A 57,671-nucleotide genomic window follows, 5' to 3' on the forward strand; every position below is an offset into this window, starting at 1 on the left:
GGGCTGGGAAGACGCTTCTGGCAGCAACAGCAGGTTGGCATGCCATACGGCATCAAGGTAAGAAAGTGCGCTTCTATACTGTAGCCCAGCTAGTGAATGCTTTATTAGATGCCAATGAAAAAGGCACCTTAGGAAAAATATATAAGCAAATTGAAGACTTGGACCTTTTGATTTTGGATGAGCTTGGCTATGTGCCACTACACAAACAGGGAGCAGAACTCCTCTTCCAAGTTCTGAACCTGTGTTATGAGAGACGCAGTGTCATTGTCACGACAAATCTTCAGTTTGGGCAGTGGAATCACATTTTTGGTGATCCGATCCTGACAGAAGCGTTTGTCGACCGGCTGATTCACCACTCTCATCTAGTTGTATTCAACCGTGATAGTTTTCGTCACAAAGACTCATTGATGATGAATGAATCAAAATGAGCATCCATTGGCAAGCGCAGCATTTTTAATTTCCGAATATCGCATTTTTTAGTTGCCAAATACAGAATGAGTTGAGAAGAGGTAGCTCGCACAGTAAATCAGGCATGACACTTCAATGGGATGCAGAACAAATAATTTCAGGCATCAAAATCTCTGTGGAATTGATTTTCGACGATGTTGTATAATTTTTCTCTTAAATCGAATTCTGGAGAATCTTCTATATCAAATTCATAATTTAGGTAATCAATCGCACCAATGATGAGTTCTATCTCTTCCTTACTTAACAAAACATTGACTTTTTCATTCAAAACTCTCACCCCAATTTATTGTTATTTATTAATATAGCCGTTAAGGCTATTCTTTTCAACAACAAACAGAACATACATTCTTATAAGGAGAGAAGCAAGATGGGATACATCGAAAAACGCGGTAAAGGTAAGTTTCGTTTGAATGTCGTCACTGGTTACACAGCCGAAGGAGCACCTATCCGAGAAAGAAAAACAGTCGAGGCAAAAAATAAGACCGAGGCTAAGCCGCTGCTAGCTGAATTTGAGCTTGAAGTTCTCGGTGGTGATTACATTAAACCGAACAATAAAACGCTTGATCAGCATTTTGAAGATTGGCTTGACCTCATGGAATCAAGGATGCAACCGCGAACGTTCGGCGAATATACTAATATTTACCTTAAGCGCATAAAACCCATGTATGGCCATTTTAAAGTTGTTGACATAAGGCCTATGCACATTGAAAAGTACCTTAAATACTTACAACAGGACGATAACGTTAGACTTGACGGCAAAACGGGTTCGCTGTCATCATCCACGATCAGCAACAGTTATAAAGCATTTGCTAATATACTGGAAAGAGCCGTGGAGTGGAAGTTGATTAAAAGCAACCCTTCTGAGAACATAAAACCTCCGAGAGTTGAACATAAAAAAAGTGATGTATATACACCTGACGAGATGGCTCAAATCTTCGAGTTGCTTGAATCAGAGTCTTTTAGTTGGAGGGTGATGGTTTATCTAGCATTCACTTCAGGAGCGAGAGAAGGCGAAATTGCAGGTCTAGAAGCTAAACATCTAAATGAAGAAAAGAACACGATATACATCGAACAAGCTATTACAAATAAAAAAGGCGTTGGCGCTGTCCTCAAAGGCGTTAAGAACGATCAAGTCAGACATGTCTCTATCCCGAAAGAAGTTATGAAGATGCTGTTAAAATTGTCTCATATAAGGAAGCAAGAGAAATTCGGCGCCGGCTCCCGATGGGAATACCCGGATAACCTTTTTCTGTGGGGCGATCCAGAAACTGGACGACCAATACGAACAGATTCCATTAGCCAATGGTGGAGAAGGTTCACCAATCGGCATAATTTTAAACACATTCGTTTTCATTCGCTCAGACATGCGTCAGCAACTCATCTTATCAATCAAGGTGAACACGCAAAGGTTATCCAAGAAAGGCTTGGTCACACACGCATGGATACAACAATGAGAATCTATAGTCATCTATTGGCAGAAGCTGACGAAAGAGCTTCTTCTCACTTTGACTCTTTTGTACAAAAAAAGAAATCTAAATGAGGGGTTTTTAAAATCCTGCCCCAATCCTGCCCCAAGATCAAAAAGATCAACTGATTTCAAGCTCGATAATCAAAGTAAGAAATGAAATAAAAAAAGCGCTAATCCCTTGGTGCTCTAAGGTTTAGCGCTTAGTAACTTTTAATTTATAGTGACGTCCCAGGCAGGATTCGAACCTGCGACCCACAGCTTAGAAGGCTGTTGCTCTATCCAGCTGAGCTACTGGGACATAAAATATAAGCGGGTGATGGGAATCGAACCCACGACATCAGCTTGGAAGGCTGAGGTTTTACCACTAAACTACACCCGCGTGTCACGCGCTTATGAATAACGCGACAAGAATTATTTTACCTTCATACGGTTGTTTTGTCAATGCTTTTTTAACGGACAGATGACCATTTTTCTTTAAAAATGGTACGACCGGAAGTAAATTCCTTACAATGAATGATGATATCGTTTCCTTCTGCGTGAAGTTCAGCATAGGTTTTCTCTTTACGCATTCTTGGGAGCCGAACAGAGCCAGGATTGACGACGAGAATGCCTTGGTAATCAAACGCTTCTGCGATATGAGAATGCCCGTGTAAAACGACGTGTGCTTCGTTTTGTTTAGCGCTTTGGACAATCGCTTCTGGAGACTGCTTCACGCCATGTCGGTGTCCGTGCGCGACAAACAAGCGATAGCCACCCCACTCAATGAGCTTCACTTCTGGAAACGCCCCCGCATCGCAATTGCCTTTGACAATCGTCATGTTTTTTACATAAGGGTTTTTTGGATCAAGTTCGGAATCGCCGCAGTGGATGATCGTTACGTCTGGCTCATAACGATCATGGATTACTGCTAATTCTTTCTCATAACCATGGCTGTCACTTAAAACGATGAGTGGCTTCGTCATTCTTCTGCCTCCTCACTGATGGACGTCCAATCGCTCATTAACGACTGGAGCGCAATGCTCCGATGGCTGATTTCATTTTTTTCAGCTGGTGAAAGCTCGGCCATTGTTTTATGGCGATCTGGGAGGATAAACAAAGGATCATACCCAAAGCCGTGATTGCCCATCTCCTTCATGCCGATAATCCCACGGCACTCTCCTCGATAGAAACGTGTCGATTTTCCTGGGATGCTAAGCGCAAGTACGCAAACAAATGCCGCTCCTCGCTGTTCTTCTCCTTCTAATTCCTTTAAAAGCTTAGCATTATTATCGTCATCGCTTTTATGCTCACCGGCGTAACGAGCAGAATACACACCAGGTGCGCCATTTAATGCGTCTACGGCCAAACCAGAGTCATCGGCAACGACAGGTAGGCCAACTGCCCTAGCAACGGTTTCTGCTTTGATTTGCGCATTTTCTTCGAAGGTTTCTCCCGTTTCTTCAATATCGTCATGAAAATGCACATCTTGTAAGGATAATATGTCGACGCCTTGATTTGCAAAAAGCGCGTTGAATTCTTTAATTTTCCCTTGATTGTGTGTTGCAACAACTAATTTCACTGATGGCACCCTTTCATACAATAAGTTCAGCAGCTTCGCCAATCACTGCTTTTTGAATTTGAATGAGCTCATGAATACCTTTATCTGCATAATGCAGCATTGCGTTGAGCTCTTGCATCGAATAAGTTGCTTCTTCACCGGAGCCTTGTAACTCAACAAATTCTGTGCTCCCGGTCATGACGACGTTCATGTCAACGTTTGCACTCGAATCTTCTACATATTCCAGATCGAGAATGACATCATTTTCAGGGGTCAGCCCGACGGATACAGCTGCCAGCCAATCTTTGACAGGAAAGGTTGACATCCCTTTTTCTACGTACAAGCGATGAATGGCCTGTGTCATTGCGACAAAAGCGCCTGTAATGGCTGCTGTTCTTGTCCCACCATCTGCTTGAATAACGTCACAATCAATCCACACCGTCCGTTCTCCGAGCAATTCTAAGTCGACGACGGCACGCAATGCACGACCGATTAACCGTTGAATTTCCATCGTCCGTCCACTGACCTTCCCTTTGGAAGATTCTCTAATGTTTCTACGTTCTGTCGCTCTTGGCAGCATTGAATATTCCGCTGTTACCCAACCTTTTCCTTCGCCGCGCATAAATGGGGGTACTTTTTCTTCGATCGATGCGGTACAAATAACTTTCGTCCCTCCAACTGAAATGAGCACCGATCCCTCTGGATGCATTAAGTAGTTCGTTTCTATATTTACCGGCCGAAGTTCATCAGCCTGACGCTCGTGATTTCTTTGCATACAATTCAATCCTCCATCATTTTTTCATATTCACAGTATACGCTATTTTTCCTTCGCATCCAAAATGTACTTGTGTTTTTTTAAAATCAATAAAAAACTCCTGCATAACTTACTGCAAGAGCTTAGAGTGTAGCCAAAGTCTTCTGCTTGTTTTTACTACACTCTTTGTTTTGTATCCATAGTCACTCTTTCATTTTTCTCATCATGGCTTGTTGTCATTTGTCAGCATAGGCGTGAAGACGGAAGACGGGATAGAACTGATGAGCGAGCCTTTATTCATTAGGCTGCCGCCCGCATGACTAGGTGTCTCAGCTTAAAATTTCCCTTGATTTGTGACGCTTGGTCGTGCCATCACTTCTTTAACGGTTTCACCGTTTTGATTAACGAGCACGTCTTCGTTTTCGACAGTCACACTGACTTGATCCACACCTTCAAGCTCTGTCAAGGAAAGGACGAGTGGCTGAAGGATATTTTCAGAGAGTGTTGGTTGCTCATCCCCGTTCAACACTGACGGTGAAAATGATATGCGCGCGGTGTTTTCTAAAATCTCAGGACGCTCTAACAATTCGGTGTTGACATTGAAAGCGGATAGTAGAGACGAGTCAAAGCTTGCCCCCTTTACGAGCTCCTCAACGACGGCTTCAGCAGCTTCGGCAGACGACCCAAGACGGTCTTGGCTAATTCTTTTCGTGACAGGGACATAATATGCATCCTTGTCATGTTGTGCAATGTAATATAATGTAACTGGTTCCGTCGTCCGAATATCGACGACATCTGTGCTTTGTTGATTAATACCTGCTTTACGTGTGAGTCCTTCCATAATGGGTGTCTGATTAACGGGCATAACGTCTTGATCGTAACCGTTAATCCAAATTTTCACTTTGTCAATTCCGTCAAATTGCGTTAAGGTCCAAGTAATCGCTTCGACAATTTTCTTTTCATCCTCAGGTTGATAATTGGCAAACTCATTTGAAAAGTCGGCGATCGCAACTCCGTCTTTTATATCAACACCGAGAACTTCTGTGCCCTCTGGAAGAACCGCCTGAAACCCGTTAGGAAGTAGCTGGGTCACCGGACCGCCTTTAACAAGATAGTTTAACGACTGTGAGGCAACTTCATTTGTTTGCGGCAATCCGAGTGTTTGTGGTACGACATAGCCATTTGAATCGAGCAAATAGAGTTCCTGTGCGCTCGTCTGATCGGACTGTTCTTGACTGACTTGATCTGATTCCTCTGTTTCTGATTGTTCCTCATGAACGGTCATTTCTGGTGGCGGATCAATTTTCTTCGCACTTTCGTCTTCCCCTTGGAACATGCATCCAGCCAAGATGACAATAAACATGATGAGCAGAAGGGGCAATAAGCCTCGTCTATGATGCGCTCGCATACGTTCCCTCCTCGAAATGGTTTGTACTAAGATGTATACGAGCCTTTTGAATGAATAGACCAATTTTTAAATAGCGAAAGGCAAATTTTATAAGCTCATAAAAAAGCAACCAAGCACGGATTGGCCGGTCGCTGTTGTTGCTAAGTTACAAAAGCCCTGTTTGCTCCTTAACATAGTGTTGCAGTGATACTTGAGCGACTGAGATAGGTGCCCCCATCCAACGCTCTGCTAATTGTTGAAAGGCTGTGGCTGATCCAGTCGTATAATAAAAATGATGAGGCTGTTGCCGAGAATTTCGTTCTAATTGATGGTAATGCAATAGCGTGCTCACTTCCCTAGCCGTTTCTTCTCCGGATGAAATCAAATGAACGTGTTCACCGACCGCGTGTTGAATCATTGGCGCCAGCAATGGATAGTGAGTGCAACCTAAGATGAGTGTATCTACACCTGCATCTTGAAAAGTCGTTCCCAGCACATTCGAAACAATTTCCTGTCCGTCTTCTCCTGAAAAACAGCCTTTTTCTGCAAGTACAACAAACTCTGGGCAAGCTAAGCTTTTAATAAGAACAGTATGATCAATCCCATGCAATGCTTTTTCATATGCTTGGCTAGCAATCGTACCTGATGTGCCTATGACGCCGATTTGTTTTGTCGTTGTTTTTTTGATTGCTGCGCGTGCACCCGGATGGATGACCCCGAGGACAGGAATCGGCAGGATTTTTCGCAAGTCTTCAAGCATGAAAGCGGTCGCTGTATTACAGGCAATGACAAGCATTTTAATGTCGTGTTCGATCCATAAAAAGTCCACCATTTCCTGTGTGAACTTTCGTACTTCTTCTGCATCTCGAGGGCCATATGGGCACCGCTCACTGTCTCCTAGATAGATCATCTGTTCATTCGGCAGCTGCCTGATCATTTCCATTACAACGCTAAGCCCACCTAAACCTGAGTCAATGACGCCAATCGGCCTGTTATTTTCCAAATCAGTTCCCCATCTTTTCTTGTTGTATGTTGTTATTATGAATGTTCGTTCGTTGCTTTAGCTTTTGTACGTTCTTTAACCATCGATAATTCAAGTTTTTCAAGTACAGTAGCTAAATAGTCAATATCCTTTTCGTCAAACTCACGCAATATGTGTTCGAGGTGCTGCTGACGCTTTTCGATCACTTCACGTATAATACGAATAGCTTCGTCTTGAACGTGAATGCGCACAACCCGACGATCATTCGCATCACGCACTCTGCGCACAAGGTGATTTTTTTCTAGACGATCGACTAAATCGGTCGTTGTGCTACAGGCTAAATACAATTTGTGTGAAAGCTCCCCTATTGTCAAATCCCCTTTTTCATAAAGCCATTGCAAGGCTACAAATTGAGGGGGCGTAATTGGATAATGCGTAAGGATTTCTCTACCATTTGTTTAAGAATACCGGAAATAGAACGCAAGGATTTTTCGATTCCTTGCACATGATCATCTTTATTCAATGACTGACCTCCTTAAACTTCTTTTACTTATTCTGTACGGTTTTTCGGCAAATTTCAAGTTTTAAAGTATATCTACTCATTTTGTCAAGTTTTAGCTGGTCGTTCACTATATGTAAACCGGCCATAAAGGCCGGTCAATCCTAAAGTGTCAACTCGCCCATACGTAATAACTCCACCACAGCCTGAGAACGCCCCTTGACCCCAAGTTTCTGCATCGTATTAGAAATATGGTTTCGAACAGTTTTTTCACTGATAAATAGCTCTTCAGCGATTTCCCTCGTGGTCTTATCTTGAACTAACAGCTCAAAGACTTCTCGTTCTCTTTTTGTTAACAATGGCTTTGGCTGATACTCTTTATCTCTCAATCATATGATACCTCCTTGCCGGAAATTCAACGGTGACGATACAAGGGAAAACATTACATCACCATAAAGTATGTTACCTCTAGGAGACCTGTGACTTTTTGAACAGTCCATTTCCGCAAAGTTGATATCAAATTGACGATCAAAAAAGCCTCCCTGATGATTTCAGGAAGGCAATACGTTGTGTTCGTTGATCATTAGTTGTCACTGCCAAAGAAGCTTTTAAACGACTGAATTGTCGTCTGACGGTTCATTGCTGCGATGGAGGTTGTCAAAGGAATCCCTTTCGGACAAGCTTGAACACAGTTTTGCGAGTTACCGCAATTGCTCAAACCACCTTCATCCATCAATTCTTCCAGTCGTTCTTCTTTATTCATTTCGCCTGTTGGGTGCGCATTGAATAAACGGACTTGGGAAATCGCCGCTGGTCCAATGAAATCAGATTTACTGTTGACGTTTGGACAAGCCTCTAAGCATACACCGCAAGTCATACACTTAGAAAGCTCGTAGGCCCATTGTCTACGGCGTTCTGGCATCCGTGGACCAGGTCCGAGATCATACGTACCATCAATTGGAATCCATGCTTTAACCTTCTTCAAAGCATCAAACATGCGACTGCGATCAATGACGAGATCACGAATGACCGGGAACGTATTCATCGGCTTTAAACGAATCGGCTGTTCAAACTGATCGATCAATGCCGTACACGATTGACGTGGTGTGCCGTTGATGATCATTGAACACGCACCACACACCTCTTCCAAACAGTTCATGTCCCACTGGATAGGTGTCGTTGCTTTTCCTTCTTTATTGACTGGATTTCGGCGGATTTCCATCAACGCCGAAATGATATTCATATTCTCACGATACGGAATGGAAAACTCTTCATCATAAGGCTCAGATTCAGGGCTTGCCTGACGAGTAATGATGAGGTGAATGGTTTTCTCACTCATGAGGATTTCGCTCCTTTCTTCTGCTGAGAGTAGTCTCGTTTACGTGGAGCAATTAAAGAAGTATCCACTTCTTCATACGAGAATTCCGGAGATTGCGTTTCCTGATTGAACATCGCCTTCGTTGTTTTCAGGAACTCTTCATCATTTCTCTCAGGGAAATCTGGCTTGTAATGCGCACCACGGCTTTCATTCCGATTATATGCGCCAATGGTAATCACGCGCGCCAAATGAAGCATATTTTCAAGATGACGAACGAACATTGCTCCAGAGTTGCTCCAACGTGACGTGTCATGAACATTTATGCGTTTAAAACGTTCCTGGAGCTCCTGAATTTTTTCGTCCGTTTTTAACAGCTTATCATTATAACGAACAACAGTCACATTGTCTGTCATCCATTCACCTAGCTCACGATGCAGTGCATAGGCGTTTTCGTCTCCGTCCATGCTCAGAATTTCTTCAAATTTCTCTGTTTCTCGTTTCTGTGCTTCTTCAAAAATAGAAGCTGGCAAATCTTCGGCCACTTTTTCAAGTCCATTCACGTATTCTACGGCATTTGGCCCTGCGACCATTCCACCGTAAATGGAAGAAAGAAGTGAATTCGCACCGAGACGGTTACCCCCGTGCTGACTGTAATCACATTCTCCAGCCGCAAACAGCCCTTGAATATTAGTCATTTGATCAAAATCAACCCACAGCCCACCCATCGAATAGTGAACAGCGGGGAAGATTTTCATCGGCACTTTACGAGGGTCGTCCCCCATGAACTTTTCATAAATCTCTATGATGGCACCAAGCTTAACATCAAGCTCATGCGAGTCTTTATGAGAAAGGTCGAGGTAAACCATGTTTTCACCGTTAATGCCTAGTTTTTGATTGACACACACATCAAAAATCTCACGCGTAGCAATATCACGTGGTACGAGGTTTCCATAAGCCGGATACTTTTCTTCCAGGAAGTACCAAGGCTTACCGTCCTTGTACGTCCATACTCGTCCACCTTCTCCACGAGCAGATTCACTCATCAGCCGTAGCTTATCGTCACCAGGAATTGCTGTTGGATGAATTTGAATAAACTCCCCGTTTGCATACGCTGCGCCCTGCTGGTAAACCGCAGATGCTGCAGATCCTGTGTTGATCATTGAGTTTGTCGATTTTCCGAAGATGATACCAGGTCCACCTGTAGCTAAGATGACCGCATCAGCCCGGAAATCTTTCACTTCCATTGTCGTAATGTTTTGCACGACGAGACCACGGGTCGTTTCATCATCGTCTTTAATGAGGGAGAGGAATTCCCAGCCTTCATATTTATTGACGAGACCAGCAACTTCATAACGACGAACTTGTTCATCTAATGCGTACAGCAGCTGCTGTCCAGTAGATGCCCCCGCATAGGCTGTACGGTGATGTTGCGTACCGCCAAAACGACGAAAGTCTAGTAAGCCTTCAGGCGTACGGTTAAACATAACGCCCATTCGATCCATTAAATGAATGATTCCGGGAGCTGCGTCACACATCGCTTTTACCGGTGGCTGGTTGGCAAGAAAGTCACCACCGTACACTGTATCATCAAAGTGCTCCCATGGGGAATCGCCTTCCCCTTTTGTATTGACCGCTCCGTTTATGCCACCTTGCGCACACACAGAATGTGAACGCTTTACCGGAACGATAGAAAATAAATCGACATTCATGCCGGCTTCAGCAATTTTTATAACGGCCATCAGACCTGCTAATCCACCGCCAACCACAGCGATTTTTCCTTGACTCATGGATGTCCGCTCCTTCCCTAGTTAAGCTGCACTAAACGATAAACGCGAAAATGGCCCGAACTCCGATATAGGAGAGAACCAAAAACACTGCGACAGACGCATATGAAGCCCAACGTTGCGCTTTTGGCGTAACTGTAAAACCCCAAGTAACTGCGAATGACCACAAACCATTGGCGAAGTGAAAAATTGTCGACAAAACACCAACAAGATAGAACACAATCATGAAATTGCTTTCAAAGATCGTTGCCATCATGTCAAAATTGACAGGAACATCAAAGAATTGGTATGCGAGACGGGTTTGCCATACGTGCCAGGCGACAAAGATCAATGTAATAACCCCGGTAATTCTTTGCAAAAAAACATCCAGTTTCTAAAATAACTGAAGTGCCCGAGGTTGTTTTTGCTGTAAAAGCAATGTAAAGACCATAAACCGCATGGAAAAGCAATGGCAAGAAGATCACAAAAATCTCCAATGCATACCGGAATGGTAAGTTTTCCATAAATTTTGCGGCTTGATTAAAGGCATCAGCACCTTTTGTGGCAAAATGGTTAACAATTAGATGCTGAATCAGAAAGATCCCTATTGGAATCACGCCCAGCAACGAATGCAATCTCCGAACAAAAAACTCTGATTTTGCACTCATCGACTCCCTAACCCCCTTGTACATCTGTAATTTTTCCTGTTGAAATTTTCACACGTGGTTTTAATGATGCCTAGACACCAGATTAAAACCATTTTCAATATGTAAAAAACTTCGCTATAATGTGGTGCATGTTCATTTTACTCCCATGCGTTCCCAAGGTCAAGGAAGCGAAGCTCCTTTTCAGAAAAGAAACGCTAACCGCCATCACGATTAGAACGGAGGAATCTTGTAATGGATGAACAAAGTAAGAGTAAGCACGATGCTGCGGAGCAACCCGACACAAACGAAACGGTTGCCTCCCCATTCTCGATTCGTTTATTGCGACATACGTTACTTCCGGACATTTTAGGGAAACAACAGAAACCGATCCTTTATTATGCTGGAAAATCATTAGCGCGAAAATTTCCTTTGCAGTCTTTAGACGAATGTCCTGTATTCTTTCATAAAGCTGAGTGGGGAAAACTGCGTCTGATCAGACAGAAGAAAGCCCACCTTGTTTTTGAGCTTACAAATCCGGTGCTCCTTGAAAAAAATGATGCATCTGCGTCTGATTTATTTGCGCTTGAAGCCGGATTTATCGCTGAAACCATTGCCAACATTTTTGAAGCTGAAGCTGAAGGAACGATTAGTGAAGCATCAAAAAAGGGATCGTTACGATTACTGTTGAATGGTATGCATAAGTCAATTTGTGTGGTCTTCTTCCCTCTCTTGATGCAAATGATCATATACATTTTTCGCAACGGCCTGGGGGATGCCAGCTGTAATGAGCTCCTCAACCGTTGCTTCTTTTATTTTTTTGACGCTGCCAAAATGCTTTAACAACGTTTTTCGTCTCTTTTCACCAACGCCTGGGATACCGTCGAGCGTAGAGTGAAAAGAATTTTTTGAACGGAGCTGTCTATGAAATGAAAGAGCAAAACGGTGTACCTCATCTTGAATGCGCTGTAGCAAATAAAAGGACTGAGAGTTTCGTTGCAATGAAACTACAGCAGGTGGATTACCATACAAAAGTTCCGCCGTCTTATGCTTCTCGTCCTTGGCTAAGCCACACACAGGAATCCCAAGATCAAATTCGTCTTCTAACACTTGCTTGACAGAGCTCATATGACCCTTTCCACCATCAACAATAATTAAATCAGGCAACCTTCCGCCTTCACGGAGTACTCTAGCATATCTTCTCCGCACAACCTCCTGCATACTTGCGTAATCATCGGGTCCTTGCACAGTTTTTATTTTGTACTTACGGTATTCTTTTTTATTCGGCTTTCCATCTTCAAATACGATCATGGCTGATACGGCATCCGCGCCTTGAATGTTTGAATTGTCAAAGGCTTCAATCCGCTCAGGATAAGGAATATTTAACGCCTTACCGATTTCTTCTGCAGCAAGAATTGTCCGTTCTTCATCTCTCTCGATCAGTTTAAATTTCTCTTGTAAGGCAAGCTTGGCATTTTTCCTCGCTAAATCAACGAGCTCTTTTTTCTTTCCTCGCTGCGGCTGTTGAACTTTTACATCCAAAAGTTTTTGCACCGTTTCTCCGTCTACATCCTTCGGAAGCCAGACTTCCCTTGGCTTAATATGATGGCTTTGGTTATAAAACTGCCCAATGAAGCTTAAAAAATCTTCATGCGCTTCGCCGTAAAAAGGAAATAAACTAACATCACGCTCGATTAGCTTTCCTTGCCGGATAAAAAAGACTTGGACGCACATCCAGCCTTTATCATATGCAAAATGAAAAATATCTCGATCCGTCATGTCGCTCGACATCATTTTTTGTTTTTCCATTACCGATTGGATATGTTCAATTTGATCTCTATATTCTTTTGCACGCTCAAATTCAAGCTGTTCAGACGCTTGTTCCATTTTTGCTTGCAGTTGGACTTTGATATCATTAAAACCGCCATTTAAAAAATGGGTGATTTCCTGAACGATTTGTTTATTTTTGTCTTCACTAACCGGATAGACACAAGGAGCCATACACTGCCCAATATGATAATATAAACACACTTTATCTGGTAGCCGATCACATTTACGCAGAGGATACAGGCGGTCTAAAAGCTTTTTTGTTTCATTTGCCGCAAATGCATTAGGGTACGGACCAAAGTATTTGCCGCCATCCTTTTTGACCTTCCGGGTAATGAGCAGTCGTGGGTGTTTTTCCTTCGTAATTTTGATAAAAGGGTAGCTTTTATCGTCTTTTAGCATGACGTTGTATTTCGGGTCATGTTTTTTAATCAAATTCATTTCTAAAAGCAAAGCCTCAAATTCAGATGACGTTACAATGTAATCGAAGTCGGTAATGTTTTGGACGAGACGCAGCGTTTTCCCATTATGCGATCCGGTGAAATACGATTTTACACGATTGCGCAAGTTTTTCGCTTTGCCTACATAGATGATCTGACCATGTCTATTTTTCATTAAATAGCAGCCTGGCTGTTCAGGAAGAATGTGCAGTTTATCTTTGAGCATGTCCTTCCTCCTTTCATCTCGTTTTCATTCGCAGGCATGCTCGCATTTGCAAATGATGGTGAGTCATCCTAGATGGAAACTTGCGTATGTCATTCATAACGCTAAAAACCGGCCTTTTGGCCGGTTTTCGTCAATCGTTTACACTTACTGATGCTTTTTAAGCAACTCTGCAAGCGCTTCTTTAGGCTGAAAGCCAACCGCTTGGTCAACAACCTCTCCGTCTTTCATAACGAGGAGTGTTGGAATGCTCATGACGCCGTACTTTCCGGCAGTTTCTTGGTTCTCATCTACATCAAGCTTTACAATTTTTACTTGGTCGCCCATATCAGAATCGAGTTCCTCAAGCACTGGTGCAATCATTTTACATGGTCCACACCAAGTTGCCCAAAAGTCCGCTAAGACTAAACCTTTGCTCGTTTCGTCAGTAAATGTTGCGTCTGTTACATTTGTAATTGCCATACAAATGTTCCTCCTTCCAATCATTCAAGTAATCATCATCCAATTTGGATGGGGTAGATCACAATGAGTATACAACAATCTAACACACTTCTGCGAATAATTTGTTTCAGGTTATTTTACCCGCTACGCTACATTCATACACTTATTTTAAGAAATCCATAAAAAAACAATTCCAAGAATGGCAAAGACCGCGCAACAGAGAATCAACACTTTTGCTAATCGCTCCATACAAGCGCTCCTTTCTCTAATGGATGCCTGCACCGATCACGTAGGACAAGCCTACGGAAATAATCATAGATAAAAGTCCTACTGCCCGGTTATCCTTCTCAATTTCTTTATCGACATTAAATGTTGGGGTCAGGAATTCAAACATAATGTACCCTAACATTAATAGAAAGAAGCCGAAGCAACCCCAAGCAAACATCATGAGCACAGATTCATTTTGCAGGATGGAATGGCGAAAAATGTTGGCAATCCCAAAGATCTTCCCGCCCGTCGCCATTGCCACTGATATATTTCCTTGGCGAATTTCTTTCCAATTGCTGTACTTCGTCACTAACTCAAAGATGGCGAGGAAGACGATGATGCTCAAGACGACGACACTATAATTCCCTGCGGTTGTTATAAAATCATTTTCCCAGAATGAGCTCATAGTCTGACCTCCACCTCTATTTTAACTCTATGACAGTGACGCCACTGCCTCCTTCTCCCGATTCACCCATCCGTGAACTTTTAATGGAGCGGTGCTGTTTGACAAATTGCTGTACGCCTTTACGAAGTGCGCCCGTTCCTTTTCCATGAATGATCGACACCCGGGGATAACCGGACAAGAGAGCCTCATCGACGTACTTTTCTAATCGATGCAAAGCATCCTCATAGCGTTCCCCACGTAAATCAATCTCCGTCTTGACAGGTTGCCCGCGCCCTTTCACTACAGATAGGGGTCGCGTCTCAACTGGCTCAGGCCGTGAAACATATTGCAAATCGTCTAATGAAGCTTTGACTTTTAAGACACCAAGCTGTACTTCAAATTCATTTTCGCCTCGTTTAGCAACAATGTGTCCGTGTTGACCAAATGGGATATGCTTCACTTCATCTCCAGGTTGCAAGTTTTGATGTCGCGGTTTTTTCGGTATAGCAGGTTTCTTTTTCTTTCCTGTCAATTTCGGACTTGCTTCCTCAAGTCGTTTTTTCGCTTCAATCAATTCGTGGTCTTTAATGTCTTGCTGGGACTGTTTCTGGAGCGTACGTAATTGTTGAATGATTTCTTCAGCTTCTGCTCGTGACGCTGCCAGCGTTTTTTCAGCACGCTCTTCCGCTTTTTGATACAGCCGTTCCTTTTCTTCTTGAAATTGTGCCAATTCCTCCTCAAGCGAACGGTGCAAAGCTTCAGCTTCTGCTAAATGCGCTTCGGCAGCCTCTTTGTCCTCTTCCGCACGTTTACGCGAGCGTTCCAATGACAGAATCATATTGTTGACCTTATGACTCTCTACACCGACTTGGTCGGCGGCTTTTGCAACGATATCTTCTTCCAGACCGAGCCGACGTGATATATCAAACGCATTACTCCGTCCCGGTACGCCGATCAGCAAGCGGTAAGTCGGCTGTAACGTCTCTGTATTAAACTCTACGGAAGCATTAATGACGCCTTCACGGTTGTACCCATATGCTTTCAATTCTGGGTAGTGCGTCGTCGCAATCGTGCTCGCCCCTTTTTTATGCACCTCATCAAGAATCGCCATTGCTAAAGCCGCACCTTCCTGTGGATCGGTGCCGGCACCAAGCTCATCAAACAAGACGAGAGAATTTGAATTCACTTCTTTTAAGATATCAACAATTTGCGTCATATGCGAAGAAAATGTACTAAGGCTTTGCTCAATGGACTGTTCGTCGCCAATATCGGCAAACACATTTTCAAAAATGCCGATTTTAGACCCGTCCCGCGCAGGGATTTGCAAACCAGCTTGCCCCATAAATGTGATGAGGCCAAACGTTTTCAATGTGACCGTTTTTCCGCCTGTATTCGGACCGGTAATAACCATTGTATGAAAATCGCCACCGAGCTCAATATCGCTTGGCACTGCTTCACTACTATCAAGCAGCGGGTGTCGAGCTTGAAACAGCTTCGTATGCCCTGTTTCGTCCAATGCTGGTCGACTCGCTTTAATGGCTGCGCCATAAAACGCTTTGGCAAACCAAAAATCCACTTCAGCTAGCGTGGAAACATTGGTCATGAGTGCCTCTGTTTCTTCGGCAACTTCGCCAGACAACATGCGTAAAATGCGCTCAACCTCTTCTTTTTCCTTAACCCGAAGTTGGCGCAGCTCATTATTCATCGTAACGACAGCTTGCGGCTCAATGAAAAGTGTTTGTCCAGATGCCGACTGATCATGAACGATACCGCCGATTGCTTGTCGATATTCCTGTTTCACAGGGACGACGAAACGATCATTCCGGATTGTAATAATTGAATCGGACAACATCTTTTGTGTTGAACTTGATTTTGTCATCTGGTTAAGCTTGTCACGTACCCGTGACTCTGTTGTCCGGCGCTGGCGCCGAATGACACCAAGGGTATGGCTCGCAGAATCTGATACGGCTCCATGCTCGTCAATACATTGCTCAATGTGCCTGCGCAATTCAGCTAAGCCGTGTATATGGTCTATCGTTTCGTATAAATGAGGGAGATCTTCTCCCTCTTCTCTTAAGTCATCAGTAAAGCGCTGCATTTGCTGACCTGCATAAATCGTTAATGCAACAGCACTGAGCTCTTCAGGGTTTAAAGCACCACCAATCTCGGCGCGTTTAATATGCGGACGAATGTCAGACATTCCCCCAAGAGGAACGTGACCTTTTTTACGCACAATCGTCGCTGCTTCGTCAGTTTGTTCATGCCATATTTGCACTTTCTCAAATGAAGGAGAAGGCATTAACGTATTCGCTTTTTCTTTTCCTAGCGATGACGAGGCATGCTGGGCTAGCGCTTGACGAACCTTTTGAAACTCTAGCACATGAATCGCACGTTCGTTCATAGTATCCCTCTTTTCTACTTCAAATTCGGTCGATTGATCCACTGTTTAAAAGCGTTCTTCGACTTTGTATTTAAAACTTGCTCGGGCTTCGCAAACGCTTTGCGAGCGATGCGAACACCTTCTTCCATATCGGAAAGCATTTCAATGCTATGGGCGTCGGTTGAAATAGAAATTGGCACACCGGCTGCGATAACTTTTTCAAGCCAGCTGTGATGCAAATCGAATCGATTTGGATTGGCGTTCAGCTCTAAAGCTGTATTCGTTTCGCTTGCGAGGTGGATTAAAGCGTCAACATCAACTTTATAGCCATCACGCCTTCCAATCAAGCGTCCCGTTGGATGAGCAATTAAATCAACATGAGCATTTTTCAAAGCATTCTCAAGACGCTGCATGATTTTGTCACTCGACTGCTGAAATGATGAATGAATCGAGGCAATGACAAAGTCCATTTCCTGTAGCAAGTCATCTTCATAATCCAATGACCCATCTGGAAGAATGTCCATTTCAGTCCCTTTAAATATATGAATGCCTCCAATTTGTTCATTCACTCGATCGATTTCTTCGCTTTGTCGCCGCAGGCGGTCAGAGGTTAACCCATTTGCTACTCGGAGTGATACTGAATGGTCTGTGATTACAATATACTCATAGCCCCTCGCTTTAGCTGCAAGTGCCATTTCCTCAACCGAATGCGCACCATCGCTCCATGTCGTATGCATATGGAGGTCACCACGAACATGAGAAAGCTTGAGGAGTTCCGGAATACGTTCTACGAGGTCAAATTCTTTATGGCCTTGACGTATTTCTGGAGGCATCCACGGCAGGTTATATCGTGCATAAAGAGCTTCCTCACTCTCTGGAACGACTAGTCCATGCTCTGTTTCAATGCCATATTCAGAGATTTTTTCTGCCCGTTCCTTGGCGATCTGCCTCATCCGAACGTTATGCTCTTTAGAACCTGTGAAATGATGAAGCGTCGCCGCAAATTCATCAGGAGAAACGAGGCGAAAATCGACTTGAATCGACGGATGATCCGCGCGAATCGTCACTTTTTTTTCACCGCCAGCGATCACTTCTTCAACACTGTCCATCGTCTTTAACCGTTCACTGACGCCTGCAGCATGTTTAGTGGCAACAATCATATCAAGATCTTTCACCGTTTCTTCAGTCCGCCGGAAACTTCCTCCAAGCTCAGCCTTTTCAACGCCTTCAAGTTGGCATACTTCATGCAGCAACCGCTGCGCAAATGTGCGAACAGAAGCATAGGACAGCCTTTGATTCGTATCCTCATTCTTTTCTAGCGCTTCTAGTATTTTCAGCTCTGATTTTTCACCAAACCCCGGAAGCTGGCGAACCTTTTGCTGTTCACACGCTGCTTTTAACGTTGCAGCATCACGAATGCCAAGTTCCTGTGAGAGCTTGGCAATCTTTTTGCCGCCTAGTCCTGGAAGGCTTAACAAAGGTGGCAACCCTGGCGGAATCGTCGCCTCCAATTCTTCGAGCAAAGGTGAATGGCCGTTCGTAACACAGTCTGAGATGACTTGTGCTGTTCCTTTCCCGATTCCTTTTAAGGCAGATGGATCCTCGATCTCATCCATACTTTTCTCGATCTGCTCTAAGGCAGCCGCTGCTCTACGGTATGCAGCCGTTTTAAACGTATTTTCTCCTTTGATTTCTAACAAAACAGCGATGGTTTCTAACACACGAATAATCTCTTTTTTATTCATGTCTACACTCCTTCATTAACGAAAGATAGATCACAGCCCTAAATCACCCGATAAAAAAGCGCTAAAAGCTCCTCCTAACAGGAACTAGGAGAAGCTTTTATGTCACTGGTTCGTTTGAACAAACCAGCGCTCTTTTATTTCCTGGGAAAGTATAGGCGTTTTTTCAACGATGACTTTAGCTATACTCGAATCATCAATACTTCGCTGTACCTGTTCGACAGGCGTTAATGCTGCGACATATAATAGGACAAAAATGATAAGATAGACTTCTATTAACCCAAATGCCCCACCTAGCGCGCGATTTACCGTACTTAACAGCGGCAAGTCCGCTAAAAAATCAAGCATGGCACCGATCATTTGCAGGATAATTTTCGTGCCAAAAAAAAGAACAGCAAAAGCGACCCCTTGATAGAACGTTTGTTCCAAAAAGATACCATCCGCAAACAACGCGAAAGTACCGTCTTCACCTCCAGAATAAGGGATCCAAAATTTTATCATTTGACTAAACTCTTTATAATATAAAAAAGCAACAATAAATGAAATGACTAGACCTGCCATATGTATCACTTGCAGAATGAGGCCTCTTCGAATACCAATAAAAAAGCCGGCACAAAGAATTACAAATATAATGACGTTAAGCATCCTTTAGTTTTTCCTCTTTCCGAATATAATCCTGCAATAAATCATGCTCTTTTTGCAGTTGATCGTACGATTCCTGTAATTTTAAATGATCGCTCATAATGTTGATCGCTGTCAGCATAGCCACTCGGTTCATCCCTAAGTAAGGGTGCTTTAAATCTATTTCCCTCATAGTTTCGTCCACGGTTTCTGCCACTTCACGAATATGGGAAGTATTTTCTGAACCAACGATCGTAAACGATTGTCCAAGGATTTGGATAGTTGTTTTATTTTTATTCTTACTAGACAACGAAAATACCCCCTAAAAAGTTGACAATCTTCTTAGTATGATAACACGAATCCCTTTTTAAAAGAAAATAAATCAGGGATATTCATGTATTATTTCGTCGAAAAAGGTGATTTTCCTGTCATTTGCAAGGGAATTTTACCATTTTGCCAATTTAATCGGATCACTTTTCACGCGTTAGTAACTTATTTCCTTAAACCGTTGATTAAAATTAAGGACTCAACCTGTTGGATTAACATTTTACATACCGTCGGTCACGCCTCATGAACTGCACGTTCTTTTTGAGTCTTCTCTCCGCCTACGTTCTTCGTCTGCCGAGTTTTTTGATCTGATTTAAGGAATTTTGCACGCATGTTCGACTAAAAAGAAAATGTAGACAAAACCAAAAATGATTTTGTCTACACGCTTAGCCGTTAGCTAATGATTACGACTGTTTATACATTTAGTTATGATGAACGTAGCTCTGCGCCAAACGTACGCTCTAATTTACCTAGAACTGCTTCATACGCTTCAGTCACTTCTTCATCTGTAAGTGTGCGTTCAGCATGACTAAACCGGAGTGAAAATGCGAGTGATTTCTTTCCTTTTTCGAGACGCTCTCCTTCGTACACATCAAACAATGCTACATTTGTCAATAATGAACCGCCCGCTTGTCTCATTTGCATTTCAATCTCACCAGCAGATGCCGTTTGATCAACAACTAAAGCAATATCTCTCGTCACTGCAGGGTATTTAGGTACAGGTACGTATGTGTTTTTCGCTTGACTTTGGAGAATCCATGGTGACGTTTTTAATTCAAAAACGTACGTATCATCAAGATCGAGTTCTTGTGCAACATGTGGATGCAATTGACCGATAAATCCAATCACTTCTCCATCGTAAACGATCGATGCAGTCCTTCCAGGGTGCAATTCTTCGCGCTGATCTGCTCTAAATGACACTTGACCTGTAACACCAAACTCAGTGAAAAGCATTTCGACAACGCCTTTTAATGAAAAAAAGTCAACGTCTTGCTTTTGCGCAAGCCAGCTTTGCGCTTGGACTTCACCTGATATAACGCCTGCAACGTGTCGATGCTCTTCATGATGTTCTGGACCGCTCTCTGATACATAGACAGAACCGACTTCGTAAAGTGCTCTTCTCGCTACTGAACGACGTTGGTTGTGGCCAATTGCATCGAGCAGATGAGGCAACAAACTATGACGCAAGACTTGGCGTTCCTCAGTCATTGGTGACGCGACTGCAAGAGAGCGAAGTTCTGGATACATAGAAAATTGGCTCGCTTTACTTTCATGTGTTAAAGAGTACGTAATTGCTTCGTGCATACCCGCAGCTTCAAGCAATCTCCTCATTTTTCGTACCGACTGCTGTGTTGGTGTTAAACCGATGTCTGCTGGTATGGATGCAGGAATTGTCGCAGGCAGACGATCATATCCGTAAAGACGACCAACCTCTTCAATTAAATCTTCAGCAATGGAAATATCAGGTCGCCTTGTCGGCACGATGACATGAAACACTCCATTCGATACGTCAACGGAAAAATGCAAGGCTGTTAACGTACGTTCTACTTCAGCTTCAGAAAGTGTCGTACCAAGTAATCCATTGATTTCCTCAAGCGATACAGATACCGTTTGAGCTGTTGGTACTGTCGCTTTTGCGGTGACAGAACCTTTTCGCACTGACCCTCCCGCGTATTTTTCCAGCAAATAAGCGGCACGGTTGGCTGCTTTTATTGTTCGCTCAGGATCAACACGTTTTTCAAAGCGTGCACTCGAGTCGCTGCGAAGACCATGAGCTCTTGACGTTTGGCGAACGGCATCCGGAGAGAAGTAAGCCGCTTCCAGCAAGACGGTCGTCGTCTCCGATGTGACCTCTGTATCTTGACCTCCCATGACACCTGCCATCGCAATCGGCTTCATGCCATTCGTAATGACAAGCTGCCCTTCAGCTAATGAACGTGTCTGCCCGTCAAGTGTAATCATACTCTCGTTCGCTTTGGCATGACGTACAACAATTTGCTTTGACCCGAGCCGGTCGTAGTCAAAGGCATGCAACGGCTGTCCGTATTCAAGTAATACGTAGTTTGTAATGTCAACAACGTTATTAATCGGACGGATGCCGGCGCTCATCAGTCGACGCTGCATCCAAAATGGCGCTGGCTTAATGGTAACATTGTCAATCATCTTGGCGATATATAACGGGTTGTCCTCAGGTGCTTCAACAATGACCTCAATCGCATCATGAGCGTCAAGTTCACTTTCCTGAATGTCTTCTTTCGGCCAACTCACATCGCCTTCAAGAATTGCTGCGGTTTCATAAGCGACACCGACCATACTCATACAATCGCCACGATTTGCGGTCAGCTCAAGCTCGATGACTGTATCATCAAGCTGCAATGCATCGCTCACTGGTGTCCCTGCGTCAGCTTCACCATCATAGACAAAAATGCCGTCAGCATATTCTTTCGGAACGAGCGCTTGCGGAATGCCAAGCTCTGACAGAGAACATATCATTCCTTCAGAGGCTGTGCCACGAAGCTTCGCTTTTTTGATTTTAATGCCACCAGGAAGACGAGCGCCTGGGCGTGCTACGATCACCGTTTGACCAGCAGCTACATTCGGCGCACCGCAAACGATTTGCGCGCTCTCTTCATCACCGACACGTACTTGACAGACGCTGAGCTTGTCGGCATTAGGATGAGGCTCACACGATTCAACGTATCCTAGAACGATATGATCGAGTGTAGAATTCCATTGGCTGATTTGTTCTACTTCGATTCCTGTCCGAGTCACTTTTTCGGCAAGATTTGCTGGTGACTCTGTAGAGACATCTACATATTGACTCAACCATTTATAAGAAACAAGCATGCTCTCAACTCTCCCTTACCTGTTAAATTGCTGAATAAAACGAATGTCATTTGTGTAAAAATGGCGAATATCTTCAATGCCATATCTAAGCATCGCTACACGGTCAGGTCCCATCCCAAAAGCAAAGCCGGAATACTCTTCAGGGTCAAAACCTGCCATTTTTAGCACATTCGGATGAACCATTCCTGCGCCTAAAATTTCAATCCAACCCGTTTTCTTACATACCGAGCAGCCTTCTCCTTGACATATACTACAAGAGATATCAACTTCAACGGATGGCTCAGTAAACGGAAAATAACTAGGACGTAAACGGATATCACGTTCTTCACCAAACATTTCTTTGGCAAAGCGCTCAAGAGTGCCTTTGAGATCGCTCATTTGAATGCCCCGATCGATCACCATGCCTTCAATTTGCATAAACTGGTGCGAATGTGTAGCATCGTCGGTATCCCGTCTGTACACTTTCCCTGGACATATGATTTTAAGTGGTCCTTTTCCGTTCTGCTTCTCCATTGAACGCGGTTGAACTGGAGATGTTTGCGTTCTAAGCAGGAACTCTTCAGTAATGTAGAATGAGTCTTGCGTATCGCGAGCCGGGTGATCGGGCGGCATGTTGAGCGCTTCAAAGTTGTAATAATCACTCTCCACCTCAGGCCCTTCAGCAATCGTATAACCCATTGATAGGAAAAAATCCTCAATCTCTTCAATAACGAGCGTCAAAGGATGTGGGTGTCCTACTTGCTGGGGCATCCCCGGAAGCGTGACATCGAGCGTTTCCTGTTCTAGTTTTCGCTGCATTTCCTCAGCTTGGAGACTTTCTTGTTTCTCGTCAATGGCAATCTGAATCGCGCTTCGTACTTCATTCGCCACCTGTCCGATGACCGGTCGTTCTTCCGCAGACAGCTTACCCATGCCACGAAGCACTTCTGTCATCGGCCCTTTTTTACCTAAATATTTGACCTTTGTGTCTTGAAGATCCTTTACACGTGTCGCTTGCTTTATCGCCTGAAGTGCTTCCTCCTGCAATGCAATCAGCTTATCTTTCATTGCTTTTCATCCTCCTCTGGCTCCTTCCCTTAAAAACTGCCGGAGCACAAATTCATATACTAAAGAATGACATATAGAACATAAAAAATCCGCCCCTAAAAAAGGGACGGACTCATTCCGCGTTACCACCCTTGTTGGCACAAACTGCCCAACTTGACTTCAATAACGGTGAAGGTCCGGGCCACCTTTCATCTCTCCGTAGAGACTCCCGGTGCCAGCTCCTGAGTGAATTCAAAACCCAATTCTTTTGTGGGGGCTTTCAGTCCTTGACCACCCATCCCTGTACATAGAATCACTGGATTTCTACTTAGCTCATTCTTAGCTTTTTTTCGCCTTGTTCTATCGCTTAGTATAACGGCGCCTTTTGCAGAAAACAAGTCTTTCTTAGCCATTTTTTTTCGCTTGCAAACCGTACATCACAATGCCAGCAGCAACGGTGACGTTTAATGACTCCGTTTTCCCTGCCATCGGGATCGATATACGCTCGTTTGCAGCCGACAGTAAGTGCTCGTCGATGCCCCGACCTTCATTGCCGAACACGACAGCATATTTTCGCTCGATTTGAACTTTCTCTAGCGGCAAACCGTCCATCGCTGTTGCAAAGATTGGAACGTTCGCTTGCGCTAGCTTGTTCACCAAACCATTTAAATCGTCTCGTATGACGGGGAGATGAAACAGCGCCCCTTGTGTCGCACGGACCGCTTTGCTGTTATACATGTCAGCACAATGCTTCCCTAAAACAACAGCCGTCATTCCAAGGACTTCAGCCGTACGAATTAAGGTGCCGAGATTCCCAGGGTCTTGAATATCATCAAGCAGCGCAAGACTGCAGTTGCTTTGAAGAATATCAGTCATAGGAGGCTTAAGGATGTGACAAACAGCGATGATCCCTTGTGGTGATTCTGTTTGACTGAGCGTCCGAATCACATCTTCACTGCATATGATGACTTCACTATCTTTCGGCGGCTGAAATGTTTGCAGCTTGTCTTCTTCCACAAGCAGATAAGGCATCACCTGACCAGCAGAAAGAGCCTCAGCAAATAAGTGTGGACCCTCAATTAAAAACTGACTCATTTGATCTCGATATTTTTTCTTATGCAATTTCTTTAACTGCTTCACAAATGAATTTTGTGTCGAATGAATTGTTTTCACGATGGCATGGGGCCTCTCTTTTTAAAGGTTGTTGAATAATCAATTTCGCCTTCCCATACACTAAGCACCGTATAACAAAAAGAAGACAGATGCAAATCTGTCGCGTGGAGGCGAAGACAATGGATTTGAATTTAAGAAAAGCCATTACTGCCAATGTGGCGTCGAATTCAAAAGAGGAATTGGAAGGTACCATCCTTGATGCCATCCAAAGCGGTGAAGAAAAAATGCTTCCAGGCTTAGGCGTCCTGTTTGAAATCATCTGGCAACAATCCGACGAACAAGAGCAGGAGCAAATGCTTTCAACGTTATACGATGGGCTTAGATAAAGGAAAGCCTTAAAAAGATTCTCCAGCCATCCTTACCTGGCTGGAGATTTTATTAGTTATGTGAGATTAGTCTCCGTATGTTAGACGATGCACCGTATCTTTATCCAAAGCCTCGATGACTTTAACGATCAGTTCAACAGCATGCTCGTAGTCTTTTCGATGCAAAATTGCAGCGTGTGAATGGATGTATCGTGTCGGCACAGTAATGGATAACGATGGAACACCATTTGCAGTCACATGAATATTTCCTGAGTCTGTACCGCCGCCAGGCATGGATTCATACTGAAATGGGATGTCGTTGTCTTCCGCAGTTTTTACCACTAGGTCACGAAGCCCTTTATGGGAGATCATCGACGCATCATATAATACAATTTGTGGACCTTTTCCTAAGGTGCCATGTCTGTCTTGCTCACTTGTTCCCGGCGTGTCTCCCGCGATCCCAACATCAACACCGAAGCCAATATCCGGCTGGATGTAGTGAGCTGACGTTTTTGCTCCACGCAGACCAACCTCTTCTTGAATCGTTCCGACACCGTATACGACGTTCGGATGATCTTTTCCTTTTAGTTCTCTTAAAACATCAATCGCAATCGCACAACCGATTCGGTTGTCCCATGCCTTTGCAAGCAACATATCCTCGTTATCCATTACAGTAAATTCGAAATAAGGTACTGCTTGATCTCCAGGACGGATACCAAAGGACTCTGCCTCTTCTTTGCTTGTCGCCCCTACGTCAATGAACATATCTTTGATCTCGACTGGTTTTTTACGCGCTTCTGGAGAAAGTACGTGTGGTGGTTTTGATCCGATGACGCCAGTTACATCGCCTTTTGAAGTCACAATGGTCACTCGCTGAGCGAGCATCACCTGACTCCACCAGCCTCCAACTGTTTGAAAACGTAAAAAACCTTTATCGTCAATATGTGTAATCATAAAACCGACTTCATCAAGGTGCCCTGCAACCATAATTTTTGGCCCATTTTCCTTACCGGTTTTTTTTGCAATTAAACTTCCTAGATGATCGGTTGTGACGCCGTCATTATCGGCAAACGGCTTTATGTATTGTTCCATAACCTTGCGAGGCTCTGCTTCATTACCAGGAATTCCTTTAGCGTCAGTTAGTGCTTTAAGCATTTGAAGCTTTTCATCCATTACGTACCTCTCCTTTTTGTTTATGATATCCTTATTATACGTCTTTTGGTAAACGAGAACAAACGTGGAATCTTTTAAATTCAACTTGAAACTTTTTCTTTACGGGAAAAGTATATATAGTATATAGAAGGATTGATAAAGGGAGTGGATGAACCTATGCAGTGGCTTTTTATCCTCGTTCTCATCGTTGCCGTTGCTTTTGTCGCGTACAGTCTTGTCAAATATATGAATCAACCCCAACGAAAGCTCCATAGAGCTAAAGAAACACATGACTTTTATTTGCATGATGAACCTCAGGTGGATACTTTGAAGATTACGTATAAAGGGCTGGCATTTGAAGGAAAAAAGACACTTGGAGCGACTGAGGAAGGATTTGAAGTGATCTCCATAATCCTTCGGCCAGTAAACCCTAAGCGTCTTAGCGGGATGACGAAAGACGATTTTTATTTTATTGAGCGTGAAGTATTCATTTATTACCCTAACGCAGATGTGCTTTGGGATGACCCTGTCAAACAGCTCTTTCAGCCTTCTTCATGATTAGTCCGCACGAGATTTAGAGGGTTCTGCCATCGCAAAAAATTCTTCCCAAGCAAGAGTCGTCAGCTTTTGCCGTGCACTAAGAATGAATCCGCCAAGCACAAGCACACTTCCGAGAACAACAAGCGGAGGGAGTTTCGTGAGCGAACGGCCGAATATTGTGTACAAAAAAGCGGTCGGAACAATGGTTACAAGTGAATAAAAACGGTACGCGCTTCGTGTCTTTGCATAATCCATAACTAATAGAGACACAAAATGAAAATGCATAAATGGCACGAGGCGCAACATTACCAACTGAGAAATCGTCCACTTTCTCTGTCCCCCGTACGACTCCTTCAGATGATTGATTTTCCTGTGTAACCACGGTATTTTTTGTACACCCCAGTAAAACCATTCACATACGGCCCATAACCCTAATATAGACAAAAAACTTCCTAACCAAAACCCGAACAGAACGCCACCTAACAGGCATAAAACCGAGACTGGAATAAACAAGAACGGACGAATGATGTGCAGACCAAGAAAGATTAAAGGCGCAAAGATGCCAGCTGCAGCCACCCAGACGGATGCGATGTCAAGCCATTCCTGCACACATGTTTCGCTCCCTTCTTTTTTCAGTAGAAGACACTGCCATTATATGCTCAAATACCTATCTTCATGTTGTTGTAACCCACCACGATAAACCAAAAACGAAAATCATGATTTGCAAAAAGAGCAACAATGGCATTCCCCATACGAAGGAGCGATGCTTCGTCTTGTGCCGGTAAGCATACATCCCTGCTAAAGCACCAGCTGCACCGAACAACCACGCGGCTTTCCAAAGTGATCGTTCTCGTATCCTTCGTGAGCCAGCCTTTGCCTTTTTCTTATCGAGGGCCATCAACAAAAACGCGTACCCATTGCACATGAAGATGACGAAGAGTACACCATAGATCATATTCCCACCTTAAGCCTTTCAAAAATGTATTTGTTAGAAATTCGTGATTTTGAAGTCGAGCAGCAGGAAAATAATACTTTCCCTCACACAACGATTTTCTAGACGGCGTTTCAATGTAGATTGTGGCTGACGATATTGTAGACTTTCACGACCTAGATCGTCGCCATGCCTGGCGCACAAGAAAAAACCGATCCTCAAGGAAGACCGGTTCGTTTCATACTTATAGTTGTTCCTTCGCTTTTGCAGCAAGATCTGCAAAACCCTTTTCATCGTGAACAGCAAGGTCAGCAAGCATTTTACGGTTCATTGTAATCCCCGCTTGCTTAAGACCGTACATCATACGGCTGTATGAAAGTCCATTCATACGTGCAGCTGCATTAATACGTGCAATCCAAAGCTTACGGAAATCACGCTTACGCTGTCTACGGTCACGGTAGGCATATTGCAATGATTTCATGACCTGCTGGTTAGCGACTTTAAACAAAGAGTGCTTCGCGCCAAAATATCCTTTAGCTAACTTTAACTGCTTTTTACGACGACGGCGTGTAACCGTCCCACCTTTTACTCTAGGCATCGATAATCCCTCCGAATCAAAACCAATCCAACGTATAAAGACACTTAGTCTTTATAAACGGTTGTATTTATGGTTCAAATTATTTTACGTTATCAAGCATTTGACGAATACGCTTCATATCAGAAGCATCTACAAGAGCACCTTTACGCAATTTGCGTTTTTGCTTTTGAGATTTGTGAGCAAACATATGGCTAGTGTATGCGTGGGCACGCTTCAGTTTACCTGAACCTGTCTTTTTAAAACGCTTAGCAGCACCACGGTGCGTTTTCATTTTTGGCATTTCTTATTCCTCCTTCAAAACAAATCAAAGCTCTCTAAACTTTGTTTACTTTTTTTCGTTGACCGGAGCCATTAAAATAAACATGCTTCGTCCTTCCATTTTTGGACGAACCTCCATCGTACCAAGGTCTTTACATTCCTCTGCAAGCCGATCAAGAACCTTCTGACCAAGATCTTTGTGAGTAATGGCACGACCGCGAAAGCGAATGCTAGCTTTCACTTTATCGCCTTTGTCCAAAAATTTGCGGGCATTGCGAAGCTTCGTATTAAAATCATGTTCTTCAATACCAGGACTTAAGCGTACTTCTTTCACCTGAATCGTTTTTTGATTTTTACGAGCTTCTTTATCTTTCTTTTGTTGCTCATAACGATACTTTCCGAAGTCCATAATGCGGACAACCGGCGGTTTAGCCTGTGCAGCGACCAAAACCAGATCAAGATTGGCATTTGCGGCCATTTCTAAAGCTTCCTGCCGCGTTTTCACACCAATTTGCTCACCATTCACGCCAATTACCCTTACTTCACGGGCACGAATGGATTCATTGACAATAAACTCTTTGCTAATCAGAGCCACCTCCATAGGTTTTTTACTCGTTTGTATTACTCTTTTATCCAAACACAAAAAAAGTGTCGGCTTCTGCACCCACACACATACCTCTGCCTCATGCGCACTAAATGATAGGCGACATAAAACATCCAGTCATGAACCTGCCAACAGCTCTATAAAGCGTCGAATCAGGTGAGAAGCGGGTGCTTCTTCTTGTTTTCATAATATATTATACCGTTTGGAAGGTGTGCTGTCAATGATGGCGTCTTCCGTCGGACAACATCATCTATCATACAGGAGCAGTAAAGGGAAAGCAAGTTTTTTAAAAAAGAAACATTCTTCCTCTCCCTTAACAGGCACCTGGATGGTCGCTTCCATTTTAGCTGTTGCTCAATTTATTACGCTTTTTTCTGGTGAATTTCTTCTACAATTGACGAAACGAATTCGTCAAGCGACACTGTTTCTGAATCGTTGGATCCATACTTCCGAACATTGACAGCTTGATCTGCCAGTTCTTGATCGCCCACAACGATCATATACGGGATCTTTTTCGTCTGCGCTTCGCGGATTTTATACCCGAGTTTTTCTTCCCGCTCATCAATCTCTACACGCACTCGCTCATTCTGAAGTACTTCTTTTACCTTTTGGCTATAATCATGATGTGCCTCGAGCGATACCGGGATAACCATCACTTGCACTGGGGCGAGCCAGGTCGGGAAGGCCCCTTTATACTCCTCGATCAAGAAGGCGACAAAGCGCTCCATCGTTGAAACGACACCGCGATGGATAACCACTGGGCGATGTTCTTTACCGTCTTCACCGATATATGTTAGATCGAAGCGTTCAGGTAAATGGAAATCAAGCTGCACGGTTGACAGTGTTTCATCCTTACCTAATGCCGTTTTCACTTGCACGTCAAGCTTCGGTCCATAAAAAGCTGCTTCTCCTTCGGCTTCTACGTAAGGCATGCCCATTTCTTCCATTGTTTCTTTTAAGAGTGCCTGGGCTTTTTCCCACATGTCATCATTATCGATGTATTTCTCTTTATCGTTAGGGTCGCGGTAAGAGAGCCTGAAGTAGTAATCGCCGATTTTAAAGTCTTCGTACACTTTTTGGATCAATTCGACGACCCGAATAAATTCGTCCTTTAACTGGTCCGGGCGAGCAAAAATATGCGCATCATTCAAAGTCATTCCTCGAACCCGCTGAAGGCCAGCTAGTGCACCCGACATCTCATGACGGTGCATCGTTCCTAATTCTGCGATTCGGACGGGGAGATGACGATAGCTATACATTTTATTTTTATATACCATCATATGGTGCGGACAATTCATTGGCCGTAAGACGAGGTCTTCATTATCCATTTCGAGCGTTGGAAACATATCCTCTTGATAATGATCCCAATGTCCTGACGTTTTGTATAGCTCCACACTTCCAAGCACCGGCGTATAGACATGATCATAACCGAGCCGCTCTTCAATATCGACAATATAGCGTTCAATCGTTCGCCGAATCGTTGCGCCTTTTGGAAGCCAAAGCGGAAGACCTTGACCGACTTTTTGGCTTACAGTAAAGATCTCCAGTTCTTTTCCAAGCTTACGGTGATCACGCTCTTTCGCTTCCGCTAAATAAATGAGATGTTGCTTCAGCTCTTCCTTTTTAGCAAAAGCGGTGCCGTAAATTCGCTGCAGCATTCGGTTGTTGCTGTCACCGCGCCAATACGCTCCCGAAATGGACATGAGTTTAAATACTTTCAGCTTGCTCGTCGAAGGAACATGCACCCCACGGCAAAGGTCTAAAAATTCTCCTTGACGATATAACGTAATCGCTTCACCTGCGGGGATGTCTTCGAGAAGCTCCAGCTTTAATTCATCACCCATATCTGCAAAAATACGGCGCGCTTCTTCTAGACTGACTTCTTCCCGCTCCACCAGCAGATTTTCGTCGACAATTTTTTTCATTTCTTTTTCAATCGCAGGCAAATCTTCAGGTGTTAACGTATGGGGCATATCAATATCGTAGTAGAAGCCATTTTCAATGACAGGGCCTACACCAAGCTTCACATCGGAAAACAGACGTTTGACAGCTTGAGCCATTAAATGCGCGCTTGAATGTCGCAAAATTTCTAAACCGGCATCGGTTTCTGGTGTAATAATCTCAATCGACGCACTTTGCTGAATCGGGCGCCGCAAATCGTAGTGTTGGCCATCTAACGCAATCGCTAGCGCTTTTTTCTTTAATCCTGGGGAAATGCTGGCAGCAACTTCTTCCCCCGTCGTTCCATTGGCAAATTCCTTTATATGACCATCTGGAAATGTCAGTTGGATGTTTGACGACATACTTTAACCTCCTATTTTTTGAATATGAAGCGAGATAATGAACCATGCCCCCAATAAAAACACAAAAAAGCCCCTCCCTGAAAAAAGGGACGAGCGATCGTGGTTCCACCCTTGTTTTCTGCCTGCACCTAGACGCTACAAACAGACTCAAGAAGCCATAACGGGGCCTTCCGCCAGCAATTGTTACCTTGCCGGAGCATAAAAGGGGGTCAACTTTGCATGAAACAGAGCATTTTCAGCAGACAGCTCTTCTCTGTATGTCTCACAAACCAAAGCCGGTGGCCTTTATCTTCGCTGCATAACACTATGATGTATGTATTATACCTCCAACCCCTTATGACTTCAAGCGTTCTTTAAATGCCATTGTCTCGTGTCTTCATCAAATTGCCCTTTCGCCCTTAATACAGCACGTTCTTGGAAAACATTTCTAATCGTTTGAATCATTGGTTCTCCAACCTCATCCCCATACACGATGAGCTGCTGAGGGTTTAAGGACAAAAGTGCTGCCATCACAACTGATCGACTATTTCCTGGCTCATAAGCATAAATGGACGACGGCCAGTCCTCAAGCAAAAAATCCGTGCGCTTCAAGCGAAAATCTTCGGAAAACAATTGACAGTGCTCCCCAAAACGAATTCGAGCTGTTACATCACTGTATTGTCTTGATTCAACAAACTGACGTAACGTATCGATAAACGACTGATATTCCTCCTCTAACTTCGCTTCTTCGATCGCTTTTTCAACAATCCGTTCCAGACAATCACGATACCCTTTTAGACGAAACTGAACAAATGACTCAAACGAAAACGATATATGCTCTTCAAGCTGAGACCACCCCTGAACGAGCCAATCTCGCCTTTCTTGAACGAGCTGAACGCTTCCTGGGATGTCCGGCTTTTCTCCTTCAAGTAAAAGATAGACCATATTCATGAGATAATTAATTTCATCATCATTTTCGTAGGCATAGGTATGGCGTAAAATCTGTGTCACCAAAGACGCTTCCTGTGTATCCATCATCCATTGCACGAAGACAGGAACTCCTTTTATATAAAAATCTCTTGAAAATGCAGGGCAATGCATACGTAAGCAGACCTCGTGCAGCGTTGACCACACTTGTACATCATCGTGGTCTAGCTTCAAACGTTGCCGAAGCCCCTCCGCCAAATTGATTACATCATCGTACATCACAGTTGAAAATCGGATGAACACGTCTCGTCCCTCCCTCCTTTCTCGTGTTACATGTATATGGAGAGAGAACAAAAAAATGATACCCGAAAAAAAAAGACCTCCGCCAAATAAGTTAACGGGTTCCTTTTCCGAGCGAAAAATATTTTTGACAGATCAGATCAATTGAAAAGTTAACTGATTAAGCGCATAAGTAAAAGGGCAGGTTAATGGCTGCCCTTTTTGCTTTATTAGGAAAAACCGTTGATCAAATTAGGAATGTCCATTAAATCATTACAAATCGCATCAGGATAACTACCTGTAGTATCGCTACCTTTGTTTTAAGATGGTTCGCATTCCGATTTCCTTCGAATGGATTATACCAGCCTTTATGTTATCACCAACAAAAACGGCTCGTTCAGATGAGGCGATTAAATTCAAGTTAATAACCTCCTATAATTCCTGGCGTTGTCCATTAATCCAAAAATTTAAAAATGCTTTAAGTAAAAGTCCCGTGTTACTAAGCGTTGATCATCATATATATGCATTATCAGTACTCGATTGTCTGTGATAATCCTTCCTTGACTGTTAATTTGCCCATTAATGAATCGAGCATTTGAATTTTTAGTTTAGCCTAACTTAGAATGCAGCGTATAGACAACGCGGACACCCATCCATATTTTATTGTATACATCGTGCGCAAAACGAAGAGATTGCGCACCAAAAAAGTGCAAAACAAGTCGCTGTGAACTTGGTCTGCACTCTAATAAGTCTCGTTCGATACTTATGATTTACGATGTTGTCGTACCACGCCGGTTCTGTCCGTGTAATTCAACTGGAATGGTCAGAGCCTGAATCCGTTCCATCAGACGCATCCCCTTCAATTCTTCATGCTCACCGCGCTGAGTATAAGAAAATGATGCTTCAATTCACTATAGCTAAAATTTGAAGAGATGAAGAGTGGACGTTTATGCATTAAGCGATACTGTAGGATAGGAGCAAGCACATCATCACGAATCCAGCTCGACATCGATTCCGCACCAAGATCATCAAGCATCAATACATCTGCTTCTTGTAAAGCTTTCACCTTTTGATTTAACGAATCATCTCTTAAAGATTGCTTACATTGACGAACAAACTCGGGAACATACACGAGCAAAGAGCCTACTTGATGCCTTCGTTTCATTTCGTTAGCGATTGCTCCCAACAAATAGGTCTTCCCAGTACCGAATGGGCCGTGAATATAAAGACCAGCTGGGGGCGACGTGGGGTTGTATGAATCGACAAAATCAACGGCAAAATGAACAGCCCTGCGTTTTGTCGCTTCATCCAACTCGTTGAGGTCAGCCATACTCGCCTGTAAAATATCATTCGGAATAGAGATCGATTGCACGAGTGACCGCAGCTCTCTCTCCTGTAACTCACGCTTTGCTTGCGGACATTTATCATAGCGTATCTCCACGCGCGGTGGTATAAACGCAAGATGGGGAATGTACCCCTTCACAACGTTTTTACAATGAGCAGCATCACGGCAATGTTCGCAATTTGTCTCCTGTGTTGCATACTCATAAAACGTCATCATATTTCGGTCAATTTGTTTTTGCGTGAGACGATGTTCTTCAATGAATGCACGAACGTCAGGATGAGCGAGTACCTGCTGATGTAATTCATTTGTCCTCTGTTGAAAATCAGCATTTTGCCGCCCGAGTGATCGTAGCGTTTGTTGTATCGGTTTCATTCGACACACCTCCCTCAATCAGTATCTTTTTGGGAAAATGAAGCAAATTGCTTTAGACGCTCTTCAAGCCGTACTTTGTCCAACTCATCTTCCTCGCTCATCGGCTCTGATGGTGAGTCACTACGCGATTCATTCGCCCACGATGGGAGCTTTTCAGCGCGAATGGCCGTTTTTTTAGCGGCAGAGGGCTGACGCTTCTCCTCCTGCCATTGCTTATATTTTGCATGCTCTTCTTTAGCAAGCGTCATCGCTTCGCGCACTGTAGAAATATGTTTACGGGACCAGTGTCCAGCAATTTTTTCTACGTAGCCTCGATTCAGCTTCATATCACTTTTTAGCATGACATAGTAGAGAAGAACATTGACGACGCCTGGGGTGAGCTTCTGCTGAAACATCACTTCCTCCACCATCCGCAAATCTGCCTCGGAGGGCTTTGCTCCGCCAGACCAATCACATAGGAGCTGATAAGGGGAAGATTGCTCCAATGCTTGAATGAGCCGATCTTCTTCGTTTTTGGGTACTTGCTCGACAAATTCCTGCTGCGGGGCAGGCTGGATGCGATGAATAAAGTGTGGAAGCGTCTCGCCTGTTTCAAATTGATACCATTCTCTTGCCTGTTTACGGAGCAGCTCAATATCAATCTCATCGTATTGCGTTAACGCACTCATCACAACTTTTTTCATTTCTGTCGCGTGAATACCGTAAGCTAGAGCTAGCTTATAGACGGCTGCTTTCACATCAGGTGTCACTGCTTCTTTCGGAATCATCAATTCAGATAAACCGGATAAAAACAACTGAAAGTCAAAAACATCGTCACTAATTTCAGGGCCTGTCGAATGATTCGACTGCTCATAGGTTTTACCTTCAGTCAACGGCGGTGTCTCTACAGACTTTAATTCCGAGAATTGAACACTTTTAAACACGTCATTAAACGGACGAGTAACGGTTTCATACGCTTCCAATGACAGATCAGGAATTTCAAACAATTGTTTCACCTGATTGTAAGCCGTTTTTCCAATACGTTGATACAGAAAAATATTAAGAAGCCCGTCCGAAAAAAACTCAGCGGGCATGAGAGGCGCTTGAAGCTGATAGACGAAGTGTTGTTGAGTGGAAGTTTTTTACGCATCGTCTTCAAAAGCCCAATCCCTTCAAGCGATCGTCTAGCTTCAAACAGTTGTGACATATTCACGTGAAGCATATTCATTAGAAAATGATGCGTATGAATCGCTTGCCTCCCTGGGCATCGTAGATACTCCGAGAGAAGCGTCTGATAGAAACTAATTGCCGAAGCGCCAACGAGCGGTTGATAGAGAAGGTGAAGAGCCGCATGCGCCTCTCCTTGCAGAGTGCCATGGGCCATAATCTGATACGAATCGACTGGGAGCACTTCCTTCCAATGCTCGGTCACGGCCATCACCTATCCTTACTTATGTTCTTTCGGATCGTCGACGGTTTGCTCCTGTTTAATTAAATCCTTTAGCTCATCAAGAAATGTATTTACATCTTTAAACTGTCGATACACGGACGCAAAGCGAACGTATGCGACTTCATCAACTTTGGCAAGGTGATCCATAACCAGTTCACCAATCTCCTCGGAAGTGACCTCAGAAACGCCTGGGCTTCGTAGCTCCTTTTCAATTTCACGAGACACGTTCTCAAGCACCTGCATTGAAACAGGTCGTTTTTCAACGGCTTTTACTAAACCCCTAACCATCTTTTCACGGCTAAACTCTTCACGGGTGCCTTCTTTTTTTATGACGAGCAAAGGCATCGCTTCTACCTTTTCAAAGGTCGTGAAGCGATAATTACATTCTTCACATTCTCGCCGACGACGAATCGAATGTCCTTCGTCAGCTTGTCTGGAATCCAGAACTCTAGAACTGTTCTTTCCACAGTTCGGACACTTCATAACACTCCCTCCCAAAAGTGGTCACGTTAGTTTTATGTATCATTACTTTAAAGCAATCTGCCACATTTGAAAAGGGTATGTCGTTACCAAATTAACCGTTACTTAATCCTGTTCCTATGAATGTGAGCGTTTTGTCTAGTTGATCGTATAGGCGAGTGATCTTTTTGTGGGATGAGCCAAAATCAAACGGCAACACTGTTGAAGATGTCACAGAGAAATCGACAGCCGTCTTATATGGACGAACCTCAATGATTGTGACAACAACGAATGCTTTTTTACCTCCCCGAATGGTCGCCCCAATTTCTCCCCGTTCCTTTTGAATAGAAGTAACTTCATACTGCTTCTCTTTTTTAAACATTGCAGCGACAGCATCGACCGTTTGCGATTTATTCGCCTTATAATACCTTGTTTGCAACTTTTCATCCCAGTGCTTCTCTCTAGACTCTGAGTGAGAGTTAAAATATTTATCGAAAAATTGTCTAAAATTCATCTTTACCCCTCCGTCCATTCATTCAATCCTACGATCACTGTTCTGCCCGCTCTCTTTATCAAAGTTTAACATGATATGTTTATTTACAAACAAAAAAAGAGGCGATGATTCACCTCTTCTAGTGTACCTTATTCATATAGTTTATGACAACGCTTTTGCATTGCTTTCCTTCACTTGAATAGGTCCTGTGCCCCTAGGAATTTCAATGGTTTCATTGGTTGATGCTTCCAGTTCTTGAGCAATATAATGAGCAGCTACATTAGGATCAATTTGATCACCGCACGTATATACATCGATGCTCGCATAACCGTGCTCAGGAAAGCTGTGAATGGTTAGGTGTGATTCCGAAATAATAACGACCCCGCTGACACCCTGTGGTGCGAACTTATGAAAGGCAACTTCCCTTACCTCAGCACCAGCTTGCAACGCCGCTTCAACAAAAGTTTCTTCAATGTATTTCATATCATTCAATTTATCTACATGACAACCCCAAAGCTCTGCGATGACGTGACGACCAAATGTTTCCATAGTCACTTCCCCCTTATTCATAAAACTTTCATTGCCCTTGAATGTTCTTTTGCACTACCATGGGGGAAAGTTAGTCCAAAGAGGTCCTAACCCTTTTAGCAGCTTCATCCAATTGCTTTGATGTTTGAGATGATGTAATCCTAAATATTATTTTACTCACTGCTCCGTATTTTACAACAGTTACAGCAATAAAAAACAGCAAGACAAAGCAATTTTTTCATCGCTACCTAAAGCAGCAAGAAACCGAAAAGGCTATACGTTGATACTTCGGCAGTCTATGCTAAACATTTCGAATGGTTTAGCCACATTCTTTCTGTATCACCGTAATTTGTTGTCTATGACTGTGAAGCTTCTTGTCTTCATAAGTGCCAGCCTGTTCTATTTTATGCGCTATAACACGATCTTGGCAAGCTTTTTTTGCTTATATAAAAACCACTTTTTTACATATGACTTATTCATTTAGAAAAACGCTTTTATAGATAACGATTGCTAAAGGATATGCGAAAATCGCTCAATTCACGATGGTTTATGGAGGTGGTGACCTAAGCTTTATTAGATGAGAAAAAAATGAATGAGGAAGGCATTATTGCGCGAGGTATGTAATGAATGATATTTATGAGAAAAACACGTGAAGATGATCTATGAAGGGATTTAAGTATTCGAAGCGTTGTTATATCGATAAAAATGCGTTTAGAATGATTGTTGAAGCAGAGCATAACTGATTCACCTAATAAACCCTCTAAATTCACTATAGTAGTAAAGCGATTATTGTGGAGAGTAGGGCAACTCAAACTGTGCTCTGTTGCCCTTTTACTTATGATGCTTACCTACAGTGTGCCCCTATGTTCACAAAAATGCATTCGTTAATCCTTGTTCGTTGACCCATGCTTGTAGCTGACGATACGTTTCGTCAAGCGAACCAGAATTATCAATACAAGCATCAGCTAATCGTCGTTTTTCACTCAGTGGCATTTGTGCGTTGATTCGTTGCTGCGCCTCTTCTTTTGTTAAATCGTTTCGCTTCATCAGCCGTTGCAACTGAACATCCGCAGAAACGTCAATCAGTAAGGTCGTATCGACTTCTTTTTGGCGTTCATTTTCAAACAATAACGGAATATCTAAAATGATGGCGGGCACATTTTTCGCCAATAGGGCTTCTTTTTGCTCACGCATTCGCTTCCTTACTGTCGGATGAATGATCTCGTTTAAAGTAGAACGCTGCTCCCGATCGGAAAAGACCATCTGTCCGAGCTTCTTACGATTGATATGTCCATCTTCGGTGAGAATACGCTTTCCAAATTGTTGCACAATGGCGTTATACGCCACTTCACCTGGCTGAACGACTTCGCGCGATATGATGTCTGCATCAATAACAGGCCAGCCTTTTTCGATAAACCATTGTGCCACCGTCGTTTTTCCGCTGGCGATACCTCCTGTTAAACCGATCACTATGCTCACCGCTGAACCACCTCCTGTCAATTATATTTTCCACAAGCCCATCATAATTAAAACGAGTCCTGGTAAAAAGCGCCACCGCTCGATCCATCGTACGCCGCGAACCGATCGCCCTAACCAAACGCCTAACTGCAAACAAATAATGCTCGTTAAAGCAATACCAGCACTTATTGGTAATGGCGGAACAAGAAGCAGCGCGGCACCGACACCCGCAGCAAAAGCATCCAATGACAGCGCCACGCCTAAAAAAACAGCCTCTATTCCTACAATCGAACCTGAGTGGTCAATATCCGCAGTAGAAGGCTTTTTCATTACGCCGATCCATGCATTTTCCCCATCCTCTTCCTTTAACTGCGGAACTTCTTCTTGCTCTCCTCCTTGCCGATACAACTGGAAAACGATCCAGCCTCCTAAAACAATAAAGATCCAGCCACCAATCGTCTCGGCAAGACTTTCTGAAAGCGCAAGCGCAATAAGTGATCCAAACTGCATCGCGATTAAAAAAATAAGAGCGGAACAAGTAGCAATCAGCAGGGCACTCGACCACGGGATATAAATACGACGTAAACCGTACGATAACCCTACGGCAAGGCCGTCTAAACTTACTGCAAATGCAAGCAGGGCAATCATTAACAAAGATGACACCAATATCAGCTCCCCCATCGTTCAGTCAGATGATTTATCTTATGGGAGAATGGTGTCCGATGTTAGTGCTTCTGAGGCTGACATTCAATACAGTAATGGGTCCCTCGACCGGCAACGACCGTTTTTTCGATTGGTGTGCCGCACATTTGACAAGCTTCACTCACGCGACCATAGACGAGGAGATGATTTTGAAAAAGACCTTCATCGCCGTGAGCATTATGATACGAACGGATCGTCGTCCCACCCTTTTCAATCGCTTGATGCAAAACTTGTTTCATTTCAACAGTAATGCGTTCAATTTCGTCCCGCGTCAATTGGTCGGCTGGGGTTGACGGATGCAGAAGAGCACGATGGAGCGTCTCATCAACATAAATATTACCTAGCCCTGCGACGATCGTTTGGTCGAGGAGGACAGCTTTAATTACCCGCTTCGTCCGTCCAACCGCATGAGCAAATTTTTCAATGTCAAAAGCAGGGTCAATTGGCTCTTGACCAATTTGATTTAATGGTTTTTCTAAATGTTCTTCGCCTTTTTCATACAAATGCATCGTGCCGAACTTGCGAACGTCATTGTAGCGTAATTCGGTCCCATCATTAAAAACAAAAACGACATGTGTATGCTTGTCCCTGCCTTCTGCTGAAGAAGCAAGCTCGTATTTTCCTTCCATACGTAAATGTGACACGAGAGCAAGCTGCTCGGTATACAATATTAAACACTTTCCGACTCGCGAAACCGATTGAAACGAAGCCCCTGAAAGCATTGGTGTCCAAAGGGCTTGATCATCCGGTCTTTTTAGAATTTTAGGCCAAAATACGTCCACCCGCTCAATTACTTTGCCACAAATGAGGCGCTCAAGCGCACGGCGTACACTCTCTACTTCTGGTAACTCTGGCAATGCCTCTATCTCCTCTCCACGACCATTCACCTATTTCGCATCATACCACGTGCTGCCATATGACATTTCTACTTTTAATGGGACGTCTAATGTCATCGCTTGTTCCATAACGGACGGCACTTTTTTCTCTAGCCACTCCAGCTCTCCTTTAGGTGCTTCAATGATAAGCTCATCGTGTACTTGCAGAAGGACGCGCGCCTGCACATTTTCCTGCTTTAGTTCCTTATCGAGACGCACCATCGCTTGCTTTATGATATCAGCTGCTGTCCCTTGGATCGGGGTGTTCATCGCGGTACGTTCCGCAAAACTGCGCTGATTAAACTGGCGGCTATTAATATCCGGTAAGTAACGCCTACGATTCAATAACGTCGTTACATATCCGTCTTTGCGTGCTCGCTCGACGCTTTGATCCATATATTGTTTCACGCCTGGATAGGACTCTAAATATTTTTCAATAAATTGATTGGCCTCTTTTCGAGTAATCCCTAAACTTTGTGAAAGTCCGTAATCACTAATCCCGTACACTATACCGAAATTGACAGCCTTCGCATGTCGTCTCATGTTCGCCGTCACTTCATCAGCCGTCACATGAAACACTTCCATGGCCGTTTTCGTATGAATATCTTCATCGTCCTGAAAAGCTTGAATCAGCTTTTCATCTTCTGAAATATGAGCTAAAACGCGCAGCTCGATTTGTGAATAATCCGCTGCCAGCAGCACCCAATCTTCCTTGGATGGAATAAATGCTTTTCGTATCTTGCGACCTTCCTCTAACCGGATCGGAATGTTTTGTAGGTTCGGTTCAGTGGAACTCAATCGCCCCGTCTGCGTGAGTGCCTGATTAAAGCGAGTATGAATTTTACCTGTTTCTTCAGAGACAACTTTCAGTAAGCCTTCAATATATGTCGAATACAACTTTCCAAGCTGACGATACATTAAAATCTCTTCAATAATGGGATGGCGGTCCTCTAACTTTTCAAGTACATCAGCTGAGGTTGAATATCCTGTTTTTGTTTTTTTAATTACCGGCAGCTCTAGTTTCTCAAATAATATTTCGCCGAGCTGTTTCGGAGAGTTGACATTAAACGACGTTCCTGCATGCTCATGAATCCGCGCTTCTGTCTCTGTCAATTTCGCCGCAAGCTCTCCCCCCATGTTCTCAAGCGTCGACACATCGACTGAAATGCCATTAAACTCCATTTCACCTAAGATAAAGGCAAGTGGTAGCTCAAGCTCTTCAAACAGAAGCTCCATCTCCCGTTTTGCTAATTCATTCCAAAGTGTTTCTTTAAGCTGAAAAAGTGCCTGCGCTTGCTCTCCCACATATGTAGCGAGGGTTTGTTCATCTGGCACAGCAAACTTGGCTCCTTTTCCGTAAATGGCTTCCTGTGAACGGACGCTTTCTCCTCCAAACCGTGCCGCAATATCATGTAAATCGACATTCGTATCTCCGGGATTAATTAAATACGAGGCAATGTATGCGTCAAATCGTACGCCACGTAAGTCTAAGCCTCTCCATTTTAAAGCGACGAGCGCTTTTTTTACGTTGTACACCCATTTTTCATCTTCAGAAGCTAGCCATTCTTGCAGTTCTATTGATGTATCAAGCATGTCCACTGGAATGGAATAAACACCATTTTGATTTGCAATACCAATTGCTTGAATTGGGGCCGTATGATAGTTTTCATCAGGAATATCAATCACGATAGCTGCGGGCGAGCTAAGCGCTTCTGAGGGAATGGTCGTTTGAATTTGATGAACTTCTATCTTCGTTTCTTCTTGCGGTTCACCATCACCATGATCCGTATCAGGCAAACGTGACAGCAAAGAGGAAAAACCGAGTTCCCGGAAATGCGTACGCACTTTATCGGCATCAAACGTGATATAGCTCATTTGCTCGAGCTCTTTAGCCACTGGCACATGACGATCAATTTTTACAAGTTCGCGACTCATCTCTGCTTCTTTACGATAATTGGTTAAGTTTTCTTTAAGCTTTTTCCCGGTCACATCGTCTAAATGTGTATATACTTCTTGCACAGTGCCGAACTGTTTTAACAGCTTTAACGCCGTTTTTTCACCGACACCCGGCACACCCGGGATATTGTCTGAGGAATCGCCCATCAGTCCTTTTAAATCAACAATTTGCTGTGGCTGTAACTCATATCGTTGAAACAGCGCTTCAGGATCATACACATCCATGTCTGTAATACCTTTTCGTGATAACCGCACAGTTGTATCTTGCGTTACGAGTTGAAGTAAATCTTTATCGCCGGAAATGATGTCGACTTTAAAGCCTTTTTCTTCAGCTAGCCTGGCATATGTCCCAATTAAGTCATCCGCTTCAAAGCGTTCCAATTCATCTGTTTGAATGCCGAACGCTTCAAGGAGCTCTCGAATCATTGGTAATTGTTCAGACAACTCAGAAGGCGTTTTCTGCCTCGTACCTTTATATTCTTTATACGTATCATGTCGAAAGGTTTGTTTTCCTTTGTCAAAAGCGACGAGTATATGTGTCGGCTTTACTTCCTCAAGAACCTTCAAAAGCATCGTCGTAAAACCATACACAGCGTTTGTATAAGCGCCCTTTTCGTTACTTAATAGGGGCAGTGCAAAAAAGCACGATAGGCCATTGCATTTCCATCAATTAAAACGAGTCGTTTTTCCATATCGTGAACCTCCTCGGGACATTGATCCCGTCAGTAATTCCTCACCATTGTTCTATTGTTTATTCTACCACGTTGAAATATGAAAAGAAAAACGTACTCCCTATGAAGTCCCACTTGAACAAAAAAAAGCGAAAAGCCATATCTCAGACTTTTCGCGCATGTTTGGATTGCTCCTATATGAAGGGGTTTCATTGATAGAATATCAATACTCTATAAACCTTCTATAAAGCCAGTGTAAAGGTCATGTAAATTTTCGCGGCAGCCAAACCGTAAAGGTCGTACCTTTATCCGGCTCGCTTTCAACTTGAATTTGTCCATGATGCGCTTCGACTAAGTGTTTCACGATGGCAAGGCCAAGACCTGTTCCTCCAGAATTACGACTCCGATCTTTATCGACACGATAAAATCGTTCAAAGATCCGTGGCACTTCCTTCGCATGGATGCCAATTCCAGTGTCTACAACGACAATTTGCGCACCATTGTCTTTTCTTTGTAGTGCAACTTTAACTTGACCACCATCTGGCGTATAGGCAATCGCATTATTGATTAAATTATAAATCACCTGTTTCATTCTTAAGCTATCAGCTTGGATAAAAACCGAGGATTCCGTAGACCATTCATCGATGAGTTCAATATCTTTCTTTCCAGCCTTATTAGAAAGTGATTCGATCGTGTCTTTCACAATGTACACAAGGTCAACATCTGATAGATGAAGCGGAAAACCATCCTGCTCAATGCGGGATAAGTCAAGAAGATCGTGAACGAGTGATTGGAGCCGCTCACTCTCTTTAAGAATGATGGATAAAAAGTGCTCCCTAAGCTGCTCATCTTGTCCTGCACCGTCTAATAACGTTTCTGTAAAGCCGCGTATGGACGTGATCGGTGTTTTTAATTCATGAGACACGTTGGCGACAAAATCTTTCCGTGTATTCTCTAGCTTTTTTAGATCGGTGATGTCATGAAAGACGAGAACGATCCCTTTCCACTCCTCGGTTTCACCGATAATGGGTGTTCCGTATACTTCGAAATGCCGTCGTTCAATGGCCATAGAAAGACGCATTTGCTGGCGAACACTTTTCTCAGTCATAAAAATGTCTTCAATTAACTGAATGACCTTCTTATGCTCTAATACTTCATAATATAAACGCGAAAGCATACGAGTCTCATCTGCTTGGAATGTGTCTTTATACGCTCGGTTCATCAGATTGACATAGCCTTTTCGATCGATGAGCAAAAGACTACTGCCCATACTTTCTATCAATGTGCGCAGCCGGTCCTTTTGCATTTCTTGGGAATCGACCATTTGTTTAAGATTACGCGCCAGTGTATTGATCGATTGGCTAAGGACACTTCCTGGTTCATCTTGATATTGCTCATATGTTCTGGCATTGTAATTGCCACGAGCCAGTTCCTTTGCCACACTCGCAGCCGCTTCAACAGGCTTTGCATAATGACGTGTGACTCGACTAGCGACCATTCCAATAACAATTAAGGTCGCCCCTAAGGAAAGCCCCAGCAGCCACCATAGCTGCTCTGCACGCTGTCTTACTTCATCTACAGGAGTACCGACAAATAAATAGCGATCTCCACGTATAGGATCTAATGTGTATAAAAAATTTCCGTATTCTCCCTGGTTGGTTTCTGCTAAGAATTCACTTGGCAATACAGGAAGGTTATCATCCGAATGGCTTTCAGGATGTATGACGCGCTCACTAACGCCTTCGTCATTATAAATCGCTACGATCGATTGAATATCGACATCAATCGATTCTTCTAGAGTTTGCTGCTCTAATAAGGCGGAGATCAACTGGCCCTCTGAAGCAAGCTTTTCTTTCGTTAAATCGACATCATGCATGTATACTTGATGACCAATCAAAAAAGCCGTGCCTAAGAAAGAAACACTTAGCAGTAGGACAAGAGTCAAAGGAAGTCTTGCTCGGATCCACTTCATCCGTGCTTTGGCTCCTCCATTTTATAACCAAGTCCACGGATCGTTTTAATGTATACTGGCTTTTTCGTATCTTCCTCGATCTTTTCTCGTAAGTGACTGATATGCACGTCTACGATACGAGTATCCCCAACAAAATCATAATTCCACACAGCGCTAAGCAATTGATCTCTCGTAAGAACTCTCCCGCGATGCTTTGCTAAATATGCGAGCAACTCAAATTCTTTCGGCGTTAATTCTAAAACTTCTTTTTTGTAATAAGCCTCGTATTGATCGGGATACACTTCAAGATCGCCTAAAACAACAAACGGGTGGTCTGTTGATTCTTCTGACGTAGGAATTTGCGTACGACGAAGAATCGCTTTGACCCGCGCAACAACTTCTCGAGGACTAAAGGGCTTCGTCATATAATCATCTGCACCTAATTCTAAGCCAAGCACTTTATCAAACTCATCATCTTTGGCAGTCAGCATTAAAATCGGCAGTTGATTTTTTTGCTGTCGAAGCTGCTTGCATACTTCCACGCCGTCAATTTTAGGCAACATTAAATCTAAAACCACGAGGGTGATCTCTTCTTCTAATATTTTTTGAAGCGCCTCTTCACCATCGTTGGCTGTAATCACATCATAACCAGCCTGCTGTAAATTGTACTGCAATAAAGTGACGATTGATGGTTCATCGTCAACAACTAGAATCGTTTTTTCACTCACAATTGGGTCCTCCTGCTTTGAATTCCCCTTACATCATAGGTTCTCTCTATATTATATTCATCATACTACCAAATCGACCAAGACAAAAGACTTTCAAAATGCTTCTTTTATGTTATTCGTATTGTTATGTATTTTTAAGAACAAAAAACGAGCCCTGCATCGCAAGACTCGCTCAAATAGAGAAAACTTCACGCTATGCCAGAACGGCCATCACTTTTTTCACAGACTCGGCTGATTTGTCAAGTGCGGTTTTCTCTTCCTCTGTTAAATCAAGCTCAATGATTCTCTCCAGACCTGCACCGCCAAGAACGGTTGGCACACCTAGATAAATGCCTTCATACCCGTATTCTCCCTCTAACAAAGCGATCGAAGGAAGCACACGCTTTTGATCTTTTAAAATCGCTTCAACCATTTCTGTTAAAGAAGCAGCTGGTGCATAATAGGCACTTCCGTTTCCAAGAAGACTAACGATTTCACCGCCACCTTTTCTTGTCCGTTCAACTATGGCGTCCAACCTTTCTTGAGACACGAGCTGATCGACAGGTACACCGCCAACAGAGGAATAACGGATCAAAGGAACCATGTCGTCACCGTGCCCACCTAAAACGAAACCAGTGACATCCTTCACAGATAAGTTCACTTCTTCAGCGATGAATGTTCGGAAACGAGCTGTATCAAGAATGCCTGATTGTCCGATAACGCGTTCTTTCGGGAGGCCAGAAGCCTTGTAGACCGCATAGGTCATCGCATCTACTGGATTCGTTAGCACGATAATCGTCGTATTCGGAGAGTGTTTTACAATTTCTTTTGTGACGGATGTCATGATCTTCGCATTTGTGCTGACGAGATCATCACGACTCATGCCAGGTTTTCTTGCAATACCGGCTGTGATGACAACGATGTCCGACCCTGCTGTATCCTCGTAATCAGAAGTTCCTTTCACATGGGCATCAAAACCTTGAACTGGACTTGCTTCAAGCATGTCCAACGCTTTGCCTTGTGTTGGCTTTTCTTGGTCAGGAATATCTACGAGGACGACATCTGCCAGCTCTTTTTGCGCAACCATGAGTGCGGTTGTTGCGCCTGTAAATCCTGCTCCGATGACAGATACTTTTCTTCTTTGGATGGTCACTAGTTGATCCTCCTTCTGTTTTTATCCTGTTGACAAACGCTTTCACCCGTCGTTGCTCGGATCACTCGTCCACTCATGAACTTGATGTTCTATTCGTGTCCTCACTCACCTTCGCGCCTAGTCTGACAAGCGTTTTCAACCCAGGATGATGTTCTGTTGACAAACGCTTTCATCCGTCGTTGCTCGGCTCACTCGTCCACTCATGAACTTGATGTTCTATTCGTGTCCTCACTCACCTTCGCGCCTAGTCTGACAAGCGTTTTCAAGTCAGGATGATCGTTCTGTTGACAAACGCTCTCATCCCTCGTTGCTCTTCGAGTGTTTTTGACTCAGTGCCAAAGCGAGTTCAAGTCAGGATGAAGCATTGGCTCGATTCGATTATCCCTCTTAAACTGAGTGTAGACAAAGTCTTTATTATGACTTTGTCTACACTCTGAGAGTGACGCCTTTCTCAAAGCGCTAGCTCACTATTTTTTACGCACCCATATTTTTGATGAGTGCATCACCGAACTCAGAGCATTTTACTTCTGTAGCCCCGTCCATTAAACGAGCAAAGTCGTAAGTAACCACTTTCTCTGCGATTGTTTTTTCCATTGCTTTAATGATAAGGTCTGCAGCTTCATTCCACTTCAAGTGTTCAAGCATTAAGACACCAGAAAGAATGACAGAAGATGGGTTGACTTTGTCAAGCCCTGCATATTTTGGTGCTGTTCCATGTGTTGCTTCAAAAATAGCATGTCCAGATTCATAGTTAATATTTGCTCCTGGAGCAATTCCAATTCCACCTACCTGTGCAGCTAAAGCGTCGGAAATGTAGTCACCATTTAGGTTCATCGTTGCAACAACATCGAACTCTTTTGGACGAGTCAAGATTTGCTGAAGGAAAATGTCAGCAATTGCATCTTTAATGATGAGCTTACCTTCTGCTTCTGCTTTGGATTGAGCTTCATCTGCAGCAGCACGGCCTTTTTCTTCAACAATTTTGTCGTACTCAACCCATGTGAAGACTTTATCGCCGTACTCTTCCTCAGCCACTTCATAGCCCCAGTTTTTAAAGGAGCCTTCTGTAAACTTCATAATGTTTCCTTTATGAACGAGGGTTACAGACTTACGGTTTTCCTTAAGTGCGTATTCAATGGCTGCACGTACGAGACGCTTCGTACCTTCAGCAGAAATAGGCTTAATACCGATACCAGATGTTTCTGGGAAGCGAATTTTGTTTACGCCCATGTCATCTTTAAGGAAAGCGATGACTTTTTTCACTTCATCTGAGCCTTCCTGATATTCGATCCCTGCGTAAATGTCCTCAGTATTTTCACGGAAGATCACCATATCTGTATCTTCAGGACGTTTAAGCGGAGAAGGAACTCCTTCAAAATAACGAACTGGACGAAGGCATGTAAACAGATCGAGCTCTTGACGAAGCGCAACATTCAGTGAACGAATTCCACCACCGATTGGTGTAGTTAAAGGCCCTTTAATCGCGATTTTATAGTCACGGATAACATCAAGTGTTTCACTTGGGAGCCACTCACCAGTTTGGTTGTATGCTTTTTCCCCAGCTAATACTTCTTTCCAAGCGATGCTCTTCTCGCCGTTATATGCTTTTTCAACAGCAGCTTCGATAACTTTGGAAGCAGAAGCCCAAATGTCTGGACCAGTGCCATCGCCTTCAATATAAGGAATTACAGGTGTGTTAGGTACGTTGAGTACACCATTATTTTCTGTAATACGTTCTCCCTGAGTCATGTGTACATTCCTCCTGAATGATTATTATTTTATTGAATTATCCACGGTCTGCCATTGGAACAAATGTCTCTTTTACTTTGCCTACATACTCCGCACGAGGACGAATCAAGCGATTATTCTCGTATTGTTCAAGAATGTGCGCAATCCATCCTGACACACGGCTGACAGCAAAAATGGGTGTAAACAAATCGTGGTCAATCCCAAGGCTGTGATAAACAGATGCTGAATAAAAGTCAACATTTGGCGGTAGATTTTTCTGACCAGTAACAATGTCTTCAATGGTCACAGACATATCATACCATTTTGTCTCACCTGTTACTTTTGTCAACTCACTAGACATTTTCTTTAAGTGCTTCGCTCTTGGATCACCTGTACGATACACACGATGCCCAAAGCCCATAATCTTTTCTTTATTGTCGAGAGCTTTTTGTATGTACGGCTCTGCATTGTCGACAGTGCCAATCTCCGACAGCATTCTCATAACGCGTTCATTGGCCCCACCGTGCAAAGGTCCTTTCAATGCACCAATCGCAGATGTAATACCTGAGTACATGTCTGAGAGCGTCGCAACACACACTCTAGCCGTAAACGTCGATGCGTTCAATTCATGATCCGCATGCAGAACTAAAGCTTTATTAAAGGCTTCAACGCTAATCTCATCAGGCTCCTTACCTGTCAGCATGTACAAGAAATTTGCAGCAATGCTGAGCTCCATTTTAGGTGCGACAGGTTCTCCGCCATTACGAATTCGGGAAAACGCTGTCACGAGCGTAGGCAATTGAGCTTGAAGTCGAATGGCTTTGCGGCGGTTTGCTTCAACAGAGTCATCATCAGCTTCTTTGTCAAGAACACCTAGCATTGAAACCGCTGTTCTAAGCGCTGCCATTGGATGGACATGTTGAAGGTCATATGATTTTAAATGGTCTATGACTTCCTCTGGCAACGTAGCATGCTCTGAAAGCTGTTGCGTAAACGTGTGATACTCTTCCTCTGTCGGTAATTTGCCAAACCATAGCAAATAGACAACTTCCTCGAAAGAAGCGTTTTCGGCTAAGTCATCAATGTTATACCCTCTGTATGTAAGGACATCATCAATGATTGAACTGATGGACGATTGTGTCGCCACAACGCCTTCAAGTCCGCGACTGACTGTCATGGAATTCTCTCCTTTGCAAAAAAATAATCCCTCTTAAGACCTTCGTCATGTTAAAGCTATGCAATGCATATACGTCTATTATAACGAATCATTGGTCGTTTGTGAATCGATTGGTTCCGGTGAGCGATCAGCCACCTAATTTTTGCACAAATGAAATAATGATCGCAGCTATACCTGCACCGATCAAAGGGCCGACGGCGACTCCGTTGAAAAGAACGACCGCAAGTATAGTGCCGATGACGAGCGCCGCAGTTAGATGAGGGTCATTGCTTAATAAAGAAAGGCCGCTTTTTGCGACAAGAGCAACAAACACCCCTGCACCAACAGCGATCCAGGCATTCGAGGACTTTGCGGCTTCACCAAGCTGTTTAAAGCCAATCTCTCCTGTCGCAATGGGGACAAGCACTGCAACCGTAATCACTGTTACACCGATCATTAGCCCTTTATCGTGAAGAAATGCCATTGGCTTTTCCTCGGCTCCGCTCGCTTTTAATGCGGCTAAAACGAGGACAGCAATATACAGCGTTTTATTTTTTACGATGAGCCCAATCACAAACAATAAAGATAAAAAGATATAGGGGCCTATCGCTGCCATCATGTGTTCACCTCTAATCAATCTTACGTCTTAGTCATGTAATTACGCCAATGCAATGTACGCATCACGTGTTAGAAAGGGAGAACTCTGTGAATCGAAAAGATACACGTCACTTCTTTATATTCGCACGCGCAATTTTACTTTTTACGACCATAGGGATCATCCTTATTGCAATTTATGGGACACTCCGCTATGCCTACCCTTTTCTGATCGCATTTTTACTTGCCTGGATCATGAACCCAGCTATCGAATGGCTCAAAAAACGATTGGGCTTTCATCGCTTGACCGCTGTTTTTTTTATCATGGTTGGCTTTCTCGGTGTGTTAGGATTCCTCCTTTTTGTTACCGTTTCCGAGATGATCTCTGGGACAAGCTATTTAATCTCGGTACTACCGCCACACATCGACCGGTTGATTGCCAATGTGAATGACATTATTTTAAACGTATATACGCTCATTGAAGCGCAACTTCATTCATTGAACAACGATCAACAAGATTGGATTGAAAATCAGCTTGTGCAACTTCTTGACAACATAGGTGAGGCGGTCAAAACCGTCGTGCAAGGTACGCTCGTCCTTATCCCTGGACTGCTTTCCTTCGTGCCGAATACAGCAGTCGTCCTTATTTGTATTTTACTAGGAACCTTTTTTATCTCGAAAGATTGGCCACGAGTCACAGGCTGGATAAAGCGCATGTGCCCTCCGCTATGGCAACGGAGCTGGTCGTCCATTCTGCAAACCTTTAAACATTCATTTAATGGCTTTATTAAAGCACAGTTCATTCTTGTCAGCATTTCTACCGTAATTGTCTGGCTTGGTTTAACGTTTTTGAACATCGATTATGCGTTAACGATCGCTTTGCTCATAGGCATGGTAGACCTTTTGCCTTATGCTGGGACAGGGCTCGTTTTTTTACCGTGGATGATTTATTTGTTCTTTCAAGCCAGATACGAAGCAGTGATAGGTTTAGCTATTTTGTATGGCATTATTATCATTTCAAGACAATTACTTGAGCCGAAAATTCTCTCAAGTCAAATTGGCATTCATCCACTGTCGACATTGATTTCAATGTTTGTTTTATTTCAGTGGATCGGAGTTGCAGGCTTATTTCTAGGGCCTTTTGTAATAGTTGCTTTTCGCGCTTTACACGAAGCGGGCTTATTTAAAGAGGCATGGAACTATATTACACGCTCGGATTAAAACCGTCTAAAGAAAATAAAGTTGCGCTGCAATGCTATGTAAGAAATTAGTTTTTTAATGAGCTGTTTCGGTCCTCGTCGTAAAGGAGGTAAAAGCAAGACAAATCCGACTGTATCTGTGATAAAGCCCGGTGTCAGTAAAAAAATCCCTCCAACGACAATACACGCACCGTCCAACAATTCTTCAGTTGGGGGAATCCCTTGATTCGTCTTCATCCGAATGGCTTCCAATACTTTACTTCCTTCTTTCTTTAAAAGCCATGCTCCGATGACGCCCGTCAATAGTATACCGATGACAGTCGGCCAAAAACCGATCACTCGCCCAAGTAAAATAAACAATATCGTTTCAAGAAGTGGCACAATAATGAATAATAGTAGCCCTTTTTTCAAGCGCATTCACTCCTTCTTTAAAATAAACGACCTATTTATGAGAAAAAAAGAGGGCTCTTTTAGTAGCCCTCACAAGCTTGTTGCCAGCCGCTTACGTTCTCCATTAGCTCACTCGTCTTCACAAAGCGCTGCATTTTGTTGAAACTTTTCAGAACGAGTATTTAGGCGAAAAATGAAAAAACCCCTTCTCATGCACAAGTGGAGACAAAATTTACTAGGATTTGTCTCCACTTTTAAAGAAGGCTCTACGTATGACTTATCTATTTATAGTACACTTGTATGCCCGCTATAGACGTCTCCATTTTGTGAATCGATCGTAATTTCTTGTCCATTTTTGATGAGGCTAGTGGCATTATCCACACCAACAATGACTGGAATACCTAGATTGAGACCGACAACAGCTCCATGCGTCGTCAGACCACCCTCTTCGGTAATTAACCCTGCACACTTCTCGAGCGCCGGCATCATATCTTTATCTGTCGCCGATGTGACAAGAATGTCACCCTCGTTGACATTTGCATTAGCCTCTTCTGCATTTTTTGCAACGACTGCGCGGCCAAAAGCAGTACGGCGACCAATACCTGTCCCTTTAAGAAGAATATCTCCAACGACGTGAACCTTCATAAGATTTGTATTTCCAGACTCACCAATTGGAACGCCGCCAGTAATAATGATTAAATCTCCGCGCGACACAACCTTAGTCAACAAACTTTTTTGAACTGCATTCTCAAGCATTTCATCGATGGAAGATGTATTTTCACCATTGATGGCCTGCACTCCCCACACGAGCGACATACGACGGTTTGTCGCTTCGTTCATCGTCACGGCGACAATGGGCGCCTTCGGGCGGTACTTAGAAATCATTTTTGCCGTATAACCACTTTCCGTTGGAGCGACAATCGCGGCAACATCTAGGTTAAGCGCCGTATGTGCGACCGACTGTCCAATGGCATTTGTAATTGTCTTATTGCTGCTTTTTGACGACTTGTCTAACAGAGATTTGTAGTCAAGCGCTTGTTCTGCACGCTCGGCAATGTTGGCCATCGTCTGTACAGCGACGACTGGGTAATCACCCGCAGCCGTTTCGCCGGAGAGCATAATGGCGTCAGTGCCGTCAAGAATGGCATTGGCAACGTCACTCGCTTCGGCGCGTGTTGGACGCGGATTACGCTGCATTGAGTCAAGCATTTGTGTGGCTGTAATGACCGGCTTACCCATGCTATTACAAATGCCAATCAACCTTTTCTGAACGTGAGGAACTTCTTCGGCAGGAATTTCAACGCCTAAATCACCCCGAGCCACCATCAAACCATCAGATACTTCAAGGATCTCCTCGATGTTATCGACGCCTTCTTGATTCTCGATTTTAGGAATGATTTGGATCGGTGAGCCACCGTTTTTCTCTAAAAGCTCACGAATTTCTAACACATCAGATGCGCGGCGGATAAATGAAGCGGCAATAAAATCAACGCCTTGCTCCACGCCAAAGAGGATGTCGTTCGCATCCTTTTCTGTCATGCCCGGTAAATTCACCGATACATTGGGAACGTTAACACCCTTTTTGCTTTTTAATTGACCGCTATTTAATACTTTTGTATAAATATTGCGCTCATCAGCGGAAACTACTTCAAGCTCAATTAATCCATCATCAAGAAGAATCTTTGACCCTGGATGCACGTCGTTAACAAGTCCATCATATGTGACTGAAATCTTTTCTTCCGTGCCGGCGACTTCGTCCATTGAAACAATTAAATCTTGTCCCTTTTCCAACTCAACGACTTCCGTCGCCATCGAATGTGTCCGAATTTCTGGCCCTTTTGTATCTAGAAGAATAGCCACTGTTTTGCCTGTTTCTTGACAGGCTTTACGGATATTTTTAATCCGGTTTCCGTGTTCTTCAAAATCACCGTGGGAAAGTTGAGTCGAGCAACATTCATCCCTGAGTTCATTAGCTCGACTAGTGTCTCATAATTCTCACTAACTGGGCCTATTGTACAAACAATTTTCGTTTTGCGCATAATCTTGTGCCTCCTGTTTCCTGATTCACTTGTTAGATGGATAACTCTTTAGAGAGTTTGTACATATCCATATCAATCGTATGTTCTAGTTGTAATGCTTCAGCAATGTCGTGATCGACGAGGCGGTTTTGCTGTATCCCCACCATGCGGCCTTGTTTTCCTGCTAATAATAGATCAACTGCCCTTGCGCCGAGTCGGCTGGCAAGTACACGGTCGGAAGCAGTTGGCCGGCCACCGCGTTGAATGTAGCCAAGAACAGAAACTCTTGTTTCAAATTGTGTTGCTTCTTCAATTTTTTTACCGAACGAAACGCCACTTTCGCAACCTTCCGCCACGACAATAATACTATGCTTCTTCCCGCGCTCATGCCCTTTTTTCAACCTCGCTGCAATTTCATCCATATTATACGGTGCTTCAGGAATGACAATTGTTTCAGCACCATCAGCTAAACCAGACCAAAGCGCTAGATCGCCTGCATCTCGACCCATGACTTCAATGACATATGTACGTTCATGAGAAGTCGCTGTATCACGGATTTTATCGATTGCATCAATCACTGTGTTCAAAGCCGTATCAAAGCCGATTGTAAAGTCAGTACCAGGAATGTCATTATCAATCGTGCCTGGTACACCAATACAAGGATACCCTGATTCTGTCAGCTTTCTTGCCCCATGAAAGGAGCCATCTCCACCAATAACAACGAGTCCTTCAATACCGAATTTGTTAAGCTGATCGATCCCTTTTTGACGCCCTTCTTCTGTTTTAAACTCTTCAGTTCTGGCTGTATAGAGCATTGTTCCACCACGGTGAATAATGTCTCCTACTGAACCGATCTCTAGCTTTTCAATATTTCCTTCAATTAAACCAGCAAAACCATAATAAATCCCATATACTTCAATATCGCTATGAATCGCTTTTCGAACAACGGCGCGAATTGCTGCATTCATCCCCGGGGAATCGCCGCCGCTTGTTAATACGCCTATTCGTTTCACTGCTTTCACCTCTTTCTCAATACTCTTGTTCCTAATTTAAAAGATACCATGAACCTTATAGGCAAACAACGTTCTACATCAAAAATAATTTATTTAACACTAACTGGATCTTGATTTTCTAAAACGCGTCCAATCGAAGTGAATTTTTCGTATCTTTGCTCTCTTAATTCCGATGGACTCATCGTTGATAATTCATTTAATCCTTTGCTTAGCGTTTGCGCGATACGCTTCGACTGCTCATCGACATCCCGATGTGCTCCGCCCTTCACTTCAGAAATGATGTCGTCAAGAATGCCTAACTCCATAGCATCAGGGGCAGTAATCTTCATCGATTCGGCTGCTTTTTGTGCGAGTGTAGAATCTTTCCATAAGATCACTGCTGCACTTTCTGGGGCAATGACAGAATACCAGGCGTTTTCAAGCATATAGACGCGATTACCTACACCTATCGCTAAAGCCCCTCCACTCGCCCCTTCTCCAATAACGACGACGAGAATAGGCACAGTTAAACCAGCCATTTCGTAAAGATTTTTAGCAATGGCTTCGCTTTGTCCCCGTTCTTCAGCCGCCTTACCCGGGTAAGCTCCTTTTGTATCTATTAATGTAATAATAGGGCGTTGAAACTTTTCTGCTTGTTTCATTAAACGCAAGGCTTTTCGGTAGCCTTCTGGATGGGGCATACCAAAATTACGACGTAAGTTTTCTTTCGTATCACGCCCGCGCTGCTCCCCAATGACAGTGACAGGCTGCCCTTGAAAACGGGCAATGCCGCTTACGATGGCCGCATCATCTCCATACAGCCGATCGCCATGAAGCTCCATAAAATCATCAAAAATACGTTCAATATAATCTAAACTTGTCGGACGTTTTTGGTGTCGCGCTAATTGAACACGATGCCAAGGCGTCATATTTCCATAGACGTCATCTTCTACTTTTTTTAACCGCTCTTCTAAGCGCTGAATCTCCTGAGAAAGATCGATGTCTTTTTCACTCGTGAATTTTTTCAGCTCGTCAATTTTTTCACGTAGCTCTTCTACCGGTTTTTCAAAATCAAGGGTTCCGCTCATCATTACACCTCCGTGTTCGGTTGATGAAAGTCTAAGAGTAACGAAAGAGTTTGCTTTAACTCTTTACGATGAATGACCTTATCAAGCTGACCGTGCTCAAGTAGGAATTCAGCCGTTTGAAATTCATCAGGCAACTTCTCACGAATCGTTTGTTCAATGATGCGCCTTCCCGCAAAGCCAATGAGAGCACCTGGCTCGGCTAAGTTAAAGTCACCAAGGGAAGCAAAACTTGCCGACACACCACCCGTTGTTGGATGAGTCATGACAGAAATGAACAACCCGCCAGCGTCGCTAAATTCTTTGAGCGCGGCACTTGTCTTTGCCATTTGCATAAGGCTTAAGATCCCCTCTTGCATACGAGCGCCCCCTGAAGCGGTAAAAATAATAAAAGGAAGCCCCTCATTTTTCGCCCGGACAATCCCTTGGGTAATTTTTTCACCGACAACAACGCCCATACTCGCAATACGAAAACGGGCATCCATCACAGCGACGACTGCAGGAGTGTCATGAATGGTACCTTTCCCTACGACGACCGCTTCGTTTAGACTCGTCTTTTTGCGATCGCCCTCTAACTTTTCCTCATAGCCAGGAAAGTCTAATGGGTTTCCAGATGACCAATCCGCCATCCATTCCTCAAATGTACCGTCGTCAATGACAAGCTGAATGCGCTCCTCCGCACCCATTTGGTGATGATAACCGCACTCACATACTTTTAAATTTTTTTGTAATTCTTTCGTATACATGATTTTCTTACACATAGGGCACTTATTCATAAGCCCCTCTGGCACATCCGCTTTTGCCTGCTCGGATGGAATGGTCGCGTATCGTTTCTTTTTATTAAACATGTTTTTAAGCATCGAAGGCCTCCCCCTTCAAACAATCATTCACACGCTCGGCTTGTACTATGAAGCTTGCAAGCTTGTAATCGAATGTCAAATCAGTACTTATTCTATCCATAAGTCTTCGGAAAAAGACTTTACCATTATATCAAAAGAGACTTCGTCTTACATCATTCCTCTTCTTTTAGGCGATTCAATTGCAAGGCGACATTTTCCGAACCAATTAAATGCCGTAGGTGCGCAAGTAAATCTTCGCTTGCATTTGTATTCAAGTAAGAAGGCAAGCGCAGCCAACGTTTTTCATCAACGTAATAGAGAAAAACAGCTACCTGTCCTTTATGCTTTAATAACAGCTCCTTCAAAAGAGAAAGTGATGAGCGCTCTTCTGTTCCTATTCTTAAATATAACGTAGCGCTAGATTGAGGTTGCATTGTCAGCGGGCGGGCATTTTTAATAATGAGCTGACGTTCCCCCTTGCGCCATTCTAGTTCTCCTTCAACAAACAACGCTTTCCCTTCTTTTAACATCGGCTGCAGCTGACTGTACACATCTGGGAAAATGACCGCTTCAATCTCTGCCGTGGCATCCGAAAGGACGATAAAGGACATCGGCTCGCCTTTTTTGGTTTTGATCGCCCGCATATTTTGAACGATCCCTCCGGTTGATACATAACGGTACACACTATTTTTCACCTCGGATAGCACGGTTGCTTTTTCTGAAGCAAGGGCATCTTCATACGCGTCCATAGGGTGACCAGATATATAGTAGCCAAGCACGTCCAATTCGCCTTCAAGCTGTTCTTGTAAAGACAACGGCTCGGCTGGTTGCATATTTGGTGGAGGAATGATGAGTCCAAGTCCATCATCACCATCCCCAACAAGCTCGGCATACTCCAGGGCTGGATCAATACTGGCGATTGCAGAGGCACGATTCGGATGGAGCTCATCAAAAGCACCCGCATATATCAACGCTTCTAAAGTTGAACGAGTCACCCATTTTTTAGGCATCCTCACAGCGAAGTCAAATAAACTTTGAAATGGCTGTTCAGCCCGCACTTCGAGTATAGCAGCCACAGCCTGACGGCCGACTTGCCTCACTTCAGTCAGTCCGATATATATGGTGTCCTCTTTACACGAATACGCCGCTTCGGCTTTGTTTACAAAGGGCGGCTGC

52 protein-coding genes, 2 tRNA genes and 5 pseudogenes (1 of these 59 running past the window's edge) are annotated in these 57,671 nt (G+C 43.6%); 6 read left to right on the forward strand and 53 right to left on the reverse strand.

What is annotated here, in order from left to right:
- On the forward strand, positions 1 to 428 hold a 428-nt coding region (locus G4V62_RS08405; RefSeq protein WP_165201167.1), incomplete at its 5' end, for an ATP-binding protein.
- Positions 429 to 565: 137 nt separating this feature from the next.
- Here the strand turns inward: G4V62_RS08405 and G4V62_RS08410 are convergent.
- On the reverse strand, positions 566 to 736 hold the full coding sequence (locus G4V62_RS08410) for a hypothetical protein (RefSeq protein ID WP_165201169.1): 171 nt from the start codon (positions 734 to 736) through the stop codon (positions 566 to 568).
- A gap of 99 nt (positions 737 to 835) precedes the next feature.
- On the opposite strand from G4V62_RS08410, the gene G4V62_RS08415 reads away from it, so the two are divergent.
- Positions 836 to 2,008, forward strand: coding sequence for a tyrosine-type recombinase/integrase (locus G4V62_RS08415; protein ID WP_165201171.1), 1,173 nt, complete (start codon positions 836 to 838; stop codon positions 2,006 to 2,008).
- A gap of 152 nt (positions 2,009 to 2,160) precedes the next feature.
- Here G4V62_RS08415 and G4V62_RS08420 read toward each other — a convergent pair.
- The 12 genes and pseudogenes from G4V62_RS08420 to G4V62_RS08475 all read right to left on the reverse strand — a co-directional run bounded on the left by G4V62_RS08420 (position 2,161) and on the right by G4V62_RS08475 (position 10,844).
- Positions 2,161 to 2,234, reverse strand: a tRNA-Arg gene (locus tag G4V62_RS08420).
- A 10-nt stretch (positions 2,235 to 2,244) separates the two neighbouring features.
- Positions 2,245 to 2,315: transfer RNA gene (locus G4V62_RS08425), tRNA-Gly, on the reverse strand.
- 70 nt (positions 2,316 to 2,385) lie between these two features.
- Positions 2,386 to 2,898 (reverse strand): YfcE family phosphodiesterase, encoded by a 513-nt coding sequence (locus G4V62_RS08430; protein ID WP_165201173.1) that lies wholly within the window; start codon positions 2,896 to 2,898, stop codon positions 2,386 to 2,388.
- The gene (locus G4V62_RS08435; protein WP_165201175.1) at positions 2,895 to 3,494 is read right to left on the reverse strand and encodes an XTP/dITP diphosphatase; all 600 of its coding nucleotides are present in this window, start codon (positions 3,492 to 3,494) and stop codon (positions 2,895 to 2,897) included. The genes G4V62_RS08430 and G4V62_RS08435 overlap by 4 nt, the downstream gene beginning before the upstream one ends.
- Before the next feature lie 13 nt (positions 3,495 to 3,507).
- On the reverse strand, positions 3,508 to 4,248 hold the full coding sequence (gene rph, locus G4V62_RS08440; RefSeq protein WP_165201177.1) for a ribonuclease PH: 741 nt from the start codon (positions 4,246 to 4,248) through the stop codon (positions 3,508 to 3,510).
- A 313-nt stretch (positions 4,249 to 4,561) separates the two neighbouring features.
- A complete protein-coding gene (locus G4V62_RS08445; RefSeq protein WP_165201179.1) occupies positions 4,562 to 5,635 on the reverse strand; it encodes a GerMN domain-containing protein in 1,074 nt (357 codons plus the stop codon).
- A 145-nt stretch (positions 5,636 to 5,780) separates the two neighbouring features.
- Positions 5,781 to 6,617, reverse strand: a complete 837-nt coding sequence (gene racE / locus G4V62_RS08450; RefSeq protein WP_165201181.1) for a glutamate racemase — start codon at positions 6,615 to 6,617, stop codon at positions 5,781 to 5,783.
- 35 nt (positions 6,618 to 6,652) lie between these two features.
- Positions 6,653 to 7,119: pseudogene (locus G4V62_RS08455) on the reverse strand (MarR family winged helix-turn-helix transcriptional regulator).
- A gap of 140 nt (positions 7,120 to 7,259) precedes the next feature.
- Positions 7,260 to 7,484 carry a helix-turn-helix domain-containing protein gene (locus G4V62_RS08460; RefSeq protein WP_165201183.1) on the reverse strand — a complete coding sequence of 75 codons (225 nt, stop codon included), beginning with the start codon at positions 7,482 to 7,484 and terminating at the stop codon, positions 7,260 to 7,262.
- 194 nt (positions 7,485 to 7,678) lie between these two features.
- Positions 7,679 to 8,434: a succinate dehydrogenase iron-sulfur subunit gene (gene sdhB, locus G4V62_RS08465; protein WP_165201185.1), complete on the reverse strand. Its 756-nt coding sequence runs from the start codon at positions 8,432 to 8,434 to the stop codon at positions 7,679 to 7,681.
- Positions 8,431 to 10,200, reverse strand: coding sequence for a succinate dehydrogenase flavoprotein subunit (sdhA, locus tag G4V62_RS08470; protein WP_165201187.1), 1,770 nt, complete (start codon positions 10,198 to 10,200; stop codon positions 8,431 to 8,433). Before sdhA ends, sdhB begins: the two co-directional genes overlap by 4 nt.
- 31 nt (positions 10,201 to 10,231) lie before the next feature.
- Positions 10,232 to 10,844 (reverse strand): annotated as a pseudogene (locus G4V62_RS08475) (succinate dehydrogenase cytochrome b558 subunit).
- A gap of 231 nt (positions 10,845 to 11,075) precedes the next feature.
- On the opposite strand from G4V62_RS08475, the pseudogene G4V62_RS19805 reads away from it, so the two are divergent.
- Positions 11,076 to 11,492, forward strand: a pseudogene (locus G4V62_RS19805) (DUF2507 domain-containing protein); the annotation flags it as partial.
- 33 nt (positions 11,493 to 11,525) lie between these two features.
- Here G4V62_RS19805 and uvrC read toward each other — a convergent pair.
- From uvrC to G4V62_RS08530, 10 genes are all read right to left on the reverse strand, one after another.
- Complete coding sequence (gene uvrC / locus G4V62_RS08485) at positions 11,526 to 13,313, reverse strand: excinuclease ABC subunit UvrC (protein ID WP_165201191.1); 1,788 nt, start codon at positions 13,311 to 13,313, stop codon at positions 11,526 to 11,528.
- Positions 13,314 to 13,457: 144 nt separating this feature from the next.
- Entirely contained in the window at positions 13,458 to 13,772 is a 315-nt protein-coding gene (gene trxA / locus G4V62_RS08490; RefSeq protein ID WP_165201193.1) for a thioredoxin, read from the reverse strand.
- Positions 13,773 to 14,016: 244 nt separating this feature from the next.
- Positions 14,017 to 14,424 (reverse strand): DUF350 domain-containing protein, encoded by a 408-nt coding sequence (locus tag G4V62_RS08495; protein ID WP_165201195.1) that lies wholly within the window; start codon positions 14,422 to 14,424, stop codon positions 14,017 to 14,019.
- A 16-nt stretch (positions 14,425 to 14,440) separates the two neighbouring features.
- Complete coding sequence (locus G4V62_RS08500) at positions 14,441 to 16,804, reverse strand: endonuclease MutS2 (RefSeq protein WP_165201197.1); 2,364 nt, start codon at positions 16,802 to 16,804, stop codon at positions 14,441 to 14,443.
- 14 nt (positions 16,805 to 16,818) lie between these two features.
- Positions 16,819 to 18,528, reverse strand: a complete 1,710-nt coding sequence (gene polX, locus G4V62_RS08505; RefSeq protein ID WP_165201199.1) for a DNA polymerase/3'-5' exonuclease PolX — start codon at positions 18,526 to 18,528, stop codon at positions 16,819 to 16,821.
- A gap of 102 nt (positions 18,529 to 18,630) precedes the next feature.
- Complete coding sequence (locus tag G4V62_RS08510; RefSeq protein ID WP_165201201.1) at positions 18,631 to 19,170, reverse strand: CvpA family protein; 540 nt, start codon at positions 19,168 to 19,170, stop codon at positions 18,631 to 18,633.
- The gene (gene zapA / locus G4V62_RS08515; RefSeq protein WP_165201203.1) at positions 19,163 to 19,456 is read right to left on the reverse strand and encodes a cell division protein ZapA; all 294 of its coding nucleotides are present in this window, start codon (positions 19,454 to 19,456) and stop codon (positions 19,163 to 19,165) included. The genes G4V62_RS08510 and zapA overlap by 8 nt, the downstream gene beginning before the upstream one ends.
- Positions 19,457 to 19,899: 443 nt before the next feature.
- The gene (gene pheT / locus G4V62_RS08520; RefSeq protein ID WP_165201205.1) at positions 19,900 to 22,320 is read right to left on the reverse strand and encodes a phenylalanine--tRNA ligase subunit beta; all 2,421 of its coding nucleotides are present in this window, start codon (positions 22,318 to 22,320) and stop codon (positions 19,900 to 19,902) included.
- Positions 22,321 to 22,335: 15 nt separating this feature from the next.
- Positions 22,336 to 23,367, reverse strand: a complete 1,032-nt coding sequence (gene pheS / locus G4V62_RS08525; RefSeq protein WP_165201207.1) for a phenylalanine--tRNA ligase subunit alpha — start codon at positions 23,365 to 23,367, stop codon at positions 22,336 to 22,338.
- A 384-nt stretch (positions 23,368 to 23,751) separates the two neighbouring features.
- Positions 23,752 to 24,519 (reverse strand): TrmH family RNA methyltransferase, encoded by a 768-nt coding sequence (locus tag G4V62_RS08530; RefSeq protein ID WP_165201210.1) that lies wholly within the window; start codon positions 24,517 to 24,519, stop codon positions 23,752 to 23,754.
- Positions 24,520 to 24,638: 119 nt separating this feature from the next.
- Here G4V62_RS08530 and sspI point away from each other — a divergent pair, with 119 nt between their 5' ends.
- Positions 24,639 to 24,845: a small acid-soluble spore protein SspI gene (gene sspI, locus G4V62_RS08535; protein ID WP_165201212.1), complete on the forward strand. Its 207-nt coding sequence runs from the start codon at positions 24,639 to 24,641 to the stop codon at positions 24,843 to 24,845.
- A 66-nt stretch (positions 24,846 to 24,911) separates the two neighbouring features.
- Here sspI and G4V62_RS08540 read toward each other — a convergent pair whose 3' ends face one another.
- Positions 24,912 to 25,997, reverse strand: a complete 1,086-nt coding sequence (locus tag G4V62_RS08540) for a M42 family metallopeptidase (RefSeq protein ID WP_165201214.1) — start codon at positions 25,995 to 25,997, stop codon at positions 24,912 to 24,914.
- A gap of 156 nt (positions 25,998 to 26,153) precedes the next feature.
- Here G4V62_RS08540 and G4V62_RS08545 point away from each other — a divergent pair, with 156 nt between their 5' ends.
- Positions 26,154 to 26,534 carry a sigma-w pathway protein ysdB gene (locus G4V62_RS08545; RefSeq protein WP_165201216.1) on the forward strand — a complete coding sequence of 127 codons (381 nt, stop codon included), beginning with the start codon at positions 26,154 to 26,156 and terminating at the stop codon, positions 26,532 to 26,534.
- On the opposite strand, the gene G4V62_RS08550 is transcribed toward G4V62_RS08545, so the two are convergent.
- The 23 genes and pseudogenes from G4V62_RS08550 to G4V62_RS08660 form a co-directional block, all read right to left on the reverse strand.
- Complete coding sequence (locus tag G4V62_RS08550; protein ID WP_165201218.1) at positions 26,535 to 27,125, reverse strand: TVP38/TMEM64 family protein; 591 nt, start codon at positions 27,123 to 27,125, stop codon at positions 26,535 to 26,537.
- 64 nt (positions 27,126 to 27,189) lie between these two features.
- Entirely contained in the window at positions 27,190 to 27,471 is a 282-nt protein-coding gene (locus G4V62_RS08555; RefSeq protein ID WP_246218341.1) for a DUF1294 domain-containing protein, read from the reverse strand.
- 220 nt (positions 27,472 to 27,691) lie between these two features.
- Positions 27,692 to 28,045: a 50S ribosomal protein L20 gene (gene rplT / locus G4V62_RS08560; RefSeq protein WP_165201220.1), complete on the reverse strand. Its 354-nt coding sequence runs from the start codon at positions 28,043 to 28,045 to the stop codon at positions 27,692 to 27,694.
- A gap of 79 nt (positions 28,046 to 28,124) precedes the next feature.
- The gene (rpmI, locus tag G4V62_RS08565) at positions 28,125 to 28,325 is read right to left on the reverse strand and encodes a 50S ribosomal protein L35 (protein WP_165201222.1); all 201 of its coding nucleotides are present in this window, start codon (positions 28,323 to 28,325) and stop codon (positions 28,125 to 28,127) included.
- A gap of 45 nt (positions 28,326 to 28,370) precedes the next feature.
- Positions 28,371 to 28,904: a translation initiation factor IF-3 gene (infC, locus tag G4V62_RS08570; protein ID WP_165201224.1), complete on the reverse strand. Its 534-nt coding sequence runs from the start codon at positions 28,902 to 28,904 to the stop codon at positions 28,371 to 28,373.
- A gap of 365 nt (positions 28,905 to 29,269) precedes the next feature.
- Positions 29,270 to 31,210 (reverse strand): threonine--tRNA ligase, encoded by a 1,941-nt coding sequence (gene thrS, locus G4V62_RS08575; RefSeq protein WP_165201226.1) that lies wholly within the window; start codon positions 31,208 to 31,210, stop codon positions 29,270 to 29,272.
- A 342-nt stretch (positions 31,211 to 31,552) separates the two neighbouring features.
- Positions 31,553 to 32,419 carry a putative sporulation protein YtxC gene (locus G4V62_RS08580; RefSeq protein WP_165201228.1) on the reverse strand — a complete coding sequence of 289 codons (867 nt, stop codon included), beginning with the start codon at positions 32,417 to 32,419 and terminating at the stop codon, positions 31,553 to 31,555.
- A gap of 835 nt (positions 32,420 to 33,254) precedes the next feature.
- Positions 33,255 to 34,112, reverse strand: coding sequence for a primosomal protein DnaI (dnaI, locus tag G4V62_RS08585; RefSeq protein ID WP_165201230.1), 858 nt, complete (start codon positions 34,110 to 34,112; stop codon positions 33,255 to 33,257).
- 14 nt (positions 34,113 to 34,126) lie between these two features.
- Positions 34,127 to 35,185, reverse strand: coding sequence for a replication initiation and membrane attachment family protein (locus G4V62_RS08590; protein WP_512698559.1), 1,059 nt, complete (start codon positions 35,183 to 35,185; stop codon positions 34,127 to 34,129).
- Entirely contained in the window at positions 35,104 to 35,523 is a 420-nt protein-coding gene (locus G4V62_RS08595) for a replication initiation and membrane attachment family protein (RefSeq protein WP_165201234.1), read from the reverse strand. Before G4V62_RS08595 ends, G4V62_RS08590 begins: the two co-directional genes overlap by 82 nt.
- Positions 35,524 to 35,538: 15 nt before the next feature.
- Positions 35,539 to 36,024, reverse strand: a complete 486-nt coding sequence (nrdR, locus tag G4V62_RS08600; RefSeq protein WP_165201236.1) for a transcriptional regulator NrdR — start codon at positions 36,022 to 36,024, stop codon at positions 35,539 to 35,541.
- Between the two features lie 91 nt (positions 36,025 to 36,115).
- Entirely contained in the window at positions 36,116 to 36,514 is a 399-nt protein-coding gene (locus tag G4V62_RS08605) for a cytosolic protein (protein ID WP_246218342.1), read from the reverse strand.
- Positions 36,515 to 36,655: 141 nt separating this feature from the next.
- Positions 36,656 to 37,042: an adenosylmethionine decarboxylase gene (gene speD, locus G4V62_RS08610; RefSeq protein WP_165201240.1), complete on the reverse strand. Its 387-nt coding sequence runs from the start codon at positions 37,040 to 37,042 to the stop codon at positions 36,656 to 36,658.
- Between the two features lie 846 nt (positions 37,043 to 37,888).
- The gene (gene coaE, locus G4V62_RS08615) at positions 37,889 to 38,500 is read right to left on the reverse strand and encodes a dephospho-CoA kinase (RefSeq protein ID WP_165201242.1); all 612 of its coding nucleotides are present in this window, start codon (positions 38,498 to 38,500) and stop codon (positions 37,889 to 37,891) included.
- Positions 38,501 to 38,521: 21 nt separating this feature from the next.
- Complete coding sequence (ytaF, locus tag G4V62_RS08620; protein WP_165201244.1) at positions 38,522 to 39,142, reverse strand: sporulation membrane protein YtaF; 621 nt, start codon at positions 39,140 to 39,142, stop codon at positions 38,522 to 38,524.
- A 62-nt stretch (positions 39,143 to 39,204) separates the two neighbouring features.
- Entirely contained in the window at positions 39,205 to 40,038 is an 834-nt protein-coding gene (gene mutM / locus G4V62_RS08625) for a DNA-formamidopyrimidine glycosylase (RefSeq protein WP_165201246.1), read from the reverse strand.
- A gap of 30 nt (positions 40,039 to 40,068) precedes the next feature.
- Positions 40,069 to 42,704, reverse strand: a pseudogene (gene polA / locus G4V62_RS08630) (DNA polymerase I).
- A gap of 241 nt (positions 42,705 to 42,945) precedes the next feature.
- The gene (pnpS, locus tag G4V62_RS08635) at positions 42,946 to 44,655 is read right to left on the reverse strand and encodes a two-component system histidine kinase PnpS (protein WP_165201248.1); all 1,710 of its coding nucleotides are present in this window, start codon (positions 44,653 to 44,655) and stop codon (positions 42,946 to 42,948) included.
- Positions 44,652 to 45,362 carry a response regulator gene (locus tag G4V62_RS08640; RefSeq protein ID WP_165201250.1) on the reverse strand — a complete coding sequence of 237 codons (711 nt, stop codon included), beginning with the start codon at positions 45,360 to 45,362 and terminating at the stop codon, positions 44,652 to 44,654. The genes pnpS and G4V62_RS08640 overlap by 4 nt, the downstream gene beginning before the upstream one ends.
- Before the next feature lie 193 nt (positions 45,363 to 45,555).
- Entirely contained in the window at positions 45,556 to 46,494 is a 939-nt protein-coding gene (gene mdh / locus G4V62_RS08645; RefSeq protein ID WP_165201252.1) for a malate dehydrogenase, read from the reverse strand.
- 474 nt (positions 46,495 to 46,968) lie between these two features.
- Positions 46,969 to 48,243: an NADP-dependent isocitrate dehydrogenase gene (gene icd, locus G4V62_RS08650; RefSeq protein WP_165201254.1), complete on the reverse strand. Its 1,275-nt coding sequence runs from the start codon at positions 48,241 to 48,243 to the stop codon at positions 46,969 to 46,971.
- A 37-nt stretch (positions 48,244 to 48,280) separates the two neighbouring features.
- Positions 48,281 to 49,399 carry a citrate synthase gene (gene citZ / locus G4V62_RS08655; RefSeq protein WP_165201256.1) on the reverse strand — a complete coding sequence of 373 codons (1,119 nt, stop codon included), beginning with the start codon at positions 49,397 to 49,399 and terminating at the stop codon, positions 48,281 to 48,283.
- Positions 49,400 to 49,526: 127 nt separating this feature from the next.
- A complete protein-coding gene (locus G4V62_RS08660; protein ID WP_165201258.1) occupies positions 49,527 to 49,994 on the reverse strand; it encodes a DUF441 domain-containing protein in 468 nt (155 codons plus the stop codon).
- A gap of 89 nt (positions 49,995 to 50,083) precedes the next feature.
- Here G4V62_RS08660 and ytvI point away from each other — a divergent pair, with 89 nt between their 5' ends.
- Positions 50,084 to 51,193 (forward strand): sporulation integral membrane protein YtvI, encoded by a 1,110-nt coding sequence (gene ytvI, locus G4V62_RS08665; protein WP_165201260.1) that lies wholly within the window; start codon positions 50,084 to 50,086, stop codon positions 51,191 to 51,193.
- On the opposite strand, the gene G4V62_RS08670 is transcribed toward ytvI, so the two are convergent.
- The 6 genes and pseudogenes from G4V62_RS08670 to G4V62_RS08695 form a co-directional block, all read right to left on the reverse strand.
- A complete protein-coding gene (locus tag G4V62_RS08670; protein ID WP_246218344.1) occupies positions 51,190 to 51,582 on the reverse strand; it encodes an FxsA family protein in 393 nt (130 codons plus the stop codon). The genes ytvI and G4V62_RS08670 overlap by 4 nt on opposite strands.
- A 264-nt stretch (positions 51,583 to 51,846) precedes the next feature.
- Positions 51,847 to 53,600, reverse strand: a pseudogene (pyk, locus tag G4V62_RS08675) (pyruvate kinase).
- A 32-nt stretch (positions 53,601 to 53,632) separates the two neighbouring features.
- A complete protein-coding gene (gene pfkA, locus G4V62_RS08680; protein WP_165201264.1) occupies positions 53,633 to 54,592 on the reverse strand; it encodes a 6-phosphofructokinase in 960 nt (319 codons plus the stop codon).
- 89 nt (positions 54,593 to 54,681) lie between these two features.
- Entirely contained in the window at positions 54,682 to 55,659 is a 978-nt protein-coding gene (accA, locus tag G4V62_RS08685) for an acetyl-CoA carboxylase carboxyl transferase subunit alpha (RefSeq protein WP_165201266.1), read from the reverse strand.
- A gap of 2 nt (positions 55,660 to 55,661) precedes the next feature.
- Positions 55,662 to 56,516 carry an acetyl-CoA carboxylase, carboxyltransferase subunit beta gene (accD, locus tag G4V62_RS08690; RefSeq protein ID WP_165201268.1) on the reverse strand — a complete coding sequence of 285 codons (855 nt, stop codon included), beginning with the start codon at positions 56,514 to 56,516 and terminating at the stop codon, positions 55,662 to 55,664.
- A 152-nt stretch (positions 56,517 to 56,668) separates the two neighbouring features.
- Positions 56,669 to 57,671, reverse strand: partial view of a DNA polymerase III subunit alpha gene (locus G4V62_RS08695; protein ID WP_165201270.1) — the end only. Its footprint extends 2,111 nt past the window's final position; only the last 1,003 of its 3,114 coding nucleotides appear in the window; its start codon lies off the right edge, out of view; the stop codon is at positions 56,669 to 56,671.

This window comes from Litoribacterium kuwaitense (assembly GCF_011058155.1).
GTDB classification, from domain to species: Bacteria; Bacillota; Bacilli; order Bacillales; family DSM-28697; genus Litoribacterium; species Litoribacterium kuwaitense.

Coding starts and splice junctions, on each gene's coding strand:
- G4V62_RS08415 (WP_165201171.1), top strand. CDS start 836: ATGGGATACATCGAAAAACGCGGTAAAGGTAAGTTTCGTTTGAATGTC.
- G4V62_RS08430 (WP_165201173.1), bottom strand. CDS start 2,898: ATGACGAAGCCACTCATCGTTTTAAGTGACAGCCATGGTTATGAGAAA.
- rph (WP_165201177.1), bottom strand. CDS start 4,248: ATGCAAAGAAATCACGAGCGTCAGGCTGATGAACTTCGGCCGGTAAAT.
- G4V62_RS08445 (WP_165201179.1), bottom strand. CDS start 5,635: ATGCGAGCGCATCATAGACGAGGCTTATTGCCCCTTCTGCTCATCATG.
- sdhB (WP_165201185.1), bottom strand. CDS start 8,434: ATGAGTGAGAAAACCATTCACCTCATCATTACTCGTCAGGCAAGCCCT.
- sdhA (WP_165201187.1), bottom strand. CDS start 10,200: ATGAGTCAAGGAAAAATCGCTGTGGTTGGCGGTGGATTAGCAGGTCTG.
- uvrC (WP_165201191.1), bottom strand. CDS start 13,313: ATGCTCAAAGATAAACTGCACATTCTTCCTGAACAGCCAGGCTGCTAT.
- trxA (WP_165201193.1), bottom strand. CDS start 13,772: ATGGCAATTACAAATGTAACAGACGCAACATTTACTGACGAAACGAGC.
- G4V62_RS08495 (WP_165201195.1), bottom strand. CDS start 14,424: ATGAGCTCATTCTGGGAAAATGATTTTATAACAACCGCAGGGAATTAT.
- G4V62_RS08500 (WP_165201197.1), bottom strand. CDS start 16,804: ATGAACGAACGTGCGATTCATGTGCTAGAGTTTCAAAAGGTTCGTCAA.
- polX (WP_165201199.1), bottom strand. CDS start 18,528: ATGAATAAAAAAGAGATTATTCGTGTGTTAGAAACCATCGCTGTTTTG.
- G4V62_RS08510 (WP_165201201.1), bottom strand. CDS start 19,170: ATGCTTAACGTCATTATATTTGTAATTCTTTGTGCCGGCTTTTTTATT.
- pheT (WP_165201205.1), bottom strand. CDS start 22,320: ATGCTTGTTTCTTATAAATGGTTGAGTCAATATGTAGATGTCTCTACA.
- pheS (WP_165201207.1), bottom strand. CDS start 23,367: ATGAAAGATAAGCTGATTGCATTGCAGGAGGAAGCACTTCAGGCGATA.
- sspI (WP_165201212.1), top strand. CDS start 24,639: ATGGATTTGAATTTAAGAAAAGCCATTACTGCCAATGTGGCGTCGAAT.
- G4V62_RS08540 (WP_165201214.1), bottom strand. CDS start 25,997: ATGGATGAAAAGCTTCAAATGCTTAAAGCACTAACTGACGCTAAAGGA.
- G4V62_RS08545 (WP_165201216.1), top strand. CDS start 26,154: ATGCAGTGGCTTTTTATCCTCGTTCTCATCGTTGCCGTTGCTTTTGTC.
- G4V62_RS08555 (WP_246218341.1), bottom strand. CDS start 27,471: ATGATCTATGGTGTACTCTTCGTCATCTTCATGTGCAATGGGTACGCG.
- rplT (WP_165201220.1), bottom strand. CDS start 28,045: ATGCCTAGAGTAAAAGGTGGGACGGTTACACGCCGTCGTCGTAAAAAG.
- rpmI (WP_165201222.1), bottom strand. CDS start 28,325: ATGCCAAAAATGAAAACGCACCGTGGTGCTGCTAAGCGTTTTAAAAAG.
- infC (WP_165201224.1), bottom strand. CDS start 28,904: ATGGAGGTGGCTCTGATTAGCAAAGAGTTTATTGTCAATGAATCCATT.
- thrS (WP_165201226.1), bottom strand. CDS start 31,210: ATGTCGTCAAACATCCAACTGACATTTCCAGATGGTCATATAAAGGAA.
- dnaI (WP_165201230.1), bottom strand. CDS start 34,112: ATGAAACCGATACAACAAACGCTACGATCACTCGGGCGGCAAAATGCT.
- G4V62_RS08590 (WP_512698559.1), bottom strand. CDS start 35,185: ATGCCCGCTGAGTTTTTTTCGGACGGGCTTCTTAATATTTTTCTGTAT.
- nrdR (WP_165201236.1), bottom strand. CDS start 36,024: ATGAAGTGTCCGAACTGTGGAAAGAACAGTTCTAGAGTTCTGGATTCC.
- G4V62_RS08605 (WP_246218342.1), bottom strand. CDS start 36,514: ATGAATTTTAGACAATTTTTCGATAAATATTTTAACTCTCACTCAGAG.
- speD (WP_165201240.1), bottom strand. CDS start 37,042: ATGGAAACATTTGGTCGTCACGTCATCGCAGAGCTTTGGGGTTGTCAT.
- pnpS (WP_165201248.1), bottom strand. CDS start 44,655: ATGAAGTGGATCCGAGCAAGACTTCCTTTGACTCTTGTCCTACTGCTA.
- icd (WP_165201254.1), bottom strand. CDS start 48,243: ATGACTCAGGGAGAACGTATTACAGAAAATAATGGTGTACTCAACGTA.
- citZ (WP_165201256.1), bottom strand. CDS start 49,399: ATGACAGTCAGTCGCGGACTTGAAGGCGTTGTGGCGACACAATCGTCC.
- G4V62_RS08660 (WP_165201258.1), bottom strand. CDS start 49,994: ATGGCAGCGATAGGCCCCTATATCTTTTTATCTTTATTGTTTGTGATT.
- accA (WP_165201266.1), bottom strand. CDS start 55,659: ATGAGCGGAACCCTTGATTTTGAAAAACCGGTAGAAGAGCTACGTGAA.
- accD (WP_165201268.1), bottom strand. CDS start 56,516: ATGCTTAAAAACATGTTTAATAAAAAGAAACGATACGCGACCATTCCA.